The organism is Sphingobium lactosutens DS20 (genome assembly GCF_000445105.1).
GTDB lineage: Bacteria > Pseudomonadota > Alphaproteobacteria > Sphingomonadales > Sphingomonadaceae > Sphingobium > Sphingobium lactosutens.
Map to the genome: position 1 here is coordinate 56599 of NZ_ATDP01000107.1, position 56855 is coordinate 113453.

The following is a 56855-nucleotide window of genomic DNA, read 5'->3' on the forward strand; positions in this document are numbered from 1 at the left end:
CTCCCATTCCACGCTTATCCAATCCAATGCACGTAGCCTCACCGCTAGGTCCATTCAATGCGACATTGCCTTTTATGCCTAAATTCCCGCGTTCTGAGCCACCGCATAAAAACGGTTGCACTGTTCTTCTTTTGTTCCATACCCTGTTCGCATGAACCAGCCTGATTCTCTCTGGCTCGCGCAGAGCCTATTAAGCGCGCCCGGTTGGGCGAGAGTGGCACTGACTGCACCGAACGAAAGGCTGCGAGAGAACGCCGCACTTGAACTAGCGCAGAGCATACTTGCCGCTTGGGACCGCCAGCCAACCATGCCCGATGCTCGGCAGATGACCTTCCCGCTTTGACGTGGGTGCAAACACGACGCTGCGCAATCTAGGCGACTACGCGAGACGACAAGCCAACCTTTTCATCATCTGCAAATGCGGTCACTCAGGAGTTCTCGATGCCGATAAACTCAACCGATGGTTCCTCGCCCATTGTTGGAACACCGCAATGGAAACAGTCGGATCGCATTTGCGCTGCTCGCGCTGTCGGAGCCATCCTGAACGATTTGCTCCCTCGCCTCGCAGACCAGATAACCCGGACTGGATGAGCAACGAGGATCAGTGGAAACGTTTGATCCGGCGTCTCAGGAATTAATCTGTAAAGTCGGTGAATTGTGCGTCGTGCAACTGTTGATGCTTGCATCAGCAAATTGCACCCCTGCGCACGCGGATCGATGGGCGATCCCGGCACCGCCATCACCTCCCGCCCGGCTTCACCCGCCAGCCGCGCGGTGATGAGCGACCCGGACTTGGGCGCGGCCTCCACCACCACGGTCCCCAGCGCCAGGCCCGCGATGATCCGGTTGCGCGCCGGGAAATGCCGGGCAAGCGGCTGAACGCCGGGCGGATGCTCGGTCACAAGCAGGCCGCGCTGCGCCACCTCCTCCTGCAATGCCGCATTTTCGGGCGGGAACACCATGTCGATGCCGCAGGCGATGACGCCGATCGTCCCGCTGTCGACCGACCCGCGATGCGCTTCGGTATCGATCCCGCGCGCCAGCCCCGATACGACCACCGCCTCCCGCTGCCCCAGGTCCTGCGCCAGGCTGCGCGCGAAGCGGCAAGCCGCCGCCGATGCATTGCGCGCGCCCACGATGGCGACGCAGGGCCGCGCGGCCAGCGCCGCGTCCCCGCGCACGATCAGCGCCGGCGGCGCGCCCTCCATCTGGTCGAGCAAGACGGGATAGTCGGCGTCTCCCATCAACAGATAGCGGCCGCCCAGCGCGCGCGTTGCCGCGATCTCGTGCTCCACGGCCCCCGCGTCCGCGACGCTCGCGCGGCCGCCGCCTCGCTCCGCCAGCATGGGGATGGCGCGCACCGCCTCCCCCGCGCTGCCGAAGCGCGCGAGCAATTGCCGATAGCTGACCGGCCCGATTCGCGGCGAGCGGATCAGTCGCAACCGCTCGAACCGCTCCCGCTCGCTCATTCAGGCGAAGCCGACTTGGATGTGCCGACCTTGGGTTCTTCGCCCTTCATCAGCCGCGCAATATTGGCGCGATGGCGCCACAGCAGGATCAGCGCCATGGCCAGGGCGACGGGGACCAGGTCCATTCGCCCGAACGCCCACATCGCAACCGGCGCGCTGATCCCCGCCGACATGCCGCCCACCGACGACCAGCGCGTGCCGAACAACAGGCCCAGCCACACCAGCGCGAAAACGATGCCCGCAGGCCAGTAAAGCGCGGTCACGACCCCCATCATCGTCGCCACGCCCTTGCCCCCGGCAAAACGCAGCCAGACCGGATAGCAATGGCCGATGAACGCCATCGCGCCCGCCATCGGCCCGCCCCCGTCGACAATCGCCGCGCCGACCAGCACCGCCGCAACGCCCTTCAGCAAATCGAGCAGCAAGGTCGCGGCCGCCAGTCCCTTGCGCCCGGTGCGCAGGACATTGGTCGCGCCGATATTCCCCGACCCGATCTGCCGCAGGTCGCCCGCGCCGGTGATGCGCGTCAGCAGCAGGCCAAAGGGGATGGAGCCAAGCAGATAGCCGAGAATGAGGACAAGGGAGGGGAGCAGCCAATAAGGTGTCATGAACATCGCCGGTAGAAGGTGCCCGCGACCATAGCGTGACAGCCGCACGGAGCAATGGCGAAGCTGCGCCGCGTCCTGATGAAGCCTCTCGTCACAAGCATCCTTTTGATCGTTCAGACGCTTATGCCAGTCCTGCCCGACATGATGGAGACTGCCCCTATGCTTCGATCCGCCCTCATCGGCCTTGTTGCCGGCCAGCGCTCGCTCACCCCGCTGGCCGTGCTGGCGGGCGCGGCGCGCGACGGGTTGCTGCCCAATGCGCCGCGTGCGACCGCGCTGCTTTCCAATCCGCTGATCGCATCGGGCGCGGTCGCGCTCGCGGGCCTCGAAATGGCCGGCGACAAGACGGAAAGCGCGCCCGACCGCACGGTCAAGCGCGGCTTGGCGGTGCGCGTCATGACGTCGGCCTTTGCCGGCGCCGTCCTCGCGCCGCGCGGCAAAGGCGCGCTGGGCGCTGCCACAGCCGTCACCGCCGCCATCGCCAGTGCCTATGCGGGCCTAGCCCTCCGCAAGAAAGCGATGCGCGCCTATGGCCAGGTGCCGACTGGCGCGATCGAGGACGCCGTGGTCCTGGCCGGCGGACTCGCCGTCACCCGCTGACATGGCGCGGGGGCGTTGACAGGCCAGCGCCGGCCCGCAACAGAAGCGGGCATGACGGTCGCCCCCGAAGCTCCCATTCTCTTCTTTGATTCCGGCGTGGGCGGTCTTTCGATCCTAGCCCCCGTCCGGGACATGCTGCCCACCGCACCCATCATCTATGCTGCCGACAGCGCCGGCTTTCCCTATGGCACCAAGAGCGAGGCGGAAATCGCCGCACGCGTGCCCGCCTTGCTCGGCCGCCTGGTCGAGCGCTATCGCCCCCGCCTGGCCGTCATCGCCTGCAATACCGCCTCGACCATCGCGCTTGCGGCCGTTCGCGCGGCGCTCGACATACCGGTCGTTGGCACGGTCCCGGCGATCAAGCCCGCCGCGCTCTTGTCGAAAAGCCGCGTCTTCGGCGTGCTCGGCACCGACGCGACGGTGCGCCAGCCTTATGTCGACCGGCTCGCCGCCGAACATGGCGCCGACTGCACCGTCCTGCGCCATGGATCAGCTGCGCTGGTGCAGCTGGCCGAAGCAAAGCTGCGCGGCGAACCGCTCGATCCGCAGGTCGCCCGCGCGGCGCTTGCGGGGCTTACGACCCAGCCGGGCGGCGAGCGCATGGACATGGTCGTCCTTGCCTGCACCCATTTCCCGCTGGTGGAGGCAGAGCTTGCCGCCGCCGCGCCCCATCCCATGGGCTTCGTCCATGGCGGCGACGGCATCGCCCGCCGCATCGCCTTCCTGACCCAAGGGCAGGACTGGCCCGCAGCGCCAGCCCACGGAACCGCCGTCTTCACCCGCCTTGACGATCAGCAGCAAAGGTTGCGCCCGGCTTTGGCCCGCTATGGCCTCGACCAAACCGAGCAGCTCTGACGGGGTAGGCCATTTGTCCAATGCCGCGCTTCCGATCAGTGTGATAGCTATTTCCCCCTAAGGCTGAGAATGGTTATCGCTGGTAATGGACGAACCACGCGGGTAAATGCGACCTCAAGGGCAGAGGAAGGGCGCGCTCAGAACGACAATATGCGCGCGAACGAACGGGAAGAAGCGTAGTGAATTACAAGCACATCTTTTCGCAGGCGATCGATCGGCTCCACAGCGAAGGCCGCTATCGCGTCTTCATCGACATCTTGCGAAACAAGGGCGCTTTCCCCAACGCGCGCTGCTTCCACGGTCATAATGGCCCGAAGCCGATCACCGTGTGGTGCTCCAACGACTATCTTGCCATGGGCCAGCATCCCAAGGTCGTCGCAGCGATGGAAGAAGCGCTGCACGACGTTGGCGCGGGATCGGGCGGCACCCGCAACATTGGCGGCAACACGCATTATCATGTCGATCTGGAAGCCGAACTCGCCGACCTGCATGGCAAGGAAGGCGCGCTCCTCTTCACCTCGGGCTATGTCTCGAACGAAGCGACGCTCTCCACGCTCGCCAAGCTGCTGCCCGGCTGCATCATCTTTTCCGACGAACTCAACCACGCCTCGATGATCGCGGGCATCCGCAACTCGGGCTGCGAAAAGCGCGTGTTCCGCCACAATGACGTCGATCATCTGCGCGAACTGCTGGCGGCCGAGGATGCCGACACACCCAAGCTGATCGCGTTCGAAAGCGTTTATTCGATGGACGGGGACATCGCCCCCATCGCCGCCATCTGCGATCTGGCCGACGAATATAACGCGCTCACCTATCTCGACGAAGTCCATGCCGTGGGCATGTATGGCGCGCGCGGCGGCGGTATTTCGGAACGTGATGACGTCGCCGACCGCGTCACCATCATCGAAGGCACGCTGGGCAAGGCATTCGGCGTCATGGGCGGCTATATCGCGGCCGACCAGATGATCGTCGACGTGATCCGCAGCTATGCGCCCGGCTTCATCTTCACCACTTCCCTGTCGCCGGTGCTGGTTGCGGGCGTGCTGGCCAGCGTGCGGCACTTGAAAGGCTCCAGTGCGGAGCGCGAGGGGCAGCAGGCGTCGGCCGCTCTCCTCAAGCGACTGATGGGCGACGCTGGCCTGCCGGTCATGCCGTCCGTCACCCATATCGTGCCGCTGATGGTCGGCGATCCGGTCAAGGCCAAGCGGATCAGCGACATATTGCTCGCCGAATATGGCGCTTACGTCCAGCCCATCAATTATCCCACCGTCCCCCGCGGCACCGAACGGCTGCGCTTCACCCCCGGCCCTGCGCATACCGAAGAGATGATGCGCGACCTGGTGGCGGCGCTCGTGGAAATCTGGGACCGGCTGGACCTGGAACTGCTGGAGCGCCAGGCGGCTTAAATACGGCTCCAGGCATTGACGATCGTTTCTTTTTCGCGCCTACCTGCTTGATCGCAGGGGGAAAAGATGATGAGGATTCGCAGTTCTAGGACGATTGGCATCACATTTGTCATCATGGCGTCATTCGCCATGATGACGTCGGCGCCGGCAATGGCGGCTCCAAATGGCATCACCTACGACTGCGATACCGCCGCCGACCATTTCTCCGAACTGGTGCTGCCAGCACCTAAAGGCCCCTTCATTGTGCGTGGTCAGGTAAAGGTGAAAGCCATAGCGGCATCTGAGGAATATGTACCACTTACACGTCTGGCGATTATGGAAGCGCCAGAAAAGCTAGGCGCAAGCAGCCAAAACCAGGCGGGCTTCAGCCTAGCGGCCCTGCCTGCCGGAAAATTGGGCGTGAAGACAAAGGACAAGAACGCAGTCCTTCATTTTGCGAACTGGGATGAACGCAAAGCCGGCAGCGAGGTTTCGCACGATCTCTTCCCCCTAGCAGACACGCAAGATGCACGGCCTTTCAGCCTGGCCTATGACGGTAAATCCGTGGTGGCGCAATTTGCTGGCCAGCAGCAGACGATGGCTTTGGATGTGGATGCGCCGGTTGTTCGTCTCATCTGCTCTACGGGCGAATTTTTGTACACGAACCTGACAATCGACGCCCAGTAACGCCGCGTCGGCACGGCATTTTATGCCTCAGCCCTGATCAACCCGCCGCGCACCGCATAGCCGCGATAGAGCGCCCGGCTCTGCGCCACGCCGCCGACATCCTGCGCCAGCCGCTCGACCGCCGCTTGGAGGCCCGCGCGCGGCGACACATGGAACGCCCCCAGCCAGCCGCACAGCGCGCGCCTCCAAAGCTCCGGCAGGTGCTCCTGCTGCCCGAAATCGACGATCTCCAGCCGGCCGCCCGGCGCCACGCAATGCGCCGCCTGGGCCAATGCCGCTTCCCAGTCCGGGATCATGGAGAGGGCATAGCTGATGAACACCCGGTCGAAGGTCGCGCGCCCGAACAGCGCCTTTGCATCGAAACCGCAGGCGTCGCCTTGCACCAGGATCACGCGCTTTGCCATGCCGGCCTTTGTGACGGCTGCGCGCGCCGTCTCCAGCATCGCCTCCGATATGTCGACGCCATGCAGAGCGGCGCGTGGCCAGGCCTTTCCCGCCGCGATCAGATTGCGCCCGGTGCCGCAGCCAATCTCCAGCACCGCCCCGCCGTCAGGCACGTCGAGATCAGCGATCAGCCCGTCCCGGCCCAGCAGATAATATTTGCGCGTCAGGTCATAAATATGCCGCTGGTAGCGATAGACCCCGTCCATCAGCCCCCGATGGTCGCTCACACATCATCCCTCAGCACATAGAGATGAACACCGCCATAGATGGCCGAACGATCACGCGCTGTGTAATCGCGCGAGGCGTCGGCGCGATACTGCCAGCGCCCTAGGATGTCGTCGCTGACACGGCCCGGCAGGATGCTCGGCTCACCCGCGGTGCGGAACAGAACCCGAGCGCCCGGCTTCGCCGTTCGCGTAATCTGCGCCCAGAGCGCATTCAATTGCGCATCGTTCATCCAGTCCTGCGCATCGAGCAGGATATAGCGGTCGCAGGACGCAGCCGGCTGGCTTGCAAGGAAGTCGGTGAAATTGACATGCCGCACGTCCACGCGCCCGACCCGCGCCCGCACCGCCTCATGGTTTCCCGCCTGAAGATAGGGCGGCAATGGCCCCTCACCCCCTGCATAGCCGCGCCCGAAAGCCTGCACCGCAAAATAATTGTCTTTCAGATCAAAGTCGCAGGCCAGTTTCTTCAGCCGCGCTTTCAACACGGCATCCATGCGCGCGTCACCGGCCAGCGCCTCGAACTGCGCGGGCGGGATGCCGAGGCCGAACAGCGATGCCGGCTGGCTGGTCAGCCAACGCACAAAGCCCCTGTCGAAGATCGGCGCCAATTCGCGCTCGAAAATCTCCAGCTGTTCCTCACGCGACCGCGCATTCAGCATCCGCCTGGGGTTGACGCCATGCAAGCGCGCCAGCAGGTGCGCCGCGCCGATGAAGCGGCCCAGCAGGCCATGTTTGTATATCCCACGCGCGAACCCGCCGATGCGCCGCCGCCCGATCAGGTCGCGTCCCTCCCAATAGCGCCGGGTCGCCTCGTCCAGATGCGGCGCTACAAGGTCGCGATAGGCCGCAATATTGGCGCGATCGTCGGCCTGCGCGAAAAAGCGGTGGAAAGTCGCATGATCAGGCAGGGTCCGCGCCGCCACCAGTTTCAGCCGGTTGAGCGCGATATGCGCGGTGTTCAAATCCACCGCCGTGATCTTTGCCGGGTCTGCGGTCAGATAGGATAGCACGTTGCAGCCGCCCGACGCGATCGTCACCACATGGCTGTCGGGCTGGATCGCCAGCGCCTCCATGTCGACCGCCGGGTCTTCCCATATCTGGGCATAGACCAGTCCGCGAAAGGCAAAGGTGAAGGCGCGCTCCAGCAGGCCCTGCTTCGACAAATGGCGATGCCGGTGCACCGCCTTGGTAATGGTCCGGTGGGCTGAAAAGGCCATGATCGCGACTCCCCGCTGCGCGTTCCTATCCGCGCGCGATAGGGCAATGGCGTGTCGACGCGGTGACGCGCGCGTTACCGCGCGATGACTCGCCTTTTCCGCCTGGCCTTGCGGAACCGCCATGCCCCTTCCCATCTTCTTGCCCCATGGCGCATTGGATCGAACCGCACCCGACCGGCATTTATGTCCGCCCCGCCGATGCGTGGATCGACCCGTCCCTGCCGCAGGAGCGCGCCTTGGTGACGCACGGCCACGCCGATCATGCGCGCGGCGGGCACGGACATGTCTGGGCGACGCGCGAAACGCTGGCGATTATGGGCTTGCGCTATGGCACGGCCAGCGGCACGGCGGTGGATTATGGCGAAGAGGTGCGGCTGGGCGGCGTGCGCATCCGCTATGTGCCCGCCGGCCATGTGCTGGGATCAGCGCAGATCCTGTTGGAACATGCCGGCGAACGCGTGGTCGTGACCGGCGACTATAAACGCCGCCCCGACCCCACCTGCCTGCCATTCGAACCCGTCCCCTGCGACATTTTTGTCACCGAAGCGACGTTCGGCCTGCCGGTCTTTCGCCATCCCGACACCGGCAGCGAGATGGACCGCCTGCTCGCCGCGCTCCACGCCAATCCCGATCGTTGCGTCCTCGTCGGCGCCTATGCCCTGGGGAAGGCGCAGCGGGTCATCAGCGAATTGCGTGGCCGGGGCCATCATGACGCCATCTATATCCATGGCGCGCTGGAACGCATGTGCGCGCTCTATCAGGATTTTGGCGTGGACCTTGGCGAACTGCGCCCCGCCACCGGCGTCGCGGCCAAGGATATGCGCGGCCACATCATCCTCTCGCCCCCTTCCGCGCTCAACGATCGCTGGAGCCGCCGCCTGCCCGATCCGATCACCGCCATGGCCTCAGGCTGGATGCGCGTGCGCCAGCGCGCCCGGCAGAAGAATGTCGAGCTTCCCCTCGTCATTTCCGACCATGCCGACTGGGACGAGCTGACCGACACGATCCGCGAAGTCGCGCCCACCGAAACCTGGATCACCCATGGTCGGGAAGAGGCGCTGCTGCACTGGTGCATGACCCACCAAATCCGCGCCCGCGCCCTCGCGCTGGTAGGCCGCGAAGATGAGGATGAAGGGTGATGCAATTCCGTGCCCAACATCCGTTCGCTTCGAGCGACGTCGAGAAGCAGATGTCGCTTGGATATGATTGCCCGACCATGCTCGAAACGAATGGGGCTGGCTGATGCGCGCCTTTTCCCAGCTGCTCGACGGCCTCGTCTACACCCGGTCACGCAACGGAAAGCTTGGCTTGATCGCCGCCTATATGCGCGACGCGCCCGATCCCGACCGTGGCTGGGCACTGGCCGCGCTCACTGGCAGCCTTGATCTCAAGGCAGTCAAATCCTCCGCCATCGGTGAGATGATCCGCGCCCGCACCGATCCCATCCTCTACGAAATGAGCCGCGACTATGTCGGCGACCTTGCCGAAACCGTGGCCCTACTCTGGCCCAAGCGCACCGATCAGCCGGCTGAACTGGATGACGGATCGCTCAGCCTCTCCGCCGTCATCGGTCGTCTCCAGAATGTGACCCGCGCCGCCGCTCCCGACGCGCTGGCGCAGATGATGGATCATCTCGATTCTTCTGGCCGGTTCGCGCTGCTGAAGCTGGCGACCGGGGGGCTGCGCGTCGGCATTTCCGCCCGTCTGGCCAAGACCGGCTTTGCCCAGGCCTTCAACCTCGACGTCGATGATGTCGAGCAGGTCTGGCACGCCCTCTCCCCGCCTTACGCCGCACTGTTCGACTGGGCGGAGGGACGCAGCGGCCGCCCGGACCCCGAAGGCACACCCTATTTCCGCCCCTTCATGCTTGCTCACCCGCTGGAGGCCGACAGCGTGGACCTCACCGACTATGCCGCCGAATGGAAATGGGACGGCATTCGCATCCAGATTGTCGGCACGGGGACCGAAACCCGCCTCTACAGCCGCGCGAGCGATGACATCAGCGGCAGCTTCCCCGAAATCGCCGCTGCCTTCACGGGCCATGCCGTGCTGGATGGCGAATTGCTCGTAAAGGGCGAGTTCCAGGGGGGCGAGGCCGCCAGCTTCAACGCGCTCCAGCAGCGTCTGGGGCGCAAGGCCGTCACTACCAAGATGATGGAGGACTATCCTGCCTTCGTCCGCCTCTACGACCTGTTGATCGAGGGCGATCAGGATTTGCGCGCCCTGCCTTGGCATCAGCGCCGCGCCAGGCTGGAGGCTTTTGTGCCGACGCTCGACCCGCAGCGCTTCGACCTGTCGCAGGTGATCGACGCGGACGATTTTGCCACCCTCGCCGACATCCGCGCCGGAGCCCGCGACGCCGCGATTGAAGGCGTGATGCTGAAACGCCGCGACAGCCCCTATGTCGCCGGGCGAAAGGCCGCGCTCTGGTATAAATGGAAGCGCGACCCGCTGACCGCCGACTGCGTCATGATGTATGCGCAGCGCGGCCACGGGAAACGTTCATCCTTCTACTCGGATTACACCTTTGGATGCTGGACGCCCGACGGTGAATTGCTGCCCGTGGGCAAGGCCTATAGCGGCTTCACCGACGAGGAACTGAAATGGCTCGACCGTTTCGTGCGCCAGAATACGGTCAACCGCTTCGGGCCGGTGCGGGAAGTGGAAAAGACGCTGGTGCTGGAGGTTGCTTTCGATTCCATCCACGACAGCAAGCGCCACAAATCCGGCCTTGCCATGCGTTTCCCCCGCATCGCCCGCATCCGCAAGGACAAGCCCGCGCATGAGGCAGACACAGTCGAGGGATTGAAAAAACTGGTCGTATGAAAAAGCGGCCGGCCCGCGTGCAGTCGGGCCAGCCGCTCCCTCACCTCATCGACAGGATCAGGGCATCAATACCGTATCGATGACATGAATGACGCCGTTCGACTGGTTGACGTCCGCAATGGTGACCATCGCCTTCCCGCCCTTGGCGTCCTGCAAATATACGGAGTCGCCGTCGACCCACGCGGTCAGAGGCTCGCCTTCGACCGTGGTCAGCATTGCCTTGCCGCCATTAGCCTTCGCCTGCGCGATCAGGTCGGCGGCATTCAGTTTACCGGGCACCACATGATAGGTCAGGATCTTGGTGAGGTCGGCCTTGTTCTCCGGCTTCAGCAAGGTGTCGACCGTGCCCGCAGGCAATTTGGCAAAGGCGGCGTTGGTCGGCGCGAATACGGTGAAGGGACCGGGACCTTTCAGCGTATCGACCAGGCCTGCGGCCTTCACCGCGGCGACCAGCGTCGTGTGATCCTTGGAATTGACCGCATTGTCGATGATATCCTTGCTCGGCGACATCGCCGCGCCGCCGACCATGGGGTCGGTCGCGGCCTGGGCCATCGCCCCGCCACTGACGGAGAGCAGCGCGCCGGCCAGCGCAATCGTTAGGGTGGACACTTTCATTTCGTCATCCTTCCTTTGTCACTCCCCGCCTTTCGGGGGGATGCGCCCATTACGCGCCAGCCGTCGGGAAGATGCGCGACTGCCCCAAAGGACAGGCCGCCAGATGCGTTCACGCGCATCTGACTTTGCGCTGTCATGGCCGCACCCTATATGGGCGCTTTCGCGCGAGCACGCGCAGCAGGCATAGGGAGAAACAATTGAGCAAGGTTCTGGTCATTGGCGCGGGCGGCGTCGGCTCTGTCGCGGTTCACAAGATGGCGATGAACCCCGACATTTTCAGCCATATCACGCTCGCCAGCCGTCGGCTGATTTCGTGCGAGAAGGTCGCCGAATCGGTGAAGGCCCGCACCGGCATCACCATCGACGTGGCGCAGGTCGATGCGGACAATGTGGACGAAACCATCGCGCTCATTGAAAAGGTTCAGCCCAAACTGGTCGTGAACCTGGCCCTGCCCTATCAGGATCTGGCGATCATGGACGCGTGCCTCGCGACGAAGACCGACTATCTCGACACCGCCAATTACGAGCCGCGCGACACCGCCAAGTTCGAATATAGCTGGCAATGGGCCTATCAGGACCGGTTCAAGGAAGCGGGCATCATGGCGCTGCTGGGTTCGGGTTTCGACCCCGGCGTCACCAGCGTCTTTGCCAGCTACATCAAGAAGCATCTGCTCGACCGGATCGACACGCTCGACATTCTCGACTGCAACGGCGGCGACCATGGCCAGCATTTCGCCACCAACTTCAACCCGGAAATCAACATCCGCGAAGTGACCGCGCCCTCGCGCCATTGGAACAATGGCGAATGGGTGGAAGGCCCGGCCTTAAGCCACAAGCAGGTCTTCGACTTCGATCAGGTCGGCGAAAAGAACATGTACCTCATGTATCATGAGGAACTGGAAAGCCTCGCCACCCATTATCCCGAGATCAAGCGCATCCGCTTCTGGATGACCTTCGGCGACGCCTATTTGAAGCATCTCGAAGTGCTCCAGAATGTCGGCATGACCCGGATCGACCCGGTCATCTACAATGGCCAGGAAATCATCCCGCTCCAGTTCCTCAAAGCCGTGCTGCCCGAACCGTCGAGCCTGGGTTCCACCACCAAGGGCAAGACCAACATCGGCGACATCGCGACCGGCCAGAAGGACGGGCAGGAAAAGACCGTCTATGTCTATAATGTCTGCGATCATGAGGACGCCTATGCCGAAACAGGCAACCAGGCGGTCAGCTACACGACGGGCGTCCCTGCGATGATCGGCGCGGCCATGATGCTGACGGGCGCCTGGCGCGGAGAAGGCGTGTTCAACATCGAACAGTTCGATCCCGATCCCTTCATGGACATGCTGAACAAGCACGGCCTGCCCTGGCAGGTGAAGGAACTGGACGCGCCGCTGGCCTTCTAACGCCCCCCACAAGGGATCGTCATCCCAGCGAAGGCTGGGATCGCATGCGGCGTCGCCGTGCCCTCTCGCCTGAGACCCCAGCCTTCACTGGGGTGACGGAGCTTTTGTTATGGAAACCCGCGCCGGCGATCCCGCCGCCTTTGCCCGCTTTGACCTCTATCGCGTCCCCTCGCCCGCCTTCGTGGTGGACGAGGCCGCGATACGCCGCAACCTGTCGGTCCTGCGCGACATTGGCGACCGCGCCGGCATCAGGGTGCTGGGCGCGCTCAAGGCCTTCTCCATGTGGTCGCTCGGCCCCGTCATCGGCGAATATCTCGATGGCGTCTGCGCCTCCGGCCTCTATGAAGCGCGCCTTGGCCGTGAGGAGTATAGGGGCGAAGTCGCCACCTATTGCGCCGCCTACAAACCCGACGATCTCGCCGAAATCCTGCGCATTTCCGATCATGTCATCTTCAACAGCCCCGGCCAGATCGCGCGCATGAGGCCGATCATCGACGCGGCGCGCAAGGACGGTGTGAACTTCGACATCGGCCTGCGGCTCAACCCGCTCCATGCCGAAGGCGAAGTGCCTAAATATGACCCGTCGCAGCCGCACAGCCGCCTCGGCTTTCCGGTCGATCAATTGCGGCCGGAGCATCTCGACGGCGTGGATGGCCTCCATATTCACAATCTGTGCGAACAGGATTTCCTCCCGCTCCAGCGCACTTGGGCGGCGATCGAAGCGCGCGTCATGCCGCACATTTCGAGCCTCAAATGGTTGAACTTCGGCGGCGGCCATCATGTCACCCGCGCCGATTATCAGATCGACGACCTCATTGCCTTTCTCCAGACCATCAGGGAGAAAACCGGGCTGGAACTCTATATCGAGCCTGGCGAAGCGATGGCGCTGGACGCCGGTATCCTCGTCGGCGAAATATTGGATGTCATCCATAATGGCATGCCCGTCGCCATCACCGATATCAGCGCCACCTGCCACATGCCCGACGTGATCGAGGCTCCTTACCGCCCCGCCATGCTGCATGAAGCGGAGGATGGCCCTGTGACACGGCTGGGCGGTCCCTCTTGCCTGGCGGGCGATATCATCGGCGATTATCGAGTCCCCGGCGGCGCGGAACCGGGCGCGCGCATCGCCTTCCTGGATCAGGCGCATTATTCGATGGTGAAGACCAACACCTTCAACGGCGTGCCGCTGCCATCCATCTGGCTGTGGAACAGCGACACGGACGAACTCAAGGAAATCCGGTCTTTTTCATACGCTGATTTCAAGGCTCGTCTCTCCTGAGGCACGACTGACGGCGGGGCTCGCAACAAAATTTCTACCCGCGCTTTACAGGGGGGACCCCGCCGCATATATCGGCCGTCCGCTGCCCCATGGGACTTCCACCGCAAGGCAGCTTTTTTACTGCCAACGACTACACTGGAGGTCCCTTGAATTGCACAAGCATCCTAGCGCGCTGGGGGTAGCGACCACCCTCAAACCGGCAGCACCGGTAACGCTGATTCGCCCCGAAGCCGCTGCTCGGGCCGCCCGCTTCTTTGCCGAGAAGTTCCCGGGTCGCTCGCTCTATGCGGTGAAGGCCAATCCGTCTCCCGAACTGATCCGCACCTTGTTTGCATCGGGCATCACGCATTTCGACGTGGCCTCGATTGCCGAAGTGCGTCTGGTTGCCGAAGCGCTCGCCGGACAGGATGGCGCGAAGCTCTGCTTCATGCATCCCGTCAAGGCAGAGGAAGCCGTTGCCGAGGCCTATCACGTCCATGGCGTGCGCACCTTTTCGCTCGACACGATCGACGAGTTGGACAAGATCATGCGCGCGACCGGCAACGCCACCGATCTGGAATTGTGCGTGCGTCTGCGCGTGTCGTCGGAACATGCCGAACTCAGCCTGGCGTCCAAATTCGGCGCAGAACTGGGCGAAACCCGCGAATTGCTGATGGCCACCCGCCAGGCCGCCGACGCGCTCGGCATCTGCTTCCATGTCGGCAGCCAGGCCATGAGCCCGCAGGCCTATAGCGACGCCATCGAACGCGTGCGCGCGGCGATCGTCGATGCGGCCGTCACCGTCGACATCATCGACGTCGGTGGTGGTTTTCCGTCGGTGTATCCCGGCATGGAGCCGGTGTCGTTGGAACGCTATTTCGATGCAATCCATCGCGGTTTCGAAAGCCTGCCGATCAGCTATTCGGCGGAATTGTGGTGCGAACCCGGCCGCGCGCTGTCGGCCGAATATAGCTCGGTCGTCGTGCGCGTCGAACGGCGGCGGGGCACTGAGCTTTATATCAACGACGGTGCCTATGGCGCGCTGTTCGACGCCGCGCATATCGGCTGGCGTTTCCCGGTGGAACTGCTGCGTGAGGAAGCGAGCCTCGAATCGCTCGAAGGCTTCTCCTTCTACGGTCCGACCTGCGACGATATGGACCATATGGTCGGTCCCTTCATGCTGCCGTCGGACGTCAAGGCCGGCGACTATATCGAAATCGGGATGCTCGGCGCCTATGGCGCGGCCATGCGCACCGGCTTCAACGGTTTCACCTCGGAATCGACGATCGAAGTCGAGGATGAGCCGATGGCGAGCCTCTATACGGAGCATCCGCTGCCCCGCCGCCGCGCCAATGTGGTGAAGCTGGGATCTTCGCTCTAAGCAGCTAGTCAAAAGGCCCCCGCTGCCGAACGGTAGCGGGGGCCTTTCTCATTTGCGGAAGATGCCAACCAGTTCGACATGGGTGGACCAGCGGAACTGGCCGACGGGCTTGACGCTTTCCAGCTGATATCCCGCTGCCGTCAGATGCGCGGCATCACGGGCAAAGCTGGCGGGATTGCAGGATATATAGGCGATCGTCGGCACGTCCGCCTGCGCCAGTTGCAACACCTGTTCCCGCGCGCCCGCGCGCGGGGGATCGAGAATGACGGCGGCAAAGCGGTTCAGTTCCTCCGGCGTCAGGGGCCGCCGGAACAGGTCGCGATGATCGGCGGCCAGCCGCAGCTGCGCCCGACCTGCCGCCATCTTGAGCTGAAGGATCACGTCGCGCGCAGCCTCCGCCGCATAGACGGGCCTGCCCTCTCCCAGCGCCAGCGCAAAAGTGCCCAGCCCACAGAACAGGTCCGCGATCGCCCCCGTCGGCGGCAGCGCCGCGCCCACCGGGCCGACCAGAGCCGCCTCCCCATCCGGCGTGGCCTGGAGAAAGGAAAAGGGCGGAAAGCCAACTGGCACGCCACCGAAGCTGATCGTGGCTGCATCAGGCTCCCATCGCGTCTGTGGTCCGTCGCCCTCATCAATCGTCAGCCGCGCCAGACCGTGCGTCCGCGCAAAATCCCCCAGCCCCTCATCCGCTGCCAATCCCTCGACCCGCACACCCTCCAGCAACAGGTCGACGCCCTGGTCGATCACCGACATTTTCACATGCGCCGCTCGCTTGTCCGGCAGGATCAGCGCCAGCAGGGATCGCAGCGGCTCTATCAAGGCAAACAGCTTTGGGTCGAGCACCGCGCACATCCGAAGGTCGATCAGCCGATGGCTGCCCTCCTCGGCAAAGCCGATCGTCACGCGCTTGCCCGTACGCGCCGCGCGCAGCGATGCGCGCCGCCGGGTCATGGGGGGCGACAGATGTGGCGGCAGCACCGTGACCGCCGTCACGCCCTGGCCCGCCAAGGCGCCGACCGCACGCGCGGTCACGAAGTCGGCATAGCTCTGATCGTCCAGATGCTGAAGCTGGCATCCCCCGCAGGCAGGGAAGTGAACGCAGGGCGGCTCGGCATGATGGACGCCGAAGACGACGGTTCCATCGGCCATCACACGGTCCCCCGGCGCGGCCAGCGGCACATGCCGGCCATCGCCGGTGACGCCATCGCCGCGCGCGGCAATGCGGATGATGCTGTCGGCTTCGCTGTCTGTCTTGCTATCGGTCACAATCGCGCGGCGATAGCGGCTGGCAGCGCGCCAAGCAAATCATCCGCGACAAAGGCCGGGCGACATCGCCACGCCGCGTCGGCATGCAGCCATACCGCCTCGCAGGCAGCGCGAAATGGATCGCATGTCACCGCCAGCCGTCCCGCCGCCAGCCCCGCCAGCACATCACCGGTCCCGGCCGTCGACAGCCAGCTCGATGCACGCCCCTCGACCGCCACGCGCCCGTCCGGTGCGGCCACGACGCTATCTGCGCCCTTATAGACGATGACCGCCCCCGATGCTTTTGCCGCCGCGCGGGCGCGGTCGATCTTGCTGTCTGGCAGTTTCCCGAACAGTCGCTCGAACTCGCCTTCATGCGGCGTGAGGATGGCTCCGGAGGGTATGGACAGCGTGTCGTCCTTGCCGAGCAATGTCAGAGCGTCCGCATCCAGTACCAAAGGATGTCCGCTGTCCAGCGCCACACCCAGACGCGCCCGCGCATCTGCATCAAGGCCGAGGCCAGGGCCCACTAACAGCGCGACGATCCGCTGGTCGTCCAGTTCGCCAGCCAGAGCGTCCGCGTGCATCACTTTCCGATGGATGATCGCATGAGTGCCCCCACCCGGTATGTCCGCCGCCAAACGCCGCACCACTCCCGCGCCGGATCGCGCCGCCGCCTCGCTCGCCAGCAGGCTCGCGCCGGCCATGCCGCCGCCGACAACGGCCACCAGGCCCCGGCTATATTTATGCGCGTCGACTGCGGGCATGGTCAGATGTGGCGCGGACAGCCGCTGCACATCGCTCGTGAGCGGGATATCGAGCGGTGCCAGGATCAGTCGCCCGCACAGTTCCGACGCTGGTTGGAGCAGATGCGCCGGCTTCCATGCCCCCAAGGCGATGGTGACGCCGAAGCTGGGCACGGTCGACAGCACCGCGCCTCCGTCACTTTCCACACCGCTGGGCAGGTCGACCGCGTAAGACGCCGCTGCGCTATTCACTAATGCGCACAGCCTGTCCGCCACCGCGTCGTCCAGCCCCCGGCTTAGGCCCGTGCCGAACAGCGCGTCCACAATCTGCGTGGCCGGCGCTGCGGTCATCATGTCCTCGACCGGCCCGTCCCAGGCGGCTTTCGCTCTCTGGGCAGAGTCTGTCCGGCTTTCGCCCAACGCCGCCACGCGGACAGGAACGCCGCGTTCGCGCATCACCCGCGCAATGACAAAGCCGTCTCCGCCATTATTGCCCGGCCCGCATAGTATCAGCAGGTCCCGGCGATGGCCCGCCCGCCATATGATGTCCGCAGCGGTTCGCCCGGCCCTTTCCATCAACGCATAGGGTTCCACCCCCGCGTCGAAGGCCGCCTGTTCGGCCGCGCGCATTTGCGCCGCCGTCAGGATGGCGTCCACGCTCACCGGGCCTGTCCGGCAACCTTTGCCGGCAGGCGGTAGCGATCATCGCCGATACTGGCTTCGATCATACGCCCGCCTATGATGTGTAGCTGCACCTTTTCCGCGCCGTCGGCCTCTTCCAATCCGCGTCCGTCCGACAGGACCCGGAAACGACGAAACCCGCCATCGGGGTGACGGATCGTCAGCAGGTCACCGTCGCGCTGGAGCGTACAATCAGGCGACCAGTCCTGCGACCCTCCTATACTGCATACTGGCGTGTCATCGCCCTGCGCCATGGCGGCTTCCTGCTCCGCCGGGGTCCGCTCTCCACTTCCGCAGGCCGAAAGCAGGGCGATCAGCATCAGGCTTGGCCAAGCCCCCCTCATACCAGCCGACTCCGACATTGGAACAGCACCGGCCCGATCAGCGCCGCAAGTCGCTCCTGACCCGCAGCGTCGGCCACCAGATCCTGCCGCATCTCGATCCCCAGATAGGGAATGCCATTGGCTTCGGCATGGCGGTTCATCGTCGCGTTCAGCAATCGCCCCGAATAAGGCAGCTGGTCGCCAACGATCAGCCCAGCCTCCTCCAACATCGGGATTGCGATGCGGGCGGCGCGATCATCCTCATTATATAATATGCCGATGTCCCAAGGACGCTTCTGTGCCGGATCGCTCTCCAGCGTCGGCGTGAAGCTATGCAGCGACAGGATGAAGGGCGACGTCATGCCGGCCAGCAAAACGCCGATGGCATGATGATAGGGATGGTAGAAACGGATCATCCGTTCGGCGAGGTCAGCATTCCGATTGCCCGGAATGGCATGGCCATCGCTCATGACCGGCAACAGGCCTGGGGCATCCTCTTCACGGTTCAAGTCGATCACCAGCCGCGACACGCCGGCCAGCAACGTGGTGCAGCCCAATTGCCCAGCCAGCAAGGTGCTGACTTCCGCCACGCCGATGTCGATGGCGATATGTTTGCCCAGCAGCGCCGGCTCAATGCCTAGGTCGATATCATCCGGCACATGCGCGGAGGCATGATCGGCGACGATCAGCAGGTCGAGCGACCCGCCGTCGATGCGGGTGAAGGCTTGCGTCATGCGCTCCTTATCCGTGTTTCCATTGTCCACCAGTCGGGCCGTTCGGCGCGGATCGCATCGGCCGCCCGGCCCATGGCCGCGTCATCATCAAATAGGGCAAAGCAGGTCGCCCCCGACCCCGACATCCGCGCGACTTTCAACCCGGCCCGCCCCCTCAAGGCCGCCAAAATATCGGCAATGGCGGGTGCCAGCGCCATCGCCGGCCTTTCCAGATCATTGCGCCCTGCCCCAATCAGCTGGTCGAGGCTGTCGGCAGATAGCGGGCCATGATCCTGCCCGTCCCATCCCGAAAAGACGGCGGCGGTGGACACCGCTACGCCGGGGTTGACCAGCAGCATCGGCAGCCCTTCCAATCCCGCAACGCCATGCCGCGCCAGATGCTCGCCGCGCCCGCTCACCATCTGGGTCACGCTGGGAACGCAGGCGGGAACATCCGATCCCAGATCCAGAGCCAGCCCCGCCAATTCACCCGCATCGATCCGCGCGTCCCACAGCCGCGCCAGCAGACGCAGCGTCGCGGCAGCATCGGCCGATCCGCCGCCAATGCCCGACGCGACCGGAAGCCTCTTCGTCAGCCGCAATCGCGCGCCCCGTTCCGTGCCCAGATAATCCTGCAAGGCCTTGGCGGCGCGCATGACCAGATTGCCCGATCCGGTATCCAGCCCGGCAGCGAATGGTCCGTCAATCACCAGGTCGATCGCGCCGTCGGCATCCGCCTGCCCCTCCAGCCGATCGCCATGCTCGGCAAAGACGAACAGGCTTTCGAATGCATGATAGCCATCGTCCCGCCGCGCCCGCACATGCAGGGCGAGGTTGACCTTGGCATAAGCGGTTTCGACCAGCAGATCGGCCGGCGCCTCCAGATCAGGGAGCGGCATATTCAGGCTTCAGTCCTTCACGGCTCTTGGCGGCCAAGCGTTCGGCCACGTCGCCTTCGGCAAAGATAGCCGCCGCATTCCAGGCATAGCGCGCTTCGTAGCGCCTCCCGGCACTCCACAAGGCGTCGCCCAGATGTTCATTGACGGTGGGATCGTCCGGCGCCCCGGCCGCAGCGCGCTCCAGCACCGGAACGGCCGCTTTCACATTCCCGGTCACATATTGCGCCCAGCCCAGCGAATCGATGATGGAAGCGTCCTGCGGCTTCAGGGCGCTGGCCCGTTGGAGCAACGCCAGCGCCTGATCGACATTCTGCCGTCGCTCAATCTGCGCATAGCCAAGATAGTTGAGGATGACCGGTTCGTTGGGGGCAAGCTTTGCTGCCCGTTCCAGCACCGCGCGCGCGGCATCCCACTGCTCGCCCTGTTCCAGCGCGCTGCCTTCGAACAGCAGCAACGACCATGGCATGGTTTCGTCGGTATAGCCCGCTTGCGCGGCGCGGAAGGCGGCGGCCGCTCCGGCAAAATCCTTTTCGTCCGCCAGCAATCGACCAAGTTGCACTTGCCGCGCCGCATCCGCGCCGGCCTGTTCTGCCCGGCTGCGCGCCAAGCTGATCGCGTCCGCGCGGTCGCCCGCTTCCGCCAGGGCGACGATCAGTTCCGCCTCGCCCAGCGGCCCATACCATTTGTCCTCGGCCGCCTTGCAGGCCTCCGCCACGCCAAAGGCCGGATAGCCTGCGGCGGTGAGCAAGCGGGCAGCGATGATGTGCCCCTCCGCACTGGTAGGATCGGCAAAGGTCGCGATGCGGGCCAGACGCATGCCCAGCGCCACGCCCGCCTCATCCGTCGCAATATCCGCCGCCAGGCGCGAGACCAGCCGCGCATAGCCCTGCGCGGGGGACAGCATCGCCCGCTTGCCCTTCGGATATTTCCCGCGCTTCAGATCAGAGCGCGCGGCGGCGAAATCGGCCGATCCGTCCGGCAGCATCGTCAGCGCTTCGTCGCGAAAACCGCGCGCGGCCAGCTGACCTGCAAAAGTGAGCCGCAGCGCCGCGCCGTCGCTCCCGCCCCGCAAGGCCAGGGCGCGCCGGGCCGCCGGCATCGCTGTTTCCAAATCACCGCGCGCAATCGCCTGCAGCGCGACATGCTCGTCGACATAGCGCCGGGCGAGATTGGCGAACGGGTCCGCATCGGAAATGACGGCTGGCGCTGTCCGACCTTCGCCCTGGGCGATCCAGCTGCGGATCATGGGCGCCAGAAAGGCGAAATTCCCCTCCTGCTCCAGCCGGTCGGTGGCGCGCGCGGCCGCGGCCCAGTCCCGTTTCTCCAGCGCTTCCCCGATCCAAAGCAAAGTCCCGTCGCGCGGCAATATCCCTTCGGCATCCAGCATGGTCGCGGCGCGCACCGCCAACGCCTGATCCCCGCTTTCCAGCGCCTGCGCAAAGGATCGGCGGGCGATGGCGATGCTATCAGGGTCCAGCGTCATCGCCGCCCGATAATTGGCCACCGCCGCCTGCAAGGCGCCATCCCCATCGGCCAGCCTCGCCTGCGCATAGGCATGGAGCGCACTGTCGGGATCGACGGCCGCGCCGGCAGGCACCGGCGTAGCCAGCAGCAACAGGGGGATGAGGCGCTTACATATTGGGATAATTCGGTCCTCCGCCGCCTTCCGGCACGACCCAGTTGATATTCTGTGTCGGGTCCTTGATATCGCAAGTCTTGCAGTGGACGCAATTCTGCGCGTTGATCTGGAAGCGGGGGCCGCCCTCTTCCTCACCTACCACTTCGTAGACGCCCGCCGGGCAATAACGCTGCGCCGGCTCGTCATAGAGGGGCAGATTATAGCTGATGGGGATCGCGGGATCCTTGAGCTGGAGGTGAACCGGCTGATCCTCCTCATGATTGGTGTTGCTCAGGAACACCGATGACAGCCGGTCAAAGCTGATGACACCATCGGGTTTGGGATAGGCGATGGTCGCGCACTGCTCCTTGCGCCAGATTTTCGTATGATCCGGCTTGTGCTTCATCGTGAAGGGCAGGCCGATCTTGAGCGTGCGCATCCACATGTCGATGCCCGCTAGCAGGGTGCCGATCGTATTGCCGAACTTGGCCAGCAACGGTTCGGCATTCTTGACCAGCTGCAATTCGGTGGCGATCCAGCTGGACCGCACCCGATCGTCATAAGCGGCCAGAACATCGCTGGCGCGATCCTGCCGGATCGCCTCGAATGCGGTTTCGGCCGCCAGCATGCCTGATTTCATCGCGGTGTGCGTCCCCTTGATCCGGGGCACGTTGACGAAACCGGCGGAGCAGCCGATCAGCGCGCCGCCAGGAAAGGCGAGCGTCGGAATGGACTGCCAGCCGCCTTCGTTGATGACGCGCGCGCCGTAGGAGACGCGGCGGCCACCCTCCAGGAACTGGCGGATTTCCGGATGCTGCTTCCAGCGCTGGAACTCCTCGAACGGATAGAGATGCGGATTGCGATAGCCCAGCCCGACGACGAAGCCCAGCGCCACCTGCCCATTGGCCTGATGATACAGGAACCCACCGCCATAGGCATCGGTAAGGGGCCAACCCTGGCTGTGGATGACCAAGCCCGGCTGATGCTTGTCGGGATCAATGTCCCACAATTCCTTCATGCCAAGACCGTAAACCTGCGGCTCGCATTCCGCATCCAGCGCGAACTGGCGCTTCACGATCTTGGTCAGATGGCCGCGTGCGCCTTCGGCAAAGAAGGTATATTTGGCGTGAAGCTCAAGGCCGGGTTGATAATCGGGCTTGCGATTGCCTTCCCGGTCGATCCCCATGTCGCCGGTCGCCACGCCCTTCACACTGCCATCTTCGTGATACAGGATTTCGGCGGCGGCGAAGCCGGGGAAGATTTCGACGCCCAGCCCCTCGGCCTGTTCCGCGAGCCAGCGGCACAGATTGCCGAGCGAACCGGTATAGGTGCCCTTATTGTGCATCCAGCCCGGCGTCATGAGATGCGGCATGGTGATTTTGCCGTTTTTCGTCAGGAACCAGTGCCGATTGTCGGTCACAGGCGTGTCGGCCAGACTGCACCCCTGTTCGCGCCAGTCCGGCAGAAGTTCGTCCAGCGCCTTGGGATCGATCACCGCACCGGACAGGATATGCGCGCCGATCTCGGACCCTTTTTCCAGCACGCAGACCGCCAGGTCCTGGCCAGCCTCGTTGGCCAACTGCTTCAACCGGATCGCGGCGGACAGCCCGGCAGGCCCACCACCCACGATCACGATGTCATAGGCCATCGATTCCCGTTCGCTCATTCATCCCTCCATGGCGCGACCGGCGGGCTGCACCCCGGCTGTCCGATCACCGCGTTAGTCCACCAGTTTGTCATCCATGGCGATGAAGCAGCTTGACCCCCTCGTCAACCTCTGGCCCTAGATGAATGCGATGCGGGGATTATTGCAGGATCATGGCGACATTGCCGCCCAGGCCTATCTGACCTGGTGGCAATCGGCCGGCGTGGACAGCGCCGTAGCGGAAGAGCCGGTTAATTGGCTGCGTCCCGCGATTGCGCCGGTTTCCGAGCATGGGACACCAGCTTCAGCGTCCATCGTTACGAGCAAAAAGCCCGAAGACCTGGAATCGTTCCACCACTGGCTCCAGGCCGAATCGGCGCATCCCGAACAGCGTTGGCCGGGCCGCGTGATTTCCCCGGCCGGCCAGATCGACGCGCCGCTAATGATTGTCACCGATATGCCCGATCCTGCCGATCTGGAGGCCGGTACTCTGCTGGCCGATCGCGCCGGGACATTATGCGACGCGATGTTGCGCGCCATCGGGCTGGATCGAAGCCAGATCTATGTCGCGTCGCTCTTCTTCCGTCGTCCGCCCGGCGGCATAGTGGAGGCGTCCGACCTCGCAGCCGCAGCCAATCGCATGCGCACCCATGTCCATCTCGCCAGGCCCCGCCGCTTGCTGCTGCTTGGCGATCGGACGGTCCGTGCGCTGATGCCGGCCAGCGGTGAGGCTGGGCCGGATAGTTTACGCAACTTTAATCATGATGGCGGCATCGTGCCCGCCGTCGCCACATTCCACCCGCGCCTGCTGCTGAGCCAGCCTGCGGCCAAGGCGGAATGTTGGCGCGCCCTGCAAAGCCTGATCGAGGAAAATCGCCCGTGATTCGAGCCGCGACCCGCCTGTCCTGCCTTGCCATGCTTGCCGCTGCGGGGATCATGTCCGCGCCTGCGCGCGCCGAAACGGCGGAGGTACTGCCGGACATGCGGGCCATTGGCGCGACGGCGTCGCCCTTAGACCTGCGCGATGGCGACAAGGCTCGCTACAGCGCGATCTTCAATGCGCTGCACGCCGAACGCTGGGCCGAAGCGAAAGCGATGATCCTCGCGCTTGATCCGCAGGACGCTGTTCGCCCGGTCGCCTTGTCCGAACTCTATCTGGCCCGCAATTCCCCGCGCGTCGAACTGTTCGACCTGCTGGACCTCATCAACAAGGCGGCTTGGCTGCCCAAGGCCGATCAACTGTCTCGGCTGGCGCAAAAGCGGGGCGCGACCATCCTGCCTGCGCTCCCCCAGATTCAGAAGATGGTCTGGCTCGGCTCTGCCCCCCGCCGCCAATATGTTGCGGCGGTCAAGACCGACATGCTGGCGCAGGCGCTGACCGGCAAAATTCAGGGTTTCATCAACGCCGACGATCCGATTGGCGCCGAAGGCCTGCTGGCGACCGGCGAGGCGGGCCTATCCCCGGAGGGTCTGACCGAAGTGCGGCAGCGCGTCGCCTGGGCCTATTATATCGAAAATGACGACAGCAACGCCCGCCGCATGGCGGCCCGCGCGCTCGAAACGCGGACCGGCGGCGACTGGACGGTGCAGGCACACTGGACGACCGGCCTTGCCGCCTGGCGTCAGAATGACTGCCGCGCCGCGGCCCCCGCCTTCGCCAATGTCGCCGCGCTGGCCGGCAATAGCGACATGCGCGCCGCCGGCGCCTATTGGGCGTCGCGCGCCTACATGGTCTGCGGCGAAGCGGACAAGGTCGAAAATTACCTGAAACTCGCCGCGCGCTCCGATGAAACCTTTTACGGCCTTCTTGCGCGCGAATCGCTCGGCATGCCACTGGGTGGCGCGCCGCTTGCCGCGCGTTTCGGCAGCAACGAATGGCAGAAGCTGAAAGACAGCCCCAACGCCCGCGCCGCTATCGCCCTCGCGGCGATCGGTCAGCAGGATGAAGCTGACGAATTGCTGCGCTATCAGGCGAAGCTGGGCGGCGCGGCGCAATATGACGCCTTGCTGCGCCTCGCCAGCGCGCTCAACCTGCCCGCGACGCAGCTATGGCTGGCACATAACGGCCCGGCCGGCACGCAGCCCGACAGCTTTGCCCGCTTCCCCGCACCCGACTGGCGGCCCGATGGTGGCTGGCGTGTCGACCCCTCGCTCATCTACGCGCATACGCTCCAGGAATCGGGTTTCCGCACCAATGTCGTCAGCAGCGCCGGGGCGCGCGGCCTGATGCAGGTTCGTCCCGGCACCGGCAGCGACATGGGGCTGGCGTCGGCCGATCAACTGTTCATCCCGTCCACCAACATGGAATTTGGCCAGCGCTATCTGGAAAGCCTGCGCGACATGAGCGCGACCGGCGGGCTGCTGCCTAAGGTGATGGCGGCCTATAATGCGGGACCCCAGCCGGTCGAGCGCTGGAACAGCCAGGTCCATGACAAGGGCGATCCGCTGCTGTTCATGGAATCGCTCCCCTATTATGAAACCCGCGCTTATGTGAACATCGTGATGCGCAATTACTGGATGTACCAGATCCAGGCCAAGGGCGCGGCCGAATGCCTGACCGGCATGGCGCAAGGTCTGTGGCCCACCTTCCCCACCGCCAAGGGCATGAAGCTTGTGCGTCTCAGCAAGGCCGACGGACAGGGCAGCATCGGCGGCGGCGCGGACTGATGCCGATCGACGAAAGCCGGCCGTTCCTGCCTGTCCGCATCGCCGTCCTGACCGTCTCCGACACGCGCGGGCTGGCGGAGGATCGATCGGGCAATACGCTGGTGGAGCGACTGGAAAAGGCGGGACATATCCTCGCCGCCCGTCACATCGAACGCGATGACAAGGCCGCCATCGTCGCCCGGCTGCACGCCTGGATCGACGACCCTCAGGTCGACGTGATCCTCACTACCGGCGGCACCGGCGTGACCGGCCGCGACGTGACGCCCGAGGCCGTGCAGCAGGTGCAGGACAAGGAAATACCCGGTTTTGGCGAACTGTTTCGCTGGCTGAGCTTCCAGACAATCGGCACCTCCACCATCCAGTCGCGCGCCACCGCCTGCGTTGCGCGCGGCACCTATATCTTCGCCCTGCCCGGCTCGACCGGAGCGGTGAAGGACGCTTGGGACGGCATCCTCGCCAGCCAGCTCGATAGCCGTTTTCGCCCCTGCAACTTCGTCGAACTGATGCCGCGACTGAACGAGCGATGAGGGCGCATCATCTTCCGGCCTGATGCTCAACCATCCTCTCGACTCCACGCCGCTTCGCCGACTAAGGCAAGCGGCATGACAAGCATCGGAATTTTCGGAGCAGGCGGCCGGATGGGTCGCGCGATCGCCGCCGCCGCCATGGACGCAGGGCTATTTCTGGCCGGGGGAACAGACCGGGTGGCGGAGGGCGATATCGCGCCGGGCATCGCCATGACGGATGATCCGCTCGCCTTGGCCGAACGATCAGACATTCTCATCGACTTTTCAGCGCCCGGCGCCCTCTCCGCCCATCTCGACGCCTGCATCGCGGCGCGCAAGCCCATTCTAATCGGCACGACCGGGCTGGAGGCGGTCCACCACGCCCTGATCGACGAGGCAGCGGCGATTATCCCCGTGCTCCAGACCGGCAATACATCGCTTGGCGTCAACCTGCTTGCAGCGTTGGTGGAACAGGCGGCGGCGGGCCTGGGTGACGACTGGGACATTGAAATTGTCGAGATGCACCATCGCCACAAGGTCGATGCCCCGTCGGGCACCGCGCTGCTTCTGGGCGAAGCCGCCGCGCGCGGTCGCGGCATTGACCTGGCGGATCATAGCGAACGCGGACGCGACGGGATCACGGGCGCGCGCCAAGCGGGGGCTATCGGCTTTGCCGCGCTGCGTGGCGGGTCGGTGGCCGGCGACCATCAGGTCATCTTCGCAACCGAAGGGGAGCGGATCGAAATTGGCCATCGTGCGGAAAATCGCGCCATCTTCGCGCGTGGGGCGGTGAAGGGCGCGCTCTGGCTCGCCGGCCAGCCTGCCGGACGCTACGACATGAAGGCCGTGCTGGGCCTCTGAATGAACAAGGCGCAGATCTTCGACTTTTTCAGCCGCCTTGCCGAAGCCAATCCCGCGCCGCAGACCGAGCTGGAATATGGCAATGATTTCCAGCTGCTGGTCGCGGTGGTGCTGTCCGCGCAGGCCACGGACGTTGGCGTCAACAAGGCGACCCGCGCGCTATTCCGGGATGTCCATACGCCCCAGCAAATGCTCGACCTCGGCGAAGACGGCCTTAAGCAGCATATCAAGACGATCGGTCTGTTCAACGCGAAGGCAAAGAACGTCATCGCACTGTCGGAGATATTGGTCCGCGATTTCGACGGCCAGGTGCCGCAGGATCGCGATACGCTGACGACCCTGCCCGGTGTCGGGCGGAAAACCGCCAATGTCGTCGTGAACACGGCCTTTGGCCAGGAAGCCTTTGCCGTCGACACGCATATTTTCCGCGTCGGTAACCGCACCGGCCTTGCTCCGGGGAAAACTGTGCTGGCCGTCGAGCAGAAGCTCGACAAGCGCGTTCCCGCCCCCTTCCGCCGCGACGCGCATCACTGGCTGATCCTGCATGGTCGCTATGTGTGCAAGGCGCGGCGGCCGGAATGCTGGCGCTGTATCGTGTCGGACCTGTGCCGGTACAAGCCCAAGACGCCGCCGCCTGGCACCCCCACGGGAACCGGCAGCAAGCCCGCCCGTTCTCGTGCCGTTCAGGAGTCTCCTGCCAAGACATGACGGAAGCCCCTGCTCCACGCAGTTGATTCGGTGTGAGATGAGGAGAGAGAGAATGGCCGTCCCCACCCCGATCCACCTGTTATCGGCTTTTGCCATTGTCGCCCTCGCCCAACCGGCGATCGCTAAGGATAATCCGGACCCCTATGTCGCCAAGGGCGAGCCGGTCGACTGCATCAATATCCGGTCGATCCGCTCATCAACGGTGCGCGACGACCACACGATCGACTTTCAGGTGAACAACCGCAAAATCTACCGCAACACGCTACCCAACAGCTGCCCCAGCCTTGGCTTCGAAAAACGCTTTTCCTACAGCACCAGCATATCGCAGCTCTGCTCGGTCGATATCATCACCGTGCTCTGGAATGTCGGCCCTGGCCTGCAACCGGGGCCAAGTTGCGGGCTGGGGAAGTTTCAGCCGATGGAAAAGCCTGCAAAATAAGCTGACGGCACGGTGATTTGACACTGGCACAGCGCGCCAGCCTTTGCTAAGCGCCCCTCCTGACCTGCGTCGCGCACCCATAGCTCAGCTGGATAGAGCGTTGCCCTCCGAAGGCTCACGTCCGACGCGAGAGCAGTGATTTTATACAGGATTTCCGGGGGTTTAGGAAGGCATAAGAAAGGACGGATAAAAAAACTCACCAGAAACTCACCGCGCGCGGACTGCCGATTCTGATCGCGGATTGACCTTTTTCGGCGCAAATCCTACGGCTCTAAGCCCTACGCACCCATAGCTCAGCTGGATAGAGCGCTGCCCTCCGAAGGCAGAGGCCAGAGGTTCGAATCCTCTTGGGTGCGCCAAAAATCTCCAAGAAAATCAAGCGGTTGAGAGGATAAAGCCTTTCCATTCTACCGCGTCGCCGATCACAAAAACTCACCACCTTTGAGTGCGATGACGGCAGAAGCCATTGATTTCCTTTAAAAATCTTGGGTTCAAAACTCACCAAGGATTGATAGAGACCAGATCAAGGCCGGGCCACAAGCCGCGGTCCGCTGTCCTCGCTGTCGAGTGTGCGCATTCCGCAGCCTCGGCCACGATAGTTCATCTGGGTTTCAGTATGCGGGCACCCCCTACCAAATGGGAAGGCTTCCCCTCACGGCCTCGCAGATCGTGGACACATAATTCCAATTAGCGGGCCATTGATTCGGTCGTGTCCCAGACCGCAGGCATTCGCTGGCGGCCAGCTCGGCGGCGCAGCTTTTTGAGGCCTTTCCCCCGCTGGGGCGCCCCGGTCCAGACCCTGTCGTAGTCAGGTTGAAAATTGTCAGAAAACCGCGTATATTTCTGACAGGAGAATTATCGTGCAGCGACTGACCGAACAGATTCTGGCGCATGCCGAGGGCTTGCCCGAGGGCGCTCCGATCGCGGCGAAGAGCCTGCTCCATCTCGGCAATCGCGCCGCAGTGGACCAGGCATTGTCGCGACTGGTTGAACGCGGCCGGCTGATGCGCGCCGGGCGCGGCGTCTATCTGCGCCCGGTTTCAAGCCGGTTCGGCGTTCGGGCGCCCTCCGTCGAGAAGGCCGTCGAAGCCCTCGCGGTTCAGCGCGGCGAAGTCATCGTGTCGAACGGCGCTGCCGCCGCCAATGCGCTCGGGCTCACAACCCAGGTGCCGGTCCGGTCGGTCTATCTGACATCCGGCCGTAGCCGGACGATGAATCTCGGCCAGCAGGTCGTCGAGCTGCGGCACGCTCCGCGCTGGCAGTTGGCGCTGGCGGATCGGCCCGCCGGACAGGCCGTGCGCGCGCTTGCCTGGCTGGGACCGGAGAAGGCGGAAGCGGCCTTGGAGACATTGAAACGCAAGCTGCCGTCTTCGACATTCGGCGAACTTGTCGCGGCAGCACCCCAGCTCCCGAGCTGGCTCGCCAGATCGGTCGGCAAGGTCGCGCATGGCTGAGGCGTTCCTCACATTGTCGGCGGACGATCGGCGCGAGGCCCTGGCCGTCGCCGCCGATCGATCCGGGCGCCCGCTCCATCTGCTGGAAAAGGATGTGTGGGTCGTCTGGACCCTCGCAACGCTGTTCGGGTCCGATCTTGGCGAGCACCTCGTGTTCAAGGGCGGCACGTCGCTGTCGAAGGCGTATCACGTCATCCGGCGCTTTTCCGAGGATGTGGATCTCACCTACGACATTCGCGCCATCGCTCCCGATCTGGTGGGCGAGAACGGCGAGGCCCTGCCGAAAAACCGCAGCGAGGAGAAGCGGTGGTCGAAGGCCGTCCGGCACCGCCTGCCCGAGTGGGTCGACGGAACGGTCCGACCTCTCCTTGCCGGCGCGATCGAGGCGCAATCGCTGCCAGCGACGCTCAGGGTCGAGGGCGACAAATTGTTCGTTGACTACGAAGCGACGTCGTCGGGGTCGGGCTATGTGGCTCCAAGCGTGATGCTGGAGTTCGGCGCCCGCTCGACGGGAGAGCCGGCCAGCCCGCGCGATGTCGTGTGCGACGCGGCCGGGCTGATCGAAGGCGTCGAATTTCCAATGGCGCGGCCGCGGGTGATGCGTGCTGAGCGGACCTTCTGGGAGAAGGCGACGGCGATGCACGTCTTCTGCCTGCAGGAACGGCTACGCGGCGAACGCTTCGCCCGCCACTGGCACGATGTCGTTCGGCTTGATGATGCGGGGATCGCTGTCGCCGCGATGTCCGATCGCGACCTCGCCGGCGCGGTTGCTCGCCACAAGAGCATGTTCTTCGCGGAGAAAGCGGCCGATGGCGAGGCCATCGACTATGAAGCCGCCGTGGGCGGCAAGCTGCTGCTCGCCCCGAGTGGTGAAGCGCGCGCGGCATTGGCCACAGACTATGCGCGCATGGTCGAAGACGGGCTGCTGCTCGAAGATGCCGAGCCGTTTGAGGCGCTGATCGAGCGATGCGCAGACATCGCCGAACGCGCGAACGATGCGGCACGATAGGGGGAGTTGGGGAAAGCGTGGGGCTATACAAAAATTGGTGTGACGCCACCAGGGAGAAGGACAAGCGCAAGCGCTACTGGACCTATGTCGAGAAGGACGGCGGCCGCGATGAAATTCGCGATGATCTCGCCGAGACCATCCGCTCACACTACGACCGGCTCCAACGCATCGCCGAGGACGTGGAGCGGCTCGGCTACAACGTCGCCGCCAAGATTCTCAGCGAGGCGATGCCGCAGACGCCCAAGGGCCGCTCCGGCGATCTCGGTGAAATTCTCGCGACCGAGCTGGTCGAAGAGGAGATCGGCCTGCGCGTCCCTGTGCGCCGCCTCCGCTACAAGGACGGCCGTAACATGGCCATGCGCGGCGACGACTTCATTGGCGCCGGTTACGATGGGGCCGGCGAGAAGCTCTGGCTCCTGAAAGGCGAAGCCAAGAGCAACAAGGTGCTCGGCAAGACCACGGTCACGAGCGCCCGCAAGGTGCTCAACCGCGACAACGGCCGCTGCACGCCCGATTCCCTGCTGTTCGTCGCCAATCGCCTGCTTGAGAGCAACGATCCGGACGACAATGAGCTGGGTCGCAGCCTTCGCGACGAAGTGGGCCTGAAAACCCTCCGCGCCGATCGCATCGACCACATGCTCTTCACCGTGTCGGGCAACGGCCCTCACGCTTCGCTGAAGGATGACCTCGACGCCACCGGGACCAACCGGGACCATTACGTCGTGAACATCCACGTCGAGGACCACCAGGACTTCATCGCAGCCATGTATCAGGAGGCGGAAGACCTTGGAGACGATTGACGAACTGACCGCGTTCCTAGCGACCGCAACCGTCGACGGCATCCTCGGGCGCCTGCTCTATCGGGGCGCCGCATGGTCGCTGATGCGCGAGGATGGCGTGTTGCCCGCTAATGCGCCGCCCCTCGGCGCGACGATCGAAACCGACCTTGCCGAGCATGGCTTTGCCCTGCTTCGGGGCGCGATGGCCCTGCGCGCTCAGGCTGGCGCTTCCGAACTGACCAGCAAGGCGTTCGAGCGTGCCGCCAACGCCTTCGAAGCCCTCGTGCGCAACGGCGATCTGGAGTCGCCCGACCGCGGTTTCCGCCGCACGCTTGCCGCTGCGGCCTACCACCTGGCCGGCTTTTCGGCCGTCGCCTATTCGCTCTTCAACGAGACTGCGGACGATCTCAATGCTTCGCCAGGCGAAACGGCGATCCGGCACCTGATCCTGCGCGATCTCGGCCAGCTGCGCGGCTTTGTTCGCGTGTGGCTGGACGATGAGGCGCACGGCGACGAGCAGATCGCCGGAACGCTGACAGGCGAAGACCCCGACATCGACGAGGCGCTGTCGACTATCCTCAACACGACGATCTGCCGGGCTCTGGCGCATTTTGACTTCGCGCTCGAGACGGGCGAGTCCGAGCCGATCGAGACTGCGCGGGCATTGCTCGCCACTGCGGTCAGTCTGGCAGACAACGCGGAGAATGTTCCACTTTGGTGGATATCGAACCTCTGCCGTCACCTGATCGATGACCTCTGGCGGCATTCGCTGCACGAGAATCTGCCGACCGAGCCGCCGGAAGGGACGGAGGAAAAATACCCGGACCTGCGCCGGCTGTTCATCTCGTCGCTCTACGCGCGCAAGACGTCCGAGGTGGAGTTATGGCCATCGCAGCGCGAAGCCGCCCAGCGTTCCACGGACGTCACCGACGATCTGGTCGTCGCCTTGCCGACCAGCGCCGGTAAGACGCGCGTGGCCGAGATCGCCGCGCTGATGACCTTGTCGTCGGCGCGCCGGGTGCTGATCGTCACACCGCTGCGCGCCCTTTCCGCCCAGACAGAGCGATCCTTCAGAAAGACCTTCGCGCCCCTCGGGTTCAGCGTCTCCTCGCTTTATGGCGCCAGCGGCCTCTCGGCTGGCGATGAAGACGCGCTGCGCACCCGTGAGATCATCATCGCGACGCCCGAGAAGCTCGATTTCGCGCTGAGAAGCGACCCCTCTCTGATTGATGACGTGGGCCTGATCGTCCTCGATGAAGGCCACATGATCGGTCCTAGCGAGCGCGAGATTCGCTACGAGACGCTGGTTCAGCGTCTGCTCCGACGCGGGGACGCGGGCGACCGCCGGATTGTGTGTCTTTCTGCCATCCTGCCCAGCGGCGACGAATTGGATGATCTCACCGCCTGGATTCGCTCAGACGAGCCGGGCGAGCCTGTGCGCTCTGACTGGCGTCCTACACGGCAGCGGTTTGGTGCGCTGACGTGGCGCGGCAAGGACGCGCTGCTCCGGCTCGACCTGGATGAAGATGGTCCGTTCCTCGACAAATTCGTCGTGGAGAAACCGGCGCTCGGGAGGGAGAAGAAGCCCTATCCGCGCAAGAACTCGCACCTCGCCTTGTTCGCGGCATGGGAGTTCGCCAGCCAGGGCAAGCGGACCTTAATCTTCTCCACGCAGGCGAACTGGGTCGAGAGCTACGGTAAAAAGGTCGTGGACCTCTGCAAGCGCGGCTATCTGGAATCGCTGCTGGAGGATAAGGCGTCGATCGCCCGCGCTCTGGAGGTCGGCAATGAATGGCTGGGTGAGGACCATCCCGCTGTCGCCTGCCTCAAGCAGGGCGTTGCCATCCACCATGGTCGGCTGCCGAGCCCGTTTTTGCGCGAGCTGGAAGCCCTGCTGTCTGAGGGCGTCCTGAAAGTCATAGTCGCGTCGCCGACGCTCTCGCAGGGTCTCAATCTCAACGCCGCCGTGCTCTTGGTGCCTGCGTTGTATCGTGCCGGCGAGAAGATCAAAGGCGAAGAGTTTGCGAACGTTGCCGGCCGAGCCGGACGCGCCTTCGTCGACGTCGAGGGACTCATTGTCCACGTCATGTTCGACAATATTAACTGGCGAAAAAAAGAATGGGGCAAGCTGGTTGCCTCCGCCAAAGCTCGCACGCTGAAAAGCGGCCTCATCCAGATCGTCGCCGAGATTCTTGAGCGGCTGTCCCGCGAAGGTGTTCTGGATCGCGACGATGCCTGGGAATATCTCGCTAATGCGCGCGAAGCTTGGAGGTCGTCGGAGGAGGAAGCATCTCTGGCCGAGCGCTTGGCTGCTGCAAGACAGAATGATGGCGATGTCGCTCATGACGACGAAGAAGAAGATGATGATGATGACGATGCGGAAGAGACCATCGAAGAGGAGCCTCTGTCGCAGATAGTCGAACGTCTAGACGCGACTGTGTTTGGTCTCATTGAAGCGCTCGATTCTGATAGGGCCGATTTGCCGAAGCTTTTGGACGAGGCCCTCAGAGGATCGCTCTGGGCTCGTCAGATCGCCCGCGAGGACGAAGACGTAGCTCCTCTGCACAAGCGAGTAATCGAGGCGCGAGCTGATCTCATCTGGAAGACGACCACCGCGCCGGCCCGGCGCGGTCATTTCGCCATGGGTGTTGGACTGGAAGCAGGCCTTGCAATTGATGCCATGGCTGACGTGTTGGCCGAACTCCTCGACCGCGCAGACGTAGCGGCACTGAGCGGCGATATTGATGAACTAGTCGAGACCCTTGGCGGCCTTGGAGAGCGGCTTTTGTTCATGCGTCCGTTCATCCCCAGCAAGAACAACGCGCTGCCTGCGAATTGGAAGGCAATCCTGCATAGTTGGGTGTCGGGCGAGGATGTGGCCAAGATCGGGCCCCAGAACATGCGGGCGGTCGAAGAGGCCTTCACCTACCGTTTGGTTTGGGCTCTGGAGGCTGTCCGCACTCGCCGCATGTCTCTCGGGTGGTCGCCAGACACGGTGGCGGGCGGTGCCGCGGCGGCGGTCGAAACCGGCGTCCCGCAATTCATGATGTCGATGCTGATCCGCGCGGGCCTACCGTCACGGCGCGCGGCCATGGCGGCGATCGAGGATGCCAAGCCGGTCTTCGTCACGCCCGCCGAGATGCGTGCCTGGCTCGAATCCGACGACATCACGGCCTACACGGACGCCGGCGGCTGGCCCACGCCCGACACCGCTGCGCTATGGGCGCGCTTCCGAACCGAAGCCCTCAGTGGCGGCATCCAGAAGTGGTCGGTCGAAAACTATAAGCGCTTGCTGGACGTCGCAGCTGCACCGCCCGCCGGTCTCTATCGGATCGTCACCGATGAGGGTGACGGGCGGACCTGGCTGACGACGCCCGATTACCAGCAGGTTGCCGTCTTCAAGAAGCCGGCGGTCGATCCCAAGCCCAGCCTCTTTTCAGGCCGATTGCCCGGCGACACCAGGTTGGTGGAGACGTTGCGTGTCGGTCGCGGGAAACTGCGCTGGCCGACGGCCGATGCGTAACGAGGAACGGTAGCTATGCTCTATGCCTGGGTCGGCGACCAGAAACGTGCACCCGCCGCGAAGGGAGAACGCACGACCTGCCGCGACTGCGGCGGCCTGCTCACCGCCGTCATGCCTGTTGAGAACACGCCCCACTGGCGGCACAAGGCGGGCGACTGCGATCCCTGGGGCGAGCCTGAGGGACCTTGGCACCTCGGCTGGAAAGAACTCTTCGATATGTCCTGCCGCGAGATCGCTTTGCGCGATCCGATGACAGGTGAGCTTCATCGCGCGGGCGCACTGGTCGGGAGCGGCACGCCCAGGGCAACCGTGCTGGAACTGCAGCACTCCTCGATCAGCGAGGACGAGCGCAATGCGCGGGAGGCCTTCTATCGGCGCGGGCATCGGATGTTCTGGCTGGTTCACATCCATAGCGAAAGCTCGTTCCTGGGAATCTATTTCGGCATGTCGCTCGATTTCAAATCGCGGGTCGTCCATCTCGACGGCAAGGAATTCGCGATCATGCGGTGGATGGGACCGAACAAGCAGTTCATTGAAAAGTGGAAGCGCGCTGCTGCCCACGTCTTCTTCCATGCGGGTCCGTACATCTTCTACCTCGCCGGCCCTGGCGTGGCCGCCCGACTCGGAAGCCCATTGAAGCGTGGCGAGTTTGCCCTTTGCGCCCTGACACGCGAAGAGTTTTTGCGGGCGGTCCACCGGGAGGATGGTGCTCCTTGACGGATTATTCGTATCGAGCGTCGCCGCCTCGCGAGCGTGGGGCCAAAATCGGCCGAAACGAGCGGTGCCGGTGCCAGTCAGGCCGGAAATACAAGCATTGTCACCGCCAATGATCGACGGCGGCATCCATCCTGCGTCGAGCATCCCCGTCGATCGCTATTTCCTCGATGAAAGCGGTCATGGTGGCGATCTCGCTTCTGCGAAGGAACTCGCTTTCGCCGGCCAGCCGTTCTTCGCACTGGCCTGCGTCGGCGCGGGAGATTCCGCGCTGTTGGCGGCCGAGCTGGATAGGCTGCGCGTGCATTACGCCTGTGGTGAAAGCGAACTGAAATCGACCAAGTTGGGAAAGAAGCTGACGCCGATCGCCGGTGAATTGATCTCCTTCCTTGGCCGGCATCGATGGCCGCTCTTCGTGGAGCTGGTGGACAAGCGGTTCTTCATTGCGGCCCACATCGTCAACCACCTGCTTTGCGGCTCTTACGGTCTCGACAATATCGACATGGCGAGCCGCAATATGATCGCGGAATTCCTCTCGGACGAGGATTCCGATGCGGTGTTGCTGGCCTACATCAACGCCTGCGAGACGCTCTCGATGACATCCGTGGCGGGCGTCATCGATCTACTCTGGGACTGGCTGGATCTCTCCGACGCCGAGATCGCCCGAACCGCTCAGGTTCTGACGATGTTCGCGCGGGACCGCGTGCGGGAATCGTCGGCGAAGGCCGAGGACTTTCTGCCGATTGCCGACGAGTCCACCACCGGCAAGAAGGTCTGGATGCTGCCCAACCTTCAGTGCCTCACCAATATCTACGCCCGCCTCAATCAGTCCCGGCCTGTCAGCCTCGACGGCGCCCGGCTCGTTCATGACGAGCAGATGCAGTACGCGAAGGTTCTCGAGGACTCCAAGACGCTTATGGAGCAGCTCGCGGCCGAGACCGCTCTGCCGATCGTTCCATTCGCCGACTATCGCCTGCGAGGGCGTGGAAATCTCGTCTTCGCGACGGGGAAGATCGAACCCTGCCTCCAGGCGGCCGATATCCTTGCCGGTTGCGCGATGCGTTTCGCGCGGGATGGCAAGGCGCGCAAGGCTCGCATCGACGAGCCGCTCCGCGCGGTGTTCCACCGGATGATTGATGCAGGCAACCCCATGCAAGCGACCGGCATCAACCTGGTGATGAGCACGCGTCTGCTCGAAACGCTGGGTGTTCCGCACATCCCGGCGGACTTCGCGGAACGCATGTTGCTGTAGGCGATTCCTGCGCACTCCAGGTGCGGACTAGCGACGACAGGCCAAGCCACTCGCCCGTTATCTTCGCCGTCGTCCATGCGTTCCATGACTTCCGCCACGATAGTTCGTCTGGGTTTCAGTATGCGGGCACCCCCGACCAAATATCCCCAGGCAGGGGAACGTCTTCCCCTACCGGCGAGCCGCTGTCGCGTCTCCCCGGACCCCTTCGTGCGGGGCTGCCGCCCCGCAACGCCCCGCCAAAGTGAGAGGACAGCCGGTTCGGCCGTGATGGGCTGAGCGCGGAGAGAAAGGCTCGCCGCCGGCCCGTCGCGGAGACAGGTCATGGCACAGCAAAGCAAGAACCGCCCCACAAGCGAGCGGGCAAATCTCTACCAGCAGATCACCGACCGGATCATCGCCGAACTCGAGGCCGGCCGTGTCCCTTGGGTCCAGCCCTGGGGCGCTGCGAAGGCCGGCATCGGCATGCCGTACAACGCCGTCAGCGAGCGAAGGTATAGCGGCGTCAATATTCTCACGCTCTGGGACGCCGTGATCTCGCGCGGCTATGCGAGCCAAGCCTTTCTGACCTTCAGACAGGCGATCGCGCTGGGCGGGTCGGTCCGCAAGGGCGAGCACGGTATTGCCGTGATCTACACACGCCGGTTCGTGCCAAAGGTGGAACGCCGCCGCGCCAATATAGAGGGCCGCGAGCCATCGGGCGGCATCCCCTTCCTCAAGCACTTCACCGTCTTCTCGGTCGAGCAATGCGATGGGCTTCCCGCACATATCTGCGAACCGCCGCCGCCGATCCCGGAGGGGCTGATCCTGCCTCATGCCGAGGCGCTGATCGAGGCGACCGGCGCCGACTTCCGCATCGGTGGTCCATCGGCCTTCTATTCGCCGACGCACGATTATGTGCAGGTGCCGCGGCCGGATGATTTCTTCGACCCGACCAACTGGCACAGAACGGCTTTTCACGAACTCGGTCATTGGGCAGGCGGCGCTTCCCGACTGAATCGCGATCAGACCGGCGCGTTCGGCTCGGTCGCATACGGCAAGGAAGAGTTGTGCGCCGAACTGACCGGCGCTTTCGTCTGTGCCGCGCTCGGCATCGTGCCAACCGTCCGACACGCCGATTATCTCGGATCCTGGCTGGAGATCATCCGCGAGGACAATCGCGCGATCCTGCGCGCCGCGAGCGCAGCCTCCAAAGCCGCCGACTATCTGCTCGCCTTCCGGCCGCAATCCGCCATCGCCGCCAATGACGACGATTCGCAGCCGGACCCTGATGGGGCGATGGCGATCGAGGGGAGGATCGCGGCATGATGCTCCTCACCCCCGAAATCCGCGAAGCCCTGTGCGCCAATGACCATGCTCGCCGAGTGGCGTTGGCCACGGGCGAGCGTGAGCCCGATCCGATCCCCGTCGTCCGCTTCTTCAACCCCGTCGGCCAAGCCACCTGGCTCGCCACCGAGATCGATTCGGACGGGGTCATGTTCGGACTGGCCGACTTGGGCTTTGGCTGCCCGGAGTTGGGCAGCTTCGCGCTCGACGAGATGGAGGCGATCCGTTTGCCTCTCGGCCTCGGCATCGAACGCGACATCCTGTTCGAAGGTGCCTTTCCCTTGTCGGTTTATGCCGAAGCCGCGCGCCGGGCCGGCTCGCTGGTTCTTGCGGACCGTCTGCTGCACAAGGCGGCCGCCTCTTTAAAAGGAGGCCGGTGATGCGTTTCGCCAAATGGCCCAAGCCGACCGCCTATGTGGAGACCGCGCGCAAGCGCTCCGCCTTTGCCGCCAAGCGGCGCCGCGAGCGCGAGAAGCTGCCGCTTTTCGCCGACATGATCGCCGCCGGCCAGCATAGCGTCGACGAGGAAATGGCCCGCCGCGCCGAGTGGAGGCCCGATCAGCAACAGCGGCTTCGGGACGAGCGAGCCTCTGTCTGGCGCCGAGCGAGGGCGCGTCTGTTTGCATTCCCGGAAACAACGCGCCGGACGATTCGCCGGATCTGGCGTGACTGTCCCTATCCGGCCGATCCCTACAGCTTCGCCGATCTGCTGCATCAGATTCGTGTCGGCCGTGTCAATCCCGACCGGCCGCCGTGGAAGTTCCATGCGCGGGTCAAGGCGCGGACAACGCCTGATCCGCAAAGGTTTGCCGATGCCTTCAAGCGCGTCGGCCAGCGAATGGTCGAGCCAGCGCCGGGATTACCGGCGATTGAGGCGCGGCAATATTGCGGCAATCTCGGGAATGGGATCCTGTTCCTCGATGCCGTGCCGTCCATGCTCGACGAGGGTGATGTAACCATCCGCGTGCGCGGCGTCTGCACCAACGCTGATATCACCCTGATCGGCCGTCTTGCCTCGGAGGCCGAGCGTCGCCCGGTCAAGGTCGTGCGGGTCGATGTGCCGCAGACGCGCGAGGGGGGCTTCTCGCATCGCCTGCTCATTCTCGCCTGCTCGGCGACCAAGCGCCACGATCCCGGCTGGATGCCCGCCTGGGAACGCTATGATGGGCCGCTTTGGCAGACTTGGCGCGCGGTCGATCCCGATCGCCGGTTGGCCCGTGTCTGCTTCCTGTCCGCCCGCTACGGCTTTCGCGCGGGTGACAGCCCGATCGAGGACTATGACGCCCGTCTGACCTCCGATCTCGCCGAACGCTTGATTGCGGGCGGGATGACGACGCGCTGGCCACGCCCGCCGTCTCCCGGCAAACCTGACACTTACGGCTCGCATCCCGGCTGCGAGATCGCCAGCCTCGCCTATCATGGCACGCGGCCCTTCACCAATGTCGCGCTGGTCGGCGGGGGACTCTACATCAAGGTGATGCGGGCATTCCTGGAAGGCTTCCGCGAAATGCGCTGCCTCACCCCCGACGCCGAGGTCACCGAAATCAATGCCGGGATCGGCGTGATGCGTCAGCGGCTCCGCAGTTGGCTCGAAGCTGGCCGCGGTCGATGACCGATCCGTCCTCGCCACTTGGCCATAATGGCGGCCCACCCCTCGATGAGGACGAGGGGCCGCCGGTTCCGCGTCACTGCAAATATTGCCGGCATTGGTCGCCGCCTTCGGACTGGGAGGTCCGCGCTTACGAAGCGTTTCAGCTCGGCATTTCTCGGCGGCGTGTCAAACGCCCGACCGGCTTCTGCGACCGCGTGTTGATGCGGCCGGGCAAGCCGCTCGCCTTTTCCGCGACGACAGACACGTTCGGCTGCCTCAATTTCTCAGCCAAGCCACGGGAGCCGCTTACGCGCGGACACGGGTTTGTCAGGATCTATGAGGGTGATCACATCGTCTGGCAGGGATGGGAAAAAGATCTTCCCGACGAATATCGTTAGGTGCGGCCTTGCGCTTCGTCGATCAGCTTCTGGACCAATCCGATCGGGGTATCATCGATCGGCCGGATCGTTTCGCCGCAGCCGGGGCAGTCGACGGTCCGCTCGAGCCGAAGCGTGCGATAGCGGATGCTGAATTCCCGCCCGCATCGCGGGCATTCCGCCTGCGCAAGGATATCATCGAGATCGTCGCCCATCCCGGCAGAATAGCATATCCCGCCGATCATGACGACGCCGCGCGACGACCCTGAATCTCGCTAAAGCGGCAATCGGAGCTGATTGACATCAGGCGCAGGCACACCCTGCAATTTCTCGATGATCGTCGCCGCGAGCGTGTCGGCGGCGCGCTCGCGCATATGCGCATCCGGCATCGTCAGGCCGACGCGCGCCCAGCCTGGCGCCGACAGCAGGATGGCGGATAGCTCGTCTCGTTCGATTCGTTCCATGCGAGGATTGGAACAAAAATAGAACATCGTGGCAAGTCCGTTGATGCCCTGCACCACGATCCTGCGACGAATGTCGCCAGCGTGCGGGCGCCGCCGCCCAAAGGGCGGCCCCGCCAGAGGGAAAGGCGGGCCGGATTTTCGTGACGGGCTTGAAGCCGGGAGAGAGTCTCGCGGCGGCCTGTCACGGAGAAAACCCATGGCCAAAGCGCCCCAGAAGATCGTCCTCGCGGGCTCGCGGGACATTCCATTCGACCGGCTGTCGCTCTCCCAGTCCAACGTGCGCCGGGTGAAGGCCGGCGTCTCGATCGGCGAGCTGGCGGAGGATATCGTCCGCCGTACCCTCCTCCAGAGCCTCAATGTCCGGCCCATTCTCGACAGCGAGGGGGCGGAGACCGGCCAGTTCGAGGTGCCGGCCGGCGGGCGGCGATTTCGCGCGCTTGAATTGCTCGTCAAGCAGAAGCGCCTCGCGAAGAACGCGCCGATCCCTTGCGTGGTCAAAGCCGCCAATGACGATGTCCTGGCCGAAGAGGACAGCTATGCGGAAAACACGTTCCGCGAACCGCTGCATCCCCTCGACCAGTTCACGGGCATGCAGGCGATGGTCGACAAGGGCGAAGGCGTGGAATCGATCGCTGCGCATTTCCTCGTCACCCCGGCGGTCGTGAACCAGCGCCTCCGGCTGGCCAAGGTTTCGCCGCGCTGCGCGAAATCTATGCCGAGGACGGCATGACGCTCGAACAACTCATGGCCTTTTCGGTTTCGGAGGACCACGCCCGCCAGGAACAGGTGTGGGAACTGCTTTCCCATAGCTACAACAAATCGGCGCAGTTCATCCGCGACCGGCTGACCGAGGATGCGGTGCGCGTCGCCGACAAGCGGGTCCGCTTCATCGGCACCGATGCCTATGTCGCCGCCGGCGGCACCGAGGCGATGCGCGACCTGTTCCAGCCCGACGATGGCGGCTGGCTCACCGATCCTGCCTTGCTCGACCGGCTCGTCGCTGAAAAGCTCCAGGCCGAGGGCGAAAGGATCGGCGCGGAAGGCTGGAAATGGGTAGCGACCGCCGTCGACATGCCCTGGGGCGTCACCAGCGGCATGCGTGAACTCGATGGTGTCGAGACGCCGATGACGCCGGAAGAAGCCGAGACCGTGGAAAAGCTCCAGGCCGAAGCCGACGCCCTCGAAAGCGAATGGATGGATGCAGCCGACGTCCCCGATGAGGTCCATGCCCGGCTGACCGCACTCGACGAAGAGATCGGGGCGATTGTCGATCGTCCGAAGACCTTCGATTCCGAGGAAATGGTGCGCGCGGGGGTCTTCGTGTCGATCGAACGCGACGGCTCGCTGTGCATTGAGCGCGGCTATGTCCGCCCCGAGGATGAACCCGAAGCGGAGGTCGAATCGGTCGGCGCGGCGGAAGCCCCCGATGGCGACAATGTCGGCACGGGCGGGGAAGACGAAGACGTCGAAGGCTCCACCGGCTCCAATGTCGTGCCGATCGGCACCGCATCGGGTGACGATGATGATGAGGATGGCGAGGTGGTGAAGCCGCTGCCCGACCGGCTCGTCGCCGAACTCACCGCGTGGCGCACGCTCGCGCTCCAGGATGCGTTCGCGCAAAATCCGTCCACGGCCTTTGCGACGGTCCTCCACGCCTTTGTGCTCGACTGTTTCTATCATGCGAGCCGGGAATCCTGTCTCGAAGTATCGCTGCGCAAGGTGTCGTTCGGGCTTGCCCCCGCGAGTCTTCGCGACAGCGCGCCGGCCAAGGCGCTCGCCGAACGTCACATGCGTTGGGCCGATCGCCTGCCCGATTCCGACAAGGATGTGTGGGACGCGCTGCTTCAGTTCGATGGCGCGGAGCAGGCTGCGCTGTTCGCCCATTGTGCGTCGGTTGCGATCAACGCCCAGCAGGAGGTGGTGCCCAAATATGACAATGGCCGCATCTCGAAGCACAGCGTCGAACGGCGGATCGCGCACAGCCACGTCCTCGCGCGCGCGGTCGGCCTCGACCTGATCGGCGCGGGCTGGCGGGCGACGGTCCCCGGCTATTTCACCAGCGTCACCAAGCCGCGGATCATCGCCGACGTCGCAGAGGCGAAGGGGTCGAAGTTCGCCGAGATGATCGACCATCTCAAAAAGGCGGATATGGCCCGCGAGGCCGAGCGCCTGCTGGAGGATTCGGACTGGCTGCCCGAACCGATGCGCACGCCGCTCCTGCCGGATGATCTGGCGGCCGATGGGAGCGAGCCCGGCGAAGAAGCGCAATCGCTCCCGGCCTTCCTCGATGACGACGAGGACATCGGCACCGACGAGGACGGCGATTTCGCGGTCGCCGCCGAATGACCTGCGGGCGGGGCGGCCCTCGGCCGCCTCGCTTTCACTCCCTCCATTTCAGGAAATCGATCATGAACTTCACCGACCTTTCAACCGCTGGCCCCGAGCAACCCGCGCCGGCATTGCTCGCTGCCTTGCAGCGTGTGGGCGAACTTGGCCGCGACGGAGCCGTGGCGCTCGCGCGCCTCGTCGCGGACGATGACGGCGCATTCGATGAGGCGGCCGACTGGATCGCCGACATCGCCTCGGGCGGCCTGCACGAATGATGCGCGGCCGCACTTCACTAATCCTCAATTCCTCGAAAGCCCGGCCGTCGCGCCGGGCTTTCCTGTTTCCGGAGATCCACAATGACGGACACAGACCGTTCGCCTCTCGATATGGCCGAGGTGATGCGCAATTACGAAGCTTGGGAAACAGCTGCCGCGAAGCTGGTCCCCGACAATAAGCAGCGACTGTTTGCCCACCTCGCCTCGACCTCGATTACGCGCGTTGTCGTTACATTCGACGGCGAGGGCGACAGCGGCCAGATCGAGGACATCCAGCCCTATGAAGGAGAGACCCAGGTCGACCTCCCAAAAGGCAAGGTCGAGATTCTCGATTTCCCGTATGGCGCGAAACAGTCGACACCGCGCAAGCTCAGCACCCACGAAGCGCTGGAGACGCTCGCCTATGACCTTCTCCGCGACAAGCATGAGGGCTGGGAGAATTCGGATGGCGCCTATGGCGAGTTCACCTTCGATGTGACCGCCGGGACGATCACGCTCGACTATAATGAGCGGTTCATGTCGTCCGAATTCCATCAGCATAGCTGGTGAGGAGGCGATGATGGGACATTGCTATCACCATGCCCTTTCATCGGTGCGCAAATGGGGCGGTGCGCCGGAGGATTATCTCCCGCTGCATCAATGGTTCGACGAGCCGTCGAAGCTGATCATCGCGGACTTTCGGCATCGGGCGCTGCGCCATCATGCTGAGGGCATCTTCATGCTCGAACGCTTCTTTGGGACGACGATCACCATATCAACGGGACGGGTCGTGCCAGTCCGGTTCGTCGGCGAGCAGCATGTCCGCGAAGATCTCGGCTTCATTCCGAGCTTTGCCGACTGGGTCCGCTGCATCCGCCCCGAGCCATGGATGGGGCGCGCCCAGCCGATCCACCGCGACGTCGATCCGTTCGCGATCCCGACGCACAGTGAAATGGAGGCCGTATGAAGGTTCAGGCCATTCTCGAATTCGACCTCGAAGACTGGGACGGCTCGCCGGTCGACGACCGCGAACTGTTCGACCTGGCAGTGCAAGATACCGAACTCGCGATCCGTTCACGACTGATGGGTGAGGGCTTTCTCGAGGGCGACGCGCTCCTCGGCACTTGGACGCCGCGCGTTTCGGTGCTCGACGAAGCGGGAGGAGACCCTGCCCCGCCCTGATAGCGCCGACCTCTCCGACTTCCAGATTCACTCTCACGAATACCCGGCCGCCACGCCGGGTTTTGCGTTTTTTGGAGACATCACATGGCTGACTATTATTCGCAGACCGTCGTTCAGCCGGATATCCCGGTCGATGCCATCACCCCACTCGAACTCGCCTTGTTAACCGGCATATACGAGCATGAGTTGGGCGACGCATCGATCTACTTCTTCGCCAGCGAAGGGCCGTCCGGCATTGTCTGGCTCGATATCACCGAGCTTCGGGCGATGCTCGCGGATGGAAATCATCGCTCCGGGGAGCATCGCCGGGATGGCACGCGACAAACTCGATGCCGCCGGCCCCGAGGAGGTCGAAATCGAAATCGACCTGTCCGATCTTGGCGATGCTACGATCTTTCAGGCGATCGTCAGGCGGTGCGACCAGCTCGACCACGTCACCATCACATCCGGCTGGACCTGCTCAAAGATGCGGCCCGATGGGTTCGGCGGCGGGGTGACCGTCGTGACCGCTGACCACATTCTCTCCAGTTCGACCAGCGAAATGGAATACCGACTGCTCGACAGGTGCGAATATGGCGAACTGGGCTGCGCGCCCGGCCATGGCAGCCATGTGCTGCTCCGCCTCGATGAAGCCGATGTCCGCCAGGAGATCATCACCATGGCGGAGGTCGGTTCCCCCGCTGGCGCCGATCCCTCGGCCGTCACCGGCGAGGATATCCGCATGGCGTGTCTCAAAGCCGTCGAAGCGACGGACCTAGCCGTGCAACACGAAGCCATAGCCGCAATCGCTGCCCGCGCCGCCATCGCGATCGCCGGGCAACGCAGCGCCTGATCCTTCTTCCTCTTCAACCCCGCTGATGCCCGGCCATCGCGCCGGGCTTTCGCGTTTTCAAGGAGACATGAATATGTCCGCACAGTTGATCTACGATACCGCGCCGCTTGGCAGCCTGATCCGCTATTCCAATGGCGAGCCGCGTCCGCCCCAGCGCTTCACCCGCAAGCTCAAAGCGTGGAACCACGACAATGGCATCGGCCGCCTCGTGGAACGCACCGCCCAGGAGGTTCGCTCGACCCGGCAATCGCCGGCTGGCTTCTGCCTACGCCTAGGCAATTATGGTAGCCAGGGCATCATCGCCGTCGTCGTGCGCAGACATTATTCGGTCGAGAGCACGCTTCATTTCGAGATCGTCGAGATGCCAAAGCCCGGCATGGTGCGCGTGCTGACAAGCTCTGTCGCGCGCGACGAACTGCGTTTCCTCGCGCCCGATATAGCTTCGGCCCAGGATTGGCTCGCTCGCAACCGCTACACCGACGCCCGGTTCGAGATCGTCGACGATCCCGATCCGGTCATGCCGCCCTCCTATCTGGGGAGGGCGGCATGACGGTCCGGCGCCATTTCGTGCATGTCTATACGACCATCCGGATCAAGGTCGCGGTCGATGCCGAAAATCATCGCGCGGCGATGCAGGCGGCCGATGCGGTGGTATTCGGTCACGGGCATGCCGTGCGGTTGAGCCCTGTCCATACGGCGGTGATCGGTGCCGATTATGCCGAGGAAGTCACCGAGTACCTCGTGGATGAGGCCGATGATCCGGACTTCAAGCGATCGCGTAACTATGGTCCCGATTTCACACCCTCCCGTATATCCGGCGACGGGAGGGCGGCATGAGCGCGATTCTGGCCGGTTATGGCAGGACCGCCGATGGCCTGCTCGCGGCCCGGGTCGGCGATATGGGCTATATCGCCATACCGGCGGGAGACGGGATCCGTCTCGCATCGGGATGGCGCCTGTCGAGACCGATCGACGAATGGACCAAAGCCGATGTCTTCGGCAGCGAAGGCGTGGTCGCCGACGAGGCCGCCTTCCGCGCCTATGTCGAGGCGGTCGCGGTCCATCTCATCCAGCGCGCCGCGTTGGGTCGCCGGGAAACGCGGATACGAATCTCGACGCCTTGGGGCATGTCGCAGGGCGCGACGATCTATGCCGATGGCGTCGTCCTTCACTCGACGGCTTCGCACGGCGGGTTCAAGCTCGACCGCGTGCGCAACGCCGCTCTGCATCCCGCGCTCCGGATCAAGGGCGGATGGTATGAGGAAGACGGCGACTGGGCGCGGGTCGCCATCGGCTATCCCGCCCTCTTCACTGATCAGGAGAAGGCACAGGCCGATCGCACATTGCGCGACTGGGAGCCTGACGCCTGGGAAGCCGTCCATGGTCGCAGCCTGACTGCGGAGGAATCCTTCACCCGTGATCGGCAGCGTTTCGAGCGAGAGCACGCTGACGACTGGGTGGTGATCGCGGCTACCAGGTCCGATCGCCATCCAGGCTTTGTTGAAACGGTTGCGGCCCTCGGTGGCCGTCGCGACCGTGACGAGCGACGGCAATTTCTCGTCGCGAATGACGAATACATCATCGGTCGACACGGTTTCGTGATCGATCTCGAACGGCATCTCCCGCTTGCCGCCTGACCTCAGCCCGTTCCGCACGTCGGGACGGGCTTTTTCATGCTCGACGACCGGAGTCCTGGCCATGCCTGACGAAAGGCTCGGGGCGTCGATGCTGATCCGGATATCGATCCCGGGTGAGAGGGAAAGGCTTGGCCGGAAGGCGTGAGCCCGGCCGGGCCAGAGAGAGCGTCCGGCGGGCCGGCTGCCCCTGCTCTCCCGGAGACGTTTCCTCATGACCCATATCCAGTCCGACGCGGCGCTTCGCGCCGCGCCTGCTCCAGTCGCGTCCAGTTTTGCCGATCGCGCGGGCGCCCTGTTGGCAGCCGCCACGCGGCTTGTCCCCACGCTCGAAGCAGGCCGCCGGATAGACGCCCATGAACTGCGCGCCGCCATGAGCCAAGCCTTTGAGGGCTCGGATGCCGAAGGCGCCTGGGACTGGAAGACCGGCTATGACGCCTGCGAGGCGGCGGTGATCCTGTTCTTGCGCAAATATGGGCGCACGATCCTGGCGCGGTCGCCGGCCAGTTCCCTAGCGCTGATTGAACGCATCGCCGCGCTCTTGCCGACACATACGAGGCGATCGGAAGCGGGTCAGGCGCTTCAGCAATTCTCGACGCCGCCGGGACTCGCCTTCGTCTCGTCGATCGCTGCCGCCATCCGTCCCGCTGATCATGTGCTTGAACCCTCCGCCGGCACGGGGATGCTGGCGATCCATGCAGAACTCATCGGGGCGGATCTCGCGCTCAATGAGCTGGCGGAGGTCCGCGCCGAACTGCTCGGCCACCTGTTCCCGGCCGTCCCCTTGTCCTGTCATGATGCAGCCTCGATCGACGACCGGCTTCCGCAGACGATCCGCCCGACTGTCGTGCTGATAAACCCGCCCTTCTCGGCGGTCGCTCATGTCGATCATGCCATGAAGGATGCGGCGCTTCGGCATATCGCCTCGGCGCTCGCCCGGCTTGAGTCCCGCGGCCGCCTGGTCGCGATCACTGGCTCCAACTGCGCACCATCAGCGCCGGAATGGCGCGGGGCGTTCACCCGCCTTCAGGAGCAAGGCCGCATCCTGTTCACCGCGGCGATCGACGGCAGCGTCTATGCCAAGCATGGCACGACCATCGCGACACGCCTGACCGTGATCGACAAGATCCCGGCCGACGATCCCGGTCAGTTCCCGCTCAGCGCGGGTAAGGCGCCCGACACGTCAACCCTGCTCGAATGGGTGCTGAGCCAAGTGCCGCCACGTTGCCCGACCACGCCAGCGCCGGCCGCAGTCTTGCCGGTTACCGCGTCGGCGTCGGCGATGCGCGCGAATGCCCGGACGATCGCACCCGCGCCGACACCGCCAGCGCCCGAACCGGAGGCGGTCGAACTGGCCTATGAGACGATGGATTGGACGCCGCCCGCCGAACGGCTGGGCGACAGCATCTACGAACCCTATGCGCTCCAGTCGATCGTCCTTGCCGGCGCCAATCCGCACCCGACGCCTTTGGTGCAATCCGCCGCGATGGCGTCGGTCGCATCGCCCAAACCGTCCTACCGGCCGCATCTGCCGCCGCAGCTCATCACGCTCGGCATCTTGTCCGACGCCCAGATCGAATCTGTTATCTATGCCGGTGAAGCCCATTCGGGCCATCTGTCCGGCGCATGGAAGGTCGATCCGACCTGGGAAATCGTCTCCGCCGCGGCCGAGGATGCTGAAGACGCTATTCGCTTCCGGCGGGGGTGGTTTCTGGGGGATGGTACGGGTGCTGGAAAGGGTCGACAGGTCGCCGGCATCATGCTCGACAATTGGCTGAAAGGACGTCGACGCGCCGTCTGGATCAGCAAATCCGACAAGCTTCTCGAGGATGCTCAGCGCGATTGGTCGGCGCTCGGACAGGAACGATTGCTGGTGACCCCGCTGTCGCGGTTCCGGCAGGGCACCGATATCCGGCTCGACGAGGGCGTGCTGTTCACGACCTACGCCACGCTGCGATCGCAGGAACGCGGCGGCAAGAAATCCCGCGTCGAACAGATCGTCGACTGGCTCGGGCGAGACTTTGACGGCGTGATCGTGTTCGACGAGGCGCACGCCATGGCCAATGCCGCCGGCGGCAAAAGCGAACGCGGTGACGTCGCGCCCTCGCAGCAGGGCCGTGCCGGGCTTCGCCTCCAGCACGCCTTGCCCGATGCGCGGATCGTCTACGTCTCCGCGACCGGGGCCACCACCGTCCAGAACCTCGCTTATGCCCAGCGTCTGGGCCTCTGGGGCGGCGAGGACTTCCCGTTCGAAACCCGAGCAGCGTTCGTCACCGCGATCGAGAATGGCGGGGTCGCGGCGATGGAGGTGCTGGCGCGCGACCTAAAGGCCCTCGGTCTCTATGCCGCGCGGTCGCTGTCGTTCGATGGCGTCGAATATGAGGTGCTCGAACACGCGCTGACGCCGGAGCAGGTCCGCATCTACGACAGCTATGCCGGCGCCTTTCAGGTCATCCATAACAATCTCGACGCCGCGATGGCGGCCGCCGGCATCACCAGCGCGAGCCACGGAACACTCAACCGTCAGGCCAAGGCCGCGGCGCGCTCGGCCTTCGAACAGGCGAAGCAGCGCTTCTTCAATCACCTCATCACGGCCATGCAGACGCCAAGCGTCATCGCAAGCATCGGACAGGATCTCGCGGCCGGCGACGCCGCGGTGATCCAGATCGTCTCGACCGGCGAGGCGCTGCAGGCGCGCCGCCTCGCCGACATCCCGACCGACGAATGGGATGACGTGTCCGTGGATATAACGCCCCCTGAGTTCCTGTAATGTTGAGCTCAACATTAAACATATTCTTTGCAGTCGCAGTTTATGTCGAGCGTGGCGGCGGGAGGCGCAGGTTTCCTTCGGTTTTCCATGAATTCACTCCAGATAATTACAGTTCCTTCGACCTCAACAAGTCGAAGGAACCAACATGCGATCAAGATCATCATTGCCGTTTCGAGCGGCCCCGCTCCGGGTCGAAGACCCGCCCAGTCACGGCACCCTTCTCACCACATTCCTCTCCTCTCTGTCGCTCGACGAGAAGTCAGGCTGTGCGGTTCTGTATGGCGCGGCGGTCCGCCATTTCCTGCATTGGCTGGGCCTGCATAGGATCGCCATCCGCACGATTGACGATCGGGCTGTCCGGCGGTTCGAGAAGCATCGGTGCCGGTGTCACCGGTATTCGGCGCAGCAGCCAGTATATAAGGCGGACATTGCAGCGCGAGTCAGACGCTTCGTCCGCTTCCTGGAAGATCAAGGCTACGTCGAAGTCGACGACGGGATCGACGATCTGCCACGGCACCTCGCCGACTATTCCGATGCGATCGATCGCCTGCAACTTGCCGAGGGACCGGCACAGGCCTATCGGTCCGAGGCCGAGCATTTCGTGGCCTGGCTTCGCATGGCGCGGCGCCAATGGATCGATATCGATGACACGATCATCGACCACTATGCAGCGCATGATTGCCGATGCCCGGTCTGGCGCAAGCGGGGCAAGCTGGTCGCAACGGGCACCAAGCGGCGGCGGCGATGCGCACGGCACTTCGTCGAGTTCCTGCGAGGCCGGGGCGCCATCCCATCGGTTGAACCGGTGGCGGACGATGACCCGCACATGTCGGCTTACTTGGCATGGCTCAAGCAACACCGCGGCGCCACGGACGAGACGATCCGGCGCTACCGGACCGATATCAGACGGCTCATGCCAATGCTGGGCGAGCCTTCGCAATGGGATGCCGCCGGACTCAGGAGCGCATTCCAACGACGAAGCAAGGAGACGCCGGGGTCGGCATCGCTGCTCGTCACGATAATGAGGAGCTACATCCGGTTTCTGGTCGTGCGTGGCGAGTGCCGGCCGGCATTGTTGCATGCAGTTCCATCAGTACAGCGCTACCGCCTTTCGACGCTGCCGCGCCACGTCGACCCGGCAACGATCGAGAGGATCATTGCGGCCTGTCCGACAGATCGTCCGGTGGAAGTCCGGGACAAGGCCATCATTCTCCTGCTCGCCAGGCTCGGCCTGCGGGCTGCCGATATTCAGAACATGCGTCTCGACGACATCGACTGGCGATCCGGCCACCTGACGGTCAAGGGCAAGACGCGTCGCCCGGACCGCCTGCCATTGCCGCAGGATGTTGGCGACGCGATCCTGGCATATCTTGCGGCAGCCCGCCCGAAGGCCGCCGAAGAGCATCTGTTCCTGCGTGCACAAGCACCGTTTCGGCCATTCCGCTCGTCCGCTGAGATCGCGGGCATCGTCGCTCGTACGCGCGACCGCGGTGGGATCGAAGGAGTGCCGACCGGGTCGCACATATTCCGGCATTCGCTTGCCACCAACCTGCTGCGCGCGGGCGCAGGCCTGGAGTCCGTCGGGACCATCCTGCGTCACAGCTCGCCCGAGACCACTGCCATCTACGCCAAGGTCGATCTGCCGATGCTCATGAAGATCGCGCAGCCCTGGCCGGGAGAACAGTCATGCTGAACATCCACATTTCCAGATACGTGGCGCTGCATCGCAGCCTCGGGCTGAAGTTCTCTGAACAGGAACGCATGCTGCGCCTGTACGCCGCCTACGCCGGAGGATTCGGCGACCGGCACATCCAAGTCCAGCGGATCTACGACTGGTGCCACACGGCGAGTTCGCAGAATGTGGCCCGCCGGAGGTTTGATACCGTTCGCAACTTCAGCCGCTTTATCCAAGCCGATGATCCAGTTTACGAGGTGCCGCCTGCCGGTGTCTTCGGTCGGGGCAAGCGGCCACGCCCGACACCGACCATCATCGAACCGGAACAGGTCCGGGCGATCATGACCGCGGCGTTGGACGTTGCGTCCCAAGACACGATCAGCCCATACACGTACCATTATTTGTTCGGCTTGCTGGCGGCGACAGGTCTCCGGATTTCTGAGGCCCTCGCATTACAATGCAACGATCTGGTCGAGGATGGCTTGATCGTCCGCAACGGCAAGTTCGGCAAGCAGCGGCTGATTGCCTTGCAGCCATCGACCCGTCAGGCGCTCGAAGCATATCTCGCCACCCGGGCAAGGCTCGGCGCCACGGGCAATGACCTGTTCGTGACCATCCGCGGAAGAGCCCCCCATAAAGTGCGCGCGCACATCGTGTTCGTCAGGCTGGCCCGACTGCTCGGATATCGCGGACCTACTGGAACAGCGGGCATGCGGCTCCACGATCTGCGGCACACCTTCGCTGTCCGCTCGCTGGAGTCATGCCCGCCGGAAAGGGAAGCCATCGCACACCACATGGCCGGACTCAGCGTCTATCTGGGGCACGCGTCGGTCGCCAACACTTATTGGTATCTCGAGGCCACTCCGGTGCTGCTGCGCGATATCGCTGCCGCCAGCGAGCAACTTTACCGAGGAGAAGCGGCATGACGGCTCTCGCTCCGCATCTCTCGACCTACCTGCGTGAACATCTGCCACGCGAACGTGCTGTTAGTCCGCACACGGTGAAGACCTACGCCAACTGCTTCGTCCTCCTGGTCCAGTTCGCTGCCGATCGGCTGAAGCGTCGGCCGACCGATCTCGAGATCGAGGATCTCGGCACCGACATGATAATGGCCTTCCTTGACCATGTCGAGAACGGTCGCGGCAGCTGTGTTCGGACTCGCAATGGCAGGCTCGCCGCGATCCGGTCCTTCTTCCGCTACATCGAGTATCGTATTCCGGCCTGCCTAGATCAGGCCCTTCGCGTCAGATCGATCCCTACCAAGAAGACCGACAAGGCGCTGATCGACTACCTCGACCGGGCAGAGATCAAGGCTTTGCTCGACGCCCCAGATCCCCGGACACGCCTTGGCACCCGCGATCGTGCAATGCTGCATCTGGCCTATGCTGGCGGGCTGAGGGTGTCGGAACTCGTAACGCTACAACTGCGCGATTTCCCGGACCGCTCCCTGTCCACCGTGCACATCATGGGCAAGGGTCGGCGTGAACGGGTCCTCCCGCTCTGGAAGGAGACTCAGTTCGCATTGCGCGCGTGGCTTGCGATCCGCCCCGATGCGCAAGCTGCCGAGATATTCCTCAATGCCAGCGGGCAACCCATGACCCGCGACGGATTTGCGTTCCGTTTGGCGGAGCACGTCAAGGCCGCGGCAGAGAAGCAGCCGTCGATCCTTGGAAAGCGCGTAACACCGCACGTGCTGCGCCATTCCTGCGCAATGCACACGCTCGCGGCGACCGGGGACATTCGCAAGGTCGCATTATGGCTCGGGCACGCCAGCATCCAGAGCACCGAGACCTATTTGCGCGCCGATCCCGAGGAAAAGCTGCAAATTCTCGCGGCGCACGGCGCCCCTGCCATCAGGCCCGGGCGCTTCAAGCCGCAAAGCGACGATCTACTATCAATGCTTCAGGAAATACGTGCAGGAGGTCATGTCAAAATTTGACACAGGTCCGCATCGCAGTCCGAAGCGCCAGTGGCGCTCCCGCCAACAAAGCTTCGCCTTCGAGGCGGCCGTTGATGCGTAGCATAACCGAACCGTTTTGACGGAGAAGCATCGGAATGAGTTGGGAACCAGTGAGGTTGGCCTGCCAAAACGTGCTCTGAGCGTTCGCGCGGCCGGTCGGAATGTCAATTAATCGACCAGCAAAATTCCATGTAACCGTAACGCGCTGCACCGTCGCGGGCTTGTTAAGGAGCATGGCCATCATGGGGCGGTTGCCTTCACAAAACAGGCTAAACGACTTGATGTTTGGCGAAGCAGCTACATCGACATAGGCCATTGGGGCGCGACCTTGGACCGGCACGACCTCCCAAGCAGTCCCAGGCAGCGGCACTGCGTCCTCAGGTGGGCTGTCCATAAGCAGGCGAGCAATGTCCTGGGGCACGGGCAAGCGGCCTCCTTGAGGCGCATAGACCGTCAACTTTCCCTTCTCCCAAAGGCCAATTTGAACGGCACGGCGATTTGCATCAAGCAGAACATAGGCTTGCTCTACACCGCCTTGATGCGGCGCATTTCCCGTAACCCAATAGAGAGACCCTTGTCGTTGGAGACCGGATATCGCCGAAAGATTGCTGGCCAGCAGGTCCATTTTGCGGCCCAAACGCGAACGTATCGCGTCAGCTATCGGACCACTTGTCAAAAGATCTATTCCGTTGGGATCGGAATCACTTTGGAATTTCCCTATGGAACTGGCAAGATTGGTCCAGGCTAGCGGCGTCGGTTTTCCCAAAACTGGCCTTGCTTGCAGCGGTGCTTTTGAAGCAGCAGATGCTGGCCCAGACCCCTTGCATAAGAGCAGTGGGGATTGCGACACGAGCGCTGACTTGAACGGATCCAGGCGCTGTCCAGGCGCGACGTCTGCTTCAAGGCGGACTACGCCTCGCTTTTCGTCGTCATTGACCGTCAAGATCACGCGTCCGAAATCGTTGGCATTGACAGGAAAAGGAAAAAAGACCGCGCTAATGCCTTCATAGGTCGGGCCAAGAAACGAAGCCGCGTACTCAAACCGGGTGCTTTTTACAGTCTGACCAGACGCTTTGAAAGTAAAACCGGTTTCGTTGATCTCAAGGCTCGCCCCTCGAGAGCAATCGCCACGCGGCGCATACGAGCCATAGCTTCCTTCGAGATCCATGCCCTTCAATGACGTCAATGTCACTGCGCCCGCGACGCCGGGCAAGCCCAGAAAAATCCCTGCGAGAAAAACGGTAATGGAGCGCTTGGGCAGTTTGCTCGGCATGGCAGATCTCCATGGCGGACAGCCTTGCATCGGGACCTCGATTGAAAGCGACGAACGACTGCCTCCGGGATTCTCTACAACCTGCACCATTCCAGCGGTGCCGACAATCCTAACGGCCCCAGCATTCAACCTTTTCAGGCAATTATCTGGAGTGAAATCATGGAAAACCGAAGAAAACCTGCGCCTCCCGCCGCCACGCTCGACATAAACTGCGACTGCAAAGAATATGTTCTCGATTATCTTGAGCACAGCTTTCCGGTGCAGCTCCACGAGCCGTTCACCGACAGCGAAGGCAATCTCTCATCGCGTCCGGTCCGCGACGATGACGGCAATCCTGTCGTCAATCGCGAAGCGGTGCGCCGCCGTGAGGCGATGATCGAGCGGCTCGCCGCTCTGCCGCCGGTGCCGGGCGCGCTCGACCAGATCATCCAGCATTTCGGGACGGACAAGGTGGCCGAGGTCACCGGGCGGTCGCGGCGTATCGTGCCCAAGCGCAATGATGATGGCTCGGTGCGCTTCGCGGTCGAGAACCGGCCGGTGTCCGCGAGCCTCGCCGAGACCCAGGCGTTCATGGACGATTTGAAGCCGATTCTGATCTTTTCCGAGGCCGGCGGGACGGGGCGCAGCTATCATGCCGATCTCGCCTGCCGGAACCAGCGGCTGCGCATCCACTATGGCCTCGAATTCGGGTTCAAGGCCGATGCCGCGATTCAGGGCTTCGGCCGCGATCACCGCACCAACCAGAAGCAGCCGCCGCGCTACCGGCCGGTCACGACCAATGTGAAAGGGCAGAAACGCTTCATCTCGACCATCGCGCGCCGCCTCGACTCGCTGGGCGCGATTACCCGCGGTCAGCGCCAAGCCGGCAGCCAGAATATGTTCCGACCCGAGGACAATCTCGAATCCCATTACGCCCACGATGCGTTGATCCAGCTCTATCGCCTGCTCGCACGCGGCAAGGTCGACGGCTGCTCGCTCACCGATTTCGAGGCGGCGACGGGCCTGTCGCTGCTCGATAGCGACGGAGGCCTGCGCGACGAGCTGCCCGGCATCACCACCTTCCTCAATCGGATGCTGGCGCTCACCATCGCGATGCAGGATCTACTGTTCGAGGTCTTCGAAGGCCTGCTCCGCGCCCGAATCGAGGGCGCGATCGCCAGCGGCAATTTCGAACTCGGCCTCGAAACGCTCCAGGCGGCGAGCTTCCGCGTCACCGGCCGCACGCCGATCTATACCCATCCCGGCACCGGCGCGCAGACCGCGTTGCTGACGATCGAGCGCAAGGATCGGCTTGTGCCCCTGTCGCTCGACGACGCCTTGCGCCAAGTCGACGATCGCGGCGCGAAGATGCTGGTCAACACGAAGACCGGCCGCGCGGCGATCCAGCGCCGGGCGCGGAGCGTGACCGACGAGGAGGGCGAAGTGCATCCGCGCATTCGCCTGGCCTGGCCGCTGACCGATGCCGTGGTCCGGGCGAAGGCGATGGCGGTAAGCGAGTGGCAGCCCGCCGATCGCACTGCATTCAGTGCGGCCTGGACCGCCGAGCTTGCCGGCTTGCCTGAATATGAAAGCTCGACCCTCTATATGGTGTCGGGATTGCTGCTGCCGATCTGGCGGCAGCTCCCCGACGAGTCGACCCGCGTCTATCGACTCCAGACCGACGAAGGCGAACGCATTATCGGTCGCCGCGTGTCGCCCGCCTGGGCCGCGAGCATCGCTAACGACAATGGACCGGTGCAATTGTCAGGCGAAGAAGCATTCGCGATGCTGCTTGCGGGCGACAGCGTGTTGCATCTGACCGACGGGCAATCGCTCAAGCGCGTCCGCGCCATGAGCGACTGGCGGATCGAACTCACCGGCTTCAGCGACCTCGGCGTCGAGCGCCTGAAGGCGATGGGGTTGATCTCCGAGATCGTCTCGTGGAAACTTCGCCTCTACGTACCGACAGGGGCTGTCGGTGCCGAGGTGCTGGGACGTCTGCTCGAGCGGTTTCCGCTCCAACGGGTCTCGGCGCGCAAGGCCGCCTGAGGAGCCCCTTCATGCAAAGTCCCGCCAGCCAGATCGCCACCACGCTCGCCGATCACGCCGAAGCCGTCTGCCGACATTATCTGTCTAACGGACGGCGGGAGGGGCGATACTGGCTGGTCGGCGACGTCCGCAACTCGCCGGGTCGCAGCCTCTATGTTCGCCTGGTCGCGTCCCGCGATGGGCGCGGCCAGGCCGGCAAATGGACCGATGCCCAGAGCGGTGACCATGGCGATCTTCTCGATGTCATCGCCGCGTCCTGCGATCACCGCACCCTGCGCGAGACCCTCGATGAAGCACGGCGCTTCCTCAGTTTGCCACAGCCGCCGTCAAGTCCGGAGCGGCCGATCCGGCGCAGCAAGGCGCCCACCGGAACGCCGGAGGCGGCGCGGCGTCTCCTCGCGGCA

The 56855-nt window shown here is 64.0% G+C and carries 57 protein-coding genes, 1 tRNA gene and 2 pseudogenes (1 of these 60 running past the window's edge); 43 read left to right on the forward strand and 17 right to left on the reverse strand.

Annotated elements, in window-relative coordinates; genetic code table 11:
• Positions 1-151 precede the first annotated feature (151 nt).
• Positions 152-343, forward strand: a complete 192-nt coding sequence (locus tag RLDS_RS57320; RefSeq protein WP_031298947.1) for a DUF6771 family protein — start codon at positions 152-154, stop codon at positions 341-343.
• An 85-nt stretch (positions 344-428) separates the two neighbouring features.
• Here RLDS_RS57320 and dprA read toward each other — a convergent pair whose 3' ends face one another.
• Complete coding sequence (gene dprA / locus RLDS_RS0128925; RefSeq protein ID WP_021228064.1) at positions 429-1469, reverse strand: DNA-processing protein DprA; 1041 nt, start codon at positions 1467-1469, stop codon at positions 429-431.
• On the reverse strand, positions 1466-2077 hold the full coding sequence (plsY, locus tag RLDS_RS50460; protein WP_031298949.1) for a glycerol-3-phosphate 1-O-acyltransferase PlsY: 612 nt from the start codon (positions 2075-2077) through the stop codon (positions 1466-1468). Before plsY ends, dprA begins: the two co-directional genes overlap by 4 nt.
• A gap of 159 nt (positions 2078-2236) precedes the next feature.
• Between plsY and RLDS_RS50465 the strand changes: the two genes are divergently transcribed.
• The 4 genes from RLDS_RS50465 to RLDS_RS50480 all read left to right on the forward strand — a co-directional run bounded on the left by RLDS_RS50465 (position 2237) and on the right by RLDS_RS50480 (position 5604).
• Entirely contained in the window at positions 2237-2677 is a 441-nt protein-coding gene (locus RLDS_RS50465; RefSeq protein WP_031298951.1) for a membrane protein, read from the forward strand.
• A 51-nt stretch (positions 2678-2728) separates the two neighbouring features.
• A complete protein-coding gene (gene murI / locus RLDS_RS50470) occupies positions 2729-3532 on the forward strand; it encodes a glutamate racemase (protein WP_021228067.1) in 804 nt (267 codons plus the stop codon).
• A 179-nt stretch (positions 3533-3711) separates the two neighbouring features.
• Positions 3712-4938: a 5-aminolevulinate synthase gene (gene hemA, locus RLDS_RS50475; protein ID WP_021228068.1), complete on the forward strand. Its 1227-nt coding sequence runs from the start codon at positions 3712-3714 to the stop codon at positions 4936-4938.
• 66 nt (positions 4939-5004) lie between these two features.
• A complete protein-coding gene (locus RLDS_RS50480) occupies positions 5005-5604 on the forward strand; it encodes a hypothetical protein (RefSeq protein ID WP_152528132.1) in 600 nt (199 codons plus the stop codon).
• A 20-nt stretch (positions 5605-5624) separates the two neighbouring features.
• On the opposite strand, the gene RLDS_RS50485 is transcribed toward RLDS_RS50480, so the two are convergent.
• Complete coding sequence (locus RLDS_RS50485) at positions 5625-6275, reverse strand: class I SAM-dependent methyltransferase (protein WP_021228071.1); 651 nt, start codon at positions 6273-6275, stop codon at positions 5625-5627.
• Complete coding sequence (locus tag RLDS_RS50490; RefSeq protein ID WP_031298952.1) at positions 6272-7492, reverse strand: DUF3419 family protein; 1221 nt, start codon at positions 7490-7492, stop codon at positions 6272-6274. The genes RLDS_RS50485 and RLDS_RS50490 overlap by 4 nt, the downstream gene beginning before the upstream one ends.
• A 146-nt stretch (positions 7493-7638) precedes the next feature.
• Between RLDS_RS50490 and RLDS_RS50495 the strand changes: the two genes are divergently transcribed.
• Complete coding sequence (locus RLDS_RS50495) at positions 7639-8631, forward strand: ligase-associated DNA damage response exonuclease (protein ID WP_021228073.1); 993 nt, start codon at positions 7639-7641, stop codon at positions 8629-8631.
• Positions 8632-8734: 103 nt separating this feature from the next.
• Complete coding sequence (locus tag RLDS_RS50500) at positions 8735-10318, forward strand: cisplatin damage response ATP-dependent DNA ligase (RefSeq protein WP_021228075.1); 1584 nt, start codon at positions 8735-8737, stop codon at positions 10316-10318.
• Positions 10319-10375: 57 nt separating this feature from the next.
• Here the strand turns inward: RLDS_RS50500 and RLDS_RS50505 are convergent, their stop codons facing one another.
• Complete coding sequence (locus RLDS_RS50505; protein WP_021228076.1) at positions 10376-10933, reverse strand: fasciclin domain-containing protein; 558 nt, start codon at positions 10931-10933, stop codon at positions 10376-10378.
• 197 nt (positions 10934-11130) lie between these two features.
• Between RLDS_RS50505 and RLDS_RS50510 the strand changes: the two genes are divergently transcribed.
• The 3 genes from RLDS_RS50510 (at position 11131) to RLDS_RS50520 (ending at position 14978) form a co-directional block, all read left to right on the forward strand.
• Complete coding sequence (locus tag RLDS_RS50510) at positions 11131-12336, forward strand: saccharopine dehydrogenase family protein (RefSeq protein ID WP_021228077.1); 1206 nt, start codon at positions 11131-11133, stop codon at positions 12334-12336.
• A 109-nt stretch (positions 12337-12445) separates the two neighbouring features.
• Complete coding sequence (locus RLDS_RS50515; protein ID WP_021228078.1) at positions 12446-13618, forward strand: carboxynorspermidine decarboxylase; 1173 nt, start codon at positions 12446-12448, stop codon at positions 13616-13618.
• Between the two features lie 151 nt (positions 13619-13769).
• A complete protein-coding gene (locus RLDS_RS50520) occupies positions 13770-14978 on the forward strand; it encodes a type III PLP-dependent enzyme (protein ID WP_021228079.1) in 1209 nt (402 codons plus the stop codon).
• Positions 14979-15026: 48 nt separating this feature from the next.
• On the opposite strand, the gene RLDS_RS50525 is transcribed toward RLDS_RS50520, so the two are convergent.
• The 7 genes from RLDS_RS50525 to RLDS_RS50555 are packed head-to-tail and all read right to left on the reverse strand — an operon-like array spanning position 15027 to position 22869.
• On the reverse strand, positions 15027-16244 hold the full coding sequence (locus RLDS_RS50525; RefSeq protein ID WP_021228080.1) for a class I SAM-dependent RNA methyltransferase: 1218 nt from the start codon (positions 16242-16244) through the stop codon (positions 15027-15029).
• Complete coding sequence (locus RLDS_RS50530; protein ID WP_021228081.1) at positions 16241-17632, reverse strand: bifunctional ADP-dependent NAD(P)H-hydrate dehydratase/NAD(P)H-hydrate epimerase; 1392 nt, start codon at positions 17630-17632, stop codon at positions 16241-16243. Before RLDS_RS50530 ends, RLDS_RS50525 begins: the two co-directional genes overlap by 4 nt.
• On the reverse strand, positions 17629-17970 hold the full coding sequence (locus RLDS_RS50535) for a hypothetical protein (protein ID WP_021228082.1): 342 nt from the start codon (positions 17968-17970) through the stop codon (positions 17629-17631). The genes RLDS_RS50530 and RLDS_RS50535 overlap by 4 nt, the downstream gene beginning before the upstream one ends.
• 20 nt (positions 17971-17990) lie before the next feature.
• Positions 17991-18707 carry an N-formylglutamate amidohydrolase gene (locus RLDS_RS50540; RefSeq protein WP_021228083.1) on the reverse strand — a complete coding sequence of 239 codons (717 nt, stop codon included), beginning with the start codon at positions 18705-18707 and terminating at the stop codon, positions 17991-17993.
• A complete protein-coding gene (locus RLDS_RS50545) occupies positions 18704-19585 on the reverse strand; it encodes a 4-(cytidine 5'-diphospho)-2-C-methyl-D-erythritol kinase (protein WP_021228084.1) in 882 nt (293 codons plus the stop codon). The genes RLDS_RS50540 and RLDS_RS50545 overlap by 4 nt, the downstream gene beginning before the upstream one ends.
• A complete protein-coding gene (locus tag RLDS_RS50550) occupies positions 19572-21200 on the reverse strand; it encodes a tetratricopeptide repeat protein (RefSeq protein WP_201767510.1) in 1629 nt (542 codons plus the stop codon). Before RLDS_RS50550 ends, RLDS_RS50545 begins: the two co-directional genes overlap by 14 nt.
• A gap of 16 nt (positions 21201-21216) precedes the next feature.
• On the reverse strand, positions 21217-22869 hold the full coding sequence (locus RLDS_RS50555; protein ID WP_021228086.1) for an electron transfer flavoprotein-ubiquinone oxidoreductase: 1653 nt from the start codon (positions 22867-22869) through the stop codon (positions 21217-21219).
• Between the two features lie 130 nt (positions 22870-22999).
• Here RLDS_RS50555 and RLDS_RS50560 point away from each other — a divergent pair, with 130 nt between their 5' ends.
• The 10 genes from RLDS_RS50560 (at position 23000) to RLDS_RS50605 (ending at position 31292) form a co-directional block, all read left to right on the forward strand.
• A complete protein-coding gene (locus tag RLDS_RS50560; protein ID WP_031298959.1) occupies positions 23000-23731 on the forward strand; it encodes a uracil-DNA glycosylase family protein in 732 nt (243 codons plus the stop codon).
• Complete coding sequence (locus RLDS_RS50565) at positions 23728-25515, forward strand: lytic transglycosylase domain-containing protein (protein ID WP_021228088.1); 1788 nt, start codon at positions 23728-23730, stop codon at positions 25513-25515. Before RLDS_RS50560 ends, RLDS_RS50565 begins: the two co-directional genes overlap by 4 nt.
• Positions 25515-26042, forward strand: coding sequence for a molybdenum cofactor biosynthesis protein B (moaB, locus tag RLDS_RS50570; protein ID WP_021228089.1), 528 nt, complete (start codon positions 25515-25517; stop codon positions 26040-26042). Before RLDS_RS50565 ends, moaB begins: the two co-directional genes overlap by 1 nt.
• Before the next feature lie 75 nt (positions 26043-26117).
• The gene (dapB, locus tag RLDS_RS50575; protein ID WP_021228090.1) at positions 26118-26882 is read left to right on the forward strand and encodes a 4-hydroxy-tetrahydrodipicolinate reductase; all 765 of its coding nucleotides are present in this window, start codon (positions 26118-26120) and stop codon (positions 26880-26882) included.
• Positions 26883-27590: an endonuclease III gene (nth, locus tag RLDS_RS50580; RefSeq protein ID WP_021228091.1), complete on the forward strand. Its 708-nt coding sequence runs from the start codon at positions 26883-26885 to the stop codon at positions 27588-27590. It begins immediately after the preceding gene.
• A 52-nt stretch (positions 27591-27642) separates the two neighbouring features.
• Complete coding sequence (locus RLDS_RS50585; RefSeq protein WP_021228092.1) at positions 27643-28029, forward strand: hypothetical protein; 387 nt, start codon at positions 27643-27645, stop codon at positions 28027-28029.
• Between the two features lie 282 nt (positions 28030-28311).
• A tRNA-Arg gene (locus tag RLDS_RS50590) sits at positions 28312-28388 on the forward strand.
• Positions 28389-28889: 501 nt separating this feature from the next.
• Positions 28890-29483, forward strand: coding sequence for a DUF6088 family protein (locus tag RLDS_RS50595; RefSeq protein WP_021228093.1), 594 nt, complete (start codon positions 28890-28892; stop codon positions 29481-29483).
• On the forward strand, positions 29476-30492 hold the full coding sequence (locus RLDS_RS50600) for a nucleotidyl transferase AbiEii/AbiGii toxin family protein (RefSeq protein ID WP_021228094.1): 1017 nt from the start codon (positions 29476-29478) through the stop codon (positions 30490-30492). Before RLDS_RS50595 ends, RLDS_RS50600 begins: the two co-directional genes overlap by 8 nt.
• A gap of 17 nt (positions 30493-30509) precedes the next feature.
• A complete protein-coding gene (locus RLDS_RS50605; RefSeq protein WP_021228095.1) occupies positions 30510-31292 on the forward strand; it encodes a HamA C-terminal domain-containing protein in 783 nt (260 codons plus the stop codon).
• Between the two features lie 16 nt (positions 31293-31308).
• Here the strand turns inward: RLDS_RS50605 and RLDS_RS57055 are convergent, their stop codons facing one another.
• The gene (locus RLDS_RS57055) at positions 31309-31779 is read right to left on the reverse strand and encodes a hypothetical protein (RefSeq protein ID WP_236616919.1); all 471 of its coding nucleotides are present in this window, start codon (positions 31777-31779) and stop codon (positions 31309-31311) included.
• Here RLDS_RS57055 and RLDS_RS50610 point away from each other — a divergent pair.
• From RLDS_RS50610 to RLDS_RS50640, 8 genes are all read left to right on the forward strand, one after another.
• Positions 31756-34794, forward strand: coding sequence for a DEAD/DEAH box helicase (locus RLDS_RS50610; protein WP_236616920.1), 3039 nt, complete (start codon positions 31756-31758; stop codon positions 34792-34794). The genes RLDS_RS57055 and RLDS_RS50610 overlap by 24 nt on opposite strands.
• A gap of 15 nt (positions 34795-34809) precedes the next feature.
• A complete protein-coding gene (locus RLDS_RS50615) occupies positions 34810-35511 on the forward strand; it encodes a competence protein CoiA (protein WP_021228097.1) in 702 nt (233 codons plus the stop codon).
• A complete protein-coding gene (locus RLDS_RS57435; RefSeq protein ID WP_161626757.1) occupies positions 35508-35624 on the forward strand; it encodes an SEC-C metal-binding domain-containing protein in 117 nt (38 codons plus the stop codon). Before RLDS_RS50615 ends, RLDS_RS57435 begins: the two co-directional genes overlap by 4 nt.
• Positions 35621-36760: a DUF3800 domain-containing protein gene (locus RLDS_RS50620; protein ID WP_021228098.1), complete on the forward strand. Its 1140-nt coding sequence runs from the start codon at positions 35621-35623 to the stop codon at positions 36758-36760. The genes RLDS_RS57435 and RLDS_RS50620 overlap by 4 nt, the downstream gene beginning before the upstream one ends.
• A gap of 321 nt (positions 36761-37081) precedes the next feature.
• Positions 37082-38065 carry an ArdC family protein gene (locus RLDS_RS50625; protein ID WP_021228099.1) on the forward strand — a complete coding sequence of 328 codons (984 nt, stop codon included), beginning with the start codon at positions 37082-37084 and terminating at the stop codon, positions 38063-38065.
• Positions 38062-38463 (forward strand): DUF2958 domain-containing protein, encoded by a 402-nt coding sequence (locus RLDS_RS50630; protein ID WP_021228100.1) that lies wholly within the window; start codon positions 38062-38064, stop codon positions 38461-38463. Before RLDS_RS50625 ends, RLDS_RS50630 begins: the two co-directional genes overlap by 4 nt.
• On the forward strand, positions 38463-39695 hold the full coding sequence (locus RLDS_RS50635) for a hypothetical protein (RefSeq protein WP_021228101.1): 1233 nt from the start codon (positions 38463-38465) through the stop codon (positions 39693-39695). The genes RLDS_RS50630 and RLDS_RS50635 overlap by 1 nt, the downstream gene beginning before the upstream one ends.
• Positions 39692-40072 (forward strand): hypothetical protein, encoded by a 381-nt coding sequence (locus RLDS_RS50640; RefSeq protein ID WP_021228102.1) that lies wholly within the window; start codon positions 39692-39694, stop codon positions 40070-40072. Before RLDS_RS50635 ends, RLDS_RS50640 begins: the two co-directional genes overlap by 4 nt.
• Here the strand turns inward: RLDS_RS50640 and RLDS_RS50645 are convergent.
• Together RLDS_RS50645 and RLDS_RS50650 are read right to left on the reverse strand one after the other, a co-directional pair.
• Positions 40069-40296 (reverse strand): hydrogenase maturation nickel metallochaperone HypA, encoded by a 228-nt coding sequence (locus tag RLDS_RS50645; protein ID WP_228226811.1) that lies wholly within the window; start codon positions 40294-40296, stop codon positions 40069-40071. The genes RLDS_RS50640 and RLDS_RS50645 overlap by 4 nt on opposite strands.
• A gap of 30 nt (positions 40297-40326) precedes the next feature.
• Positions 40327-40569 (reverse strand): DUF6771 family protein, encoded by a 243-nt coding sequence (locus RLDS_RS50650; protein ID WP_236616921.1) that lies wholly within the window; start codon positions 40567-40569, stop codon positions 40327-40329.
• Positions 40570-40711: 142 nt separating this feature from the next.
• Here RLDS_RS50650 and RLDS_RS50655 point away from each other — a divergent pair.
• The 10 genes and pseudogenes from RLDS_RS50655 to RLDS_RS50700 all read left to right on the forward strand — a co-directional run bounded on the left by RLDS_RS50655 (position 40712) and on the right by RLDS_RS50700 (position 49515).
• Positions 40712-42861: pseudogene (locus RLDS_RS50655) on the forward strand (ParB/RepB/Spo0J family partition protein).
• Between the two features lie 62 nt (positions 42862-42923).
• Complete coding sequence (locus RLDS_RS50660; RefSeq protein WP_021228105.1) at positions 42924-43118, forward strand: hypothetical protein; 195 nt, start codon at positions 42924-42926, stop codon at positions 43116-43118.
• A gap of 81 nt (positions 43119-43199) precedes the next feature.
• Complete coding sequence (locus tag RLDS_RS50665) at positions 43200-43667, forward strand: DUF6878 family protein (RefSeq protein WP_021228106.1); 468 nt, start codon at positions 43200-43202, stop codon at positions 43665-43667.
• A gap of 10 nt (positions 43668-43677) precedes the next feature.
• The gene (locus RLDS_RS50670) at positions 43678-44064 is read left to right on the forward strand and encodes a DUF6915 family protein (RefSeq protein WP_021228107.1); all 387 of its coding nucleotides are present in this window, start codon (positions 43678-43680) and stop codon (positions 44062-44064) included.
• Positions 44061-44279, forward strand: a complete 219-nt coding sequence (locus RLDS_RS50675; protein ID WP_021228108.1) for a hypothetical protein — start codon at positions 44061-44063, stop codon at positions 44277-44279. The genes RLDS_RS50670 and RLDS_RS50675 overlap by 4 nt, the downstream gene beginning before the upstream one ends.
• Positions 44280-44589: 310 nt before the next feature.
• Complete coding sequence (locus RLDS_RS50680; protein WP_152528133.1) at positions 44590-45111, forward strand: hypothetical protein; 522 nt, start codon at positions 44590-44592, stop codon at positions 45109-45111.
• A 73-nt stretch (positions 45112-45184) separates the two neighbouring features.
• Entirely contained in the window at positions 45185-45661 is a 477-nt protein-coding gene (locus tag RLDS_RS50685; protein WP_031298964.1) for a hypothetical protein, read from the forward strand.
• On the forward strand, positions 45658-45948 hold the full coding sequence (locus tag RLDS_RS50690) for a hypothetical protein (protein ID WP_021228111.1): 291 nt from the start codon (positions 45658-45660) through the stop codon (positions 45946-45948). The genes RLDS_RS50685 and RLDS_RS50690 overlap by 4 nt, the downstream gene beginning before the upstream one ends.
• The gene (locus RLDS_RS50695; protein ID WP_021228112.1) at positions 45945-46748 is read left to right on the forward strand and encodes a DUF7007 domain-containing protein; all 804 of its coding nucleotides are present in this window, start codon (positions 45945-45947) and stop codon (positions 46746-46748) included. The genes RLDS_RS50690 and RLDS_RS50695 overlap by 4 nt, the downstream gene beginning before the upstream one ends.
• A gap of 211 nt (positions 46749-46959) precedes the next feature.
• Positions 46960-49515 (forward strand): strawberry notch-like NTP hydrolase domain-containing protein, encoded by a 2556-nt coding sequence (locus RLDS_RS50700; RefSeq protein WP_021228113.1) that lies wholly within the window; start codon positions 46960-46962, stop codon positions 49513-49515.
• A gap of 259 nt (positions 49516-49774) precedes the next feature.
• Here RLDS_RS50700 and RLDS_RS57480 read toward each other — a convergent pair whose 3' ends face one another.
• Positions 49775-50113: a hypothetical protein gene (locus RLDS_RS57480; protein ID WP_456242888.1), complete on the reverse strand. Its 339-nt coding sequence runs from the start codon at positions 50111-50113 to the stop codon at positions 49775-49777.
• A gap of 18 nt (positions 50114-50131) precedes the next feature.
• Between RLDS_RS57480 and RLDS_RS50705 the strand changes: the two genes are divergently transcribed.
• The 3 genes from RLDS_RS50705 to RLDS_RS50715 are packed head-to-tail and all read left to right on the forward strand — an operon-like array spanning position 50132 to position 53129.
• Positions 50132-51208 (forward strand): tyrosine-type recombinase/integrase, encoded by a 1077-nt coding sequence (locus tag RLDS_RS50705; protein WP_456242889.1) that lies wholly within the window; start codon positions 50132-50134, stop codon positions 51206-51208.
• On the forward strand, positions 51202-52116 hold the full coding sequence (locus RLDS_RS50710; RefSeq protein WP_021228115.1) for a tyrosine-type recombinase/integrase: 915 nt from the start codon (positions 51202-51204) through the stop codon (positions 52114-52116). The genes RLDS_RS50705 and RLDS_RS50710 overlap by 7 nt, the downstream gene beginning before the upstream one ends.
• Positions 52113-53129, forward strand: coding sequence for a tyrosine-type recombinase/integrase (locus tag RLDS_RS50715; protein WP_021228116.1), 1017 nt, complete (start codon positions 52113-52115; stop codon positions 53127-53129). The genes RLDS_RS50710 and RLDS_RS50715 overlap by 4 nt, the downstream gene beginning before the upstream one ends.
• Here RLDS_RS50715 and RLDS_RS0128940 read toward each other — a convergent pair.
• Complete coding sequence (locus RLDS_RS0128940; protein WP_236616922.1) at positions 53119-54423, reverse strand: hypothetical protein; 1305 nt, start codon at positions 54421-54423, stop codon at positions 53119-53121. The two genes, RLDS_RS50715 and RLDS_RS0128940, sit on opposite strands and share 11 nt — an antisense overlap.
• Before the next feature lie 156 nt (positions 54424-54579).
• Between RLDS_RS0128940 and RLDS_RS50720 the strand changes: the two are divergent.
• Positions 54580-56451: pseudogene (locus RLDS_RS50720) on the forward strand (strawberry notch C-terminal domain-containing protein); the annotation flags it as partial.
• Positions 56452-56462: 11 nt separating this feature from the next.
• A protein-coding gene (locus RLDS_RS50725; RefSeq protein ID WP_021228120.1) for a DUF7146 domain-containing protein crosses the window boundary here: on the forward strand, positions 56463-56855 show its 5' end (the start). 654 nt of this gene lie beyond the right edge of the window; the window shows 393 of its 1047 coding nt (coding positions 1-393); it begins with the start codon at positions 56463-56465; its stop codon lies off the right edge, out of view.

Coding starts and splice junctions, on each gene's coding strand:
- RLDS_RS57320 (WP_031298947.1), top strand. CDS start 152: ATGAACCAGCCTGATTCTCTCTGGCTCGCGCAGAGCCTATTAAGCGCG.
- dprA (WP_021228064.1), bottom strand. CDS start 1,469: ATGAGCGAGCGGGAGCGGTTCGAGCGGTTGCGACTGATCCGCTCGCCG.
- plsY (WP_031298949.1), bottom strand. CDS start 2,077: ATGACACCTTATTGGCTGCTCCCCTCCCTTGTCCTCATTCTCGGCTAT.
- RLDS_RS50465 (WP_031298951.1), top strand. CDS start 2,237: ATGCTTCGATCCGCCCTCATCGGCCTTGTTGCCGGCCAGCGCTCGCTC.
- murI (WP_021228067.1), top strand. CDS start 2,729: ATGACGGTCGCCCCCGAAGCTCCCATTCTCTTCTTTGATTCCGGCGTG.
- RLDS_RS50480 (WP_152528132.1), top strand. CDS start 5,005: ATGATGAGGATTCGCAGTTCTAGGACGATTGGCATCACATTTGTCATC.
- RLDS_RS50490 (WP_031298952.1), bottom strand. CDS start 7,492: ATGGCCTTTTCAGCCCACCGGACCATTACCAAGGCGGTGCACCGGCAT.
- RLDS_RS50495 (WP_021228073.1), top strand. CDS start 7,639: ATGGCGCATTGGATCGAACCGCACCCGACCGGCATTTATGTCCGCCCC.
- RLDS_RS50500 (WP_021228075.1), top strand. CDS start 8,735: ATGCGCGCCTTTTCCCAGCTGCTCGACGGCCTCGTCTACACCCGGTCA.
- RLDS_RS50505 (WP_021228076.1), bottom strand. CDS start 10,933: ATGAAAGTGTCCACCCTAACGATTGCGCTGGCCGGCGCGCTGCTCTCC.
- RLDS_RS50515 (WP_021228078.1), top strand. CDS start 12,446: ATGGAAACCCGCGCCGGCGATCCCGCCGCCTTTGCCCGCTTTGACCTC.
- RLDS_RS50535 (WP_021228082.1), bottom strand. CDS start 17,970: ATGCTGATCGCCCTGCTTTCGGCCTGCGGAAGTGGAGAGCGGACCCCG.
- RLDS_RS50540 (WP_021228083.1), bottom strand. CDS start 18,707: ATGACGCAAGCCTTCACCCGCATCGACGGCGGGTCGCTCGACCTGCTG.
- RLDS_RS50545 (WP_021228084.1), bottom strand. CDS start 19,585: ATGCCGCTCCCTGATCTGGAGGCGCCGGCCGATCTGCTGGTCGAAACC.
- RLDS_RS50555 (WP_021228086.1), bottom strand. CDS start 22,869: ATGAGCGAACGGGAATCGATGGCCTATGACATCGTGATCGTGGGTGGT.
- RLDS_RS50560 (WP_031298959.1), top strand. CDS start 23,000: ATGCGGGGATTATTGCAGGATCATGGCGACATTGCCGCCCAGGCCTAT.
- moaB (WP_021228089.1), top strand. CDS start 25,515: ATGCCGATCGACGAAAGCCGGCCGTTCCTGCCTGTCCGCATCGCCGTC.
- dapB (WP_021228090.1), top strand. CDS start 26,118: ATGACAAGCATCGGAATTTTCGGAGCAGGCGGCCGGATGGGTCGCGCG.
- nth (WP_021228091.1), top strand. CDS start 26,883: ATGAACAAGGCGCAGATCTTCGACTTTTTCAGCCGCCTTGCCGAAGCC.
- RLDS_RS50585 (WP_021228092.1), top strand. CDS start 27,643: ATGGCCGTCCCCACCCCGATCCACCTGTTATCGGCTTTTGCCATTGTC.
- RLDS_RS50600 (WP_021228094.1), top strand. CDS start 29,476: ATGGCTGAGGCGTTCCTCACATTGTCGGCGGACGATCGGCGCGAGGCC.
- RLDS_RS50615 (WP_021228097.1), top strand. CDS start 34,810: ATGCTCTATGCCTGGGTCGGCGACCAGAAACGTGCACCCGCCGCGAAG.
- RLDS_RS50620 (WP_021228098.1), top strand. CDS start 35,621: ATGATCGACGGCGGCATCCATCCTGCGTCGAGCATCCCCGTCGATCGC.
- RLDS_RS50625 (WP_021228099.1), top strand. CDS start 37,082: ATGGCACAGCAAAGCAAGAACCGCCCCACAAGCGAGCGGGCAAATCTC.
- RLDS_RS50630 (WP_021228100.1), top strand. CDS start 38,062: ATGATGCTCCTCACCCCCGAAATCCGCGAAGCCCTGTGCGCCAATGAC.
- RLDS_RS50635 (WP_021228101.1), top strand. CDS start 38,463: ATGCGTTTCGCCAAATGGCCCAAGCCGACCGCCTATGTGGAGACCGCG.
- RLDS_RS50640 (WP_021228102.1), top strand. CDS start 39,692: ATGACCGATCCGTCCTCGCCACTTGGCCATAATGGCGGCCCACCCCTC.
- RLDS_RS50645 (WP_228226811.1), bottom strand. CDS start 40,296: ATGATCGGCGGGATATGCTATTCTGCCGGGATGGGCGACGATCTCGAT.
- RLDS_RS50660 (WP_021228105.1), top strand. CDS start 42,924: ATGAACTTCACCGACCTTTCAACCGCTGGCCCCGAGCAACCCGCGCCG.
- RLDS_RS50665 (WP_021228106.1), top strand. CDS start 43,200: ATGACGGACACAGACCGTTCGCCTCTCGATATGGCCGAGGTGATGCGC.
- RLDS_RS50670 (WP_021228107.1), top strand. CDS start 43,678: ATGGGACATTGCTATCACCATGCCCTTTCATCGGTGCGCAAATGGGGC.
- RLDS_RS50675 (WP_021228108.1), top strand. CDS start 44,061: ATGAAGGTTCAGGCCATTCTCGAATTCGACCTCGAAGACTGGGACGGC.
- RLDS_RS50680 (WP_152528133.1), top strand. CDS start 44,590: ATGGCACGCGACAAACTCGATGCCGCCGGCCCCGAGGAGGTCGAAATC.
- RLDS_RS50685 (WP_031298964.1), top strand. CDS start 45,185: ATGTCCGCACAGTTGATCTACGATACCGCGCCGCTTGGCAGCCTGATC.
- RLDS_RS50690 (WP_021228111.1), top strand. CDS start 45,658: ATGACGGTCCGGCGCCATTTCGTGCATGTCTATACGACCATCCGGATC.
- RLDS_RS50695 (WP_021228112.1), top strand. CDS start 45,945: ATGAGCGCGATTCTGGCCGGTTATGGCAGGACCGCCGATGGCCTGCTC.
- RLDS_RS50700 (WP_021228113.1), top strand. CDS start 46,960: ATGACCCATATCCAGTCCGACGCGGCGCTTCGCGCCGCGCCTGCTCCA.
- RLDS_RS57480 (WP_456242888.1), bottom strand. CDS start 50,113: ATGCTCGGCCTCGGACCGATAGGCCTGTGCCGGTCCCTCGGCAAGTTG.
- RLDS_RS50705 (WP_456242889.1), top strand. CDS start 50,132: ATGGCGCGGCGCCAATGGATCGATATCGATGACACGATCATCGACCAC.
- RLDS_RS50710 (WP_021228115.1), top strand. CDS start 51,202: ATGCTGAACATCCACATTTCCAGATACGTGGCGCTGCATCGCAGCCTC.
- RLDS_RS50715 (WP_021228116.1), top strand. CDS start 52,113: ATGACGGCTCTCGCTCCGCATCTCTCGACCTACCTGCGTGAACATCTG.
- RLDS_RS0128940 (WP_236616922.1), bottom strand. CDS start 54,423: ATGCCGAGCAAACTGCCCAAGCGCTCCATTACCGTTTTTCTCGCAGGG.